Raw genomic sequence first — 56,232 nt, forward strand, 5'->3', positions numbered from 1 at the left:
CGTGCCACCCATCGCGAGCTGGTCCAGGGTCGGCGGCTCGGGTCGCGGCACCCGCAGGCTGAGGTGCGCGGCGTCCTCGACCAGCGGCGGAAGCACCGCGTGCAATCGCACCCCGCCCGGCAGCAGCCCGTCGACACACGGACTGGTCTCGTCGAGCCGGCGCCCGGCGAGGGTCGCCAGTCGCACGGCGAGGCGGCGCACCGTGGCCGCGTCGCCGACGTCGACCGGCACCGGCTCCAGGCCCGTGCCGCGGTCGATCCAGACCCCTCGCGTGCCGTTGACCAGCACGTCGGTCACTCCGGGCAGCAGCAGCAACGGGTCGAGCACCCCGGCGCCGAAGACGTCCGCCTGCAGACGCTCGGTGAGCAGGCCCACGCTGTCGGCTCCGAGCAGTGCGGCGTCGACCTCCGCGAGGGCGCCGACGCTGTGCGCCGTCGGCGACCGGCCGTCCCGGATCTGCGCCCACATCGCGGCTCCGACCGGTGAGCTGGGCGGGTCCTGCCGGATGTCCTTCATGCCGCGGCCCGGCCGATCAGCAGGTCACGCAGGATCTCGTCGCACCGCCCGGCGAAATCGGATCGTTCCCGGGCACCGGGCGGCACCCCTCTCGCGGCATCGGCCTCCAGGCGGCGGTCGCTCGCGATCGCGGTGACGACGGGCACGCCCAGCGACTGCCCGACCTCCGCGGACAACCGGGCCGGCAGATCGCGGACCACCAGCTGCACCGGCACGCCGAGCCGGTCGACGGTCGCGCCGGCCGCGGCCAGGCCGGTGGCGGTCCCGCGGGCGACCAGGAGCACTGCCCGGCACCGGTCGAGCACCTCGGCAAGCTGCTCTTCGGGCAGCGAGCGGCCGACGTCGACCACGACGAGCTCGCTCACCTCGGCCAGCGCATCGAGCGCACCGGCGGTCAGCGCGCCCGGCATCGGCCGCCACTGCCGCCCGTGCGACAGCACGGCGAGGCCGTCACGGTCCGCGGGCAGCCGCTCGATCAGCCGCGCCCCGTCCAAGGCACCGGCCGCTCCCTGGAGCTCCGGCCAGCGCACGCCCTGCTCGGTCTCTATCCCGAGCGCCACGTCCAGACCGCCGCCCGCCGGGTCGGCGTCCACCGCGACCACCGTGCGCCGGGCGGCGTGCGCGCGCACCGCCAACCCACAGGCCAGCGTCGTCGCCCCCGCACCGCAGCCGCCACCGACGACCGCCACCGTCATACCTGCCGAGATCTCCATGACGCCGATCGTGCGGCGGACGGAACCGCCTGCACACTCCCGCCGTCGCTATCTGTGGATGCCGGCCGGTGCACCCGTCGGGGTGTGGATGAGGGGACCGATCGAGTGCGCCGGTCGGCATTCGGGGGATCGTTCGGGGGACATCACGACATATGAAGGCCCCCGCCGGGGGGGGTCAGCGGGGGCCTTCGATGTGATGACCTCAGGGGGGGTTGAGGTCTCACACCGGCGCTGCTACCTGGAAGGGAGCGCTTCGTGATCCAGTGTTGCCCCGGCGGCGAGCGGAACTCAATGGGAGCGCCGATTCCTATAACAAATCCTGACCTTTGTCGGACTTTCAACAATCGGTAAGGAAATGGGCCGCGCAAGGCTGAACGAAAGGGCGAGGGCCTCGCGCTGCACGCGCGAGGCCCTCTGGCCGCTGCCTACCTCCGGTGACCAGGCGTGCATCCTCAAGGTTTGTCGCCCGGGCGCAAGGCCCGGAACGAGCGGTCCATACGTGGACTGTCTCCGCGTGGGTGCCGGTCTCGGTAGCGGTTGTCGTCGGACTCCCGTCCGTCGTTCGTGCAACCAGGTTTACTCCGATGTGGCCCAGGTCACAAGTCTTGTATGTCGGGCCACAGCGGCGCACAATACGCGCCCGCTCACGGCCCGGGAGTCAACCGCCCGGCGAGCACCGCGTCGCAGATCCGGGCCGCCTCGGCCGCGCCGGCGACGACCGCCTCGGCGCTGTGCTCGAGCCAGAGCCGCACCCCCTCGCTCCCGCCCGAGCTGTATGCCGCGAGCGCCCCCTGGTAACCGGCCGCGGACTCCCGTGCGCGACCTGCCTCGATCACCACCGTGCCGGTGGGGTCGACGCCGGTCGATTGGAGCAGCAGACGCTCCAAAGCCCTTGCCACCAAAGCATTTCCGTGCACGAACGGCCGCGCGCTCGCGATCTCGGCGTGTGCGATCGCGGCGACCAGGACCCCGGGCGCGCCGGCCGACGACGCGATCAGGTCGACCACGCCGCGCATCCGGGCGGCGGCCTCCGCGGCGTCGGGCGCCGGTCCGAGCTCGGTGAGCTCGGCAACGCGCTCCCCCGCCATACGCGGCCGGCCGAGGGCATCGTCGGGCACCAGCCCCGCGGCCGCAGCGGTGTGCAGCCGGGCGAGCGCCTGCGCCGGCGCGGTGCGCACCACCGCCAGCAGGTGCTCGGTCTGCGCGGTCGCCTGGATCGCCCCCTGCAGGGCGCGGCCGCGGGCGTCGCCGCCCGGCACCTCGGCGGCGCCGCGCATCACGTCCCGGACCAGGTCGATCGGGAACTCCGCGCCCTCCAGCAACGCGCTCGCCCGCGCCCCACGCACCCGCGACTCGGCGGACGCCTCGGGAATGCGCCGGCGCAGGGCGTTGTGCCAGCGCAACTGGGTGCACGCCTCGCGTGCACGATCCACGGCGCTCGTGACACCGGGCAGGCCGGCGAGCGCGGCCAACGGGCCGGTCGAAGCGGAGGTCATTGATCCTGCAGCTCTCTCGATGAGGTGGTCGGGTCGCGATCGCTGTGCACGATCTCGGAGTTGATGGTGCTGCGCCAGCCGGACCGCGCATCGCCGTGACCGGTCATCACGTTGAGCAGCCGGGCGATCCGCCACACGATGCTCACGCCGACGAACATCAAGAAGGCGGCGAGCGGGATCTCCACGACGATCGCGGACACGATCGACAGTCGCACGTCGTCGGGGTCGGCGGTGGTGATGTCGAACCACGCGTCGGCGAGCAGCAGCACACCGGTCGCGAACGACGTCAGCACCACGAGCACCCGCCGCTTCCAGGCGAAGAACGCGGTCAGTCCGAGCATGATCACCAGCAGCACGTCGAAGCCGGTCCAGGTGAGCGCCCATGCCTGCGCGACGTATTGGTCGGGCAGCGTCACCGCGAGATAGACGACCCAGGGCAGCAGCAGCGCCGTGCACACCGCAGTGATCGTCAGCGCGATGGCGCGACGGCGGCGGGCTCGGCGCAGCTCGGTGCGGACCAGCGCCTCGACGACGCCCCCGACCTTGAGACGGCGCACGAGCTCGATCCGCTCGGCGGGTCCGAGCGCGGCGATCTCGTCATCGGTCAACGGCATGCGATCAATTTTGCGGCAATCTCGTGCAACGGTTGGCAGCGGAGTTGGTTTCGCGGTTGGGTGGAAGGCAGCCAACCGCCCGAATACAAGGAGGTATGCCGTGCCCGACGCTCCGAGCGAGGAGACCCTGGCCGCCCTGTCCCACGAAGACCGTGAGTTCCCGCCGGACCCGGCGTTCGCGGCCCAGGCCAACGGCACGAAGGAGCTGTTCGCCGAGGCCGACGCCGACCGGGACGCGTTCTGGGCGCAGCAGGCGCGCGACCGCATCACCTGGAGCAAGGACTTCGAGCAGGTGCTCGACTGGTCGGAGGCGCCCTTCGCCAAGTGGTTCGTCGGCGGCGAGCTCAATGCGGCATACAACTGCCTGGACCGGCACGTCGAGGCCGGCAACGGCGACCGCGTCGCGCTGCACTTCATCGGCGAGCCCGACGGCGACACCAAGGACTTCACGTATGCCGAGGCGCTCGACCAGGTCAAGCGCGCCGCCAACGTGCTCACCGACCTCGGCGTGGAGAAGGGCGACCGCGTCGCGATCTACCTGCCGATGATCCCCGAGGCGGTCTTCGCCATGCTCGCCTGCGCCCGCATCGGTGCGCCGCATTCGGTTGTCTTCGGCGGCTTTTCGGCCGACGCGCTGCGCTCGCGCATCGCCGACGCGGAGGCCAAGGTCGTCATCACCGCCGACGGCGGCTACCGCCGGGGCAAGCCGTCGGCGCTGAAACCCGCTGTGGACGAAGCAGTTTCGGGTGGCACCTCGGTCAACAAGGTGCTCGTCGTGCGACGCACCGGCCAGGACACCGCCTGGAACGACGACCTCGACCTGTGGTGGCACGAGGCGCTCGAGGCGGCGAGCGCCGAACACGAAGCAGTGCCAGTGGATTCCGAGCACCCGCTCTTCCTGCTCTACACCTCCGGCACGACGGGCAAGCCCAAGGGCATCCTGCACACGACCGGTGGCTACCTGACGCAGGCCGCCTACACCAACTCGGTGGTGCACGACGTGCACCCGGAGACCGACGTCTACTGGTGCACCGCCGACGTCGGCTGGGTCACCGGGCACACCTACATCGTCTACGGCCCGATGGCCAACGGCGCGACGCAGGTGCTCTACGAGGGCACCCCGGACACCCCGCACCAGGGCCGCTGGTGGGAGATCGTGCAGGACAAGAAGGTCTCGGTGCTCTACACCGCACCGACCGCGATCCGCACCTTCATGAAGTGGGGCAAGGAGACTCCCGCGAAGTACGACCTGTCGTCGCTGCGCGTGCTCGGGTCGGTCGGAGAGCCGATCAACCCCGAGGCGTGGGTCTGGTATCGCGAGATCATCGGCGGGGGCAAGACGCCGATCGTCGACACCTGGTGGCAGACCGAGACCGGCGCGATCATGGTGAGCGCGCTGCCCGGCGTCACCACCCTCAAGCCGGGTTCGGCGCAGGCCGCGATCCCCGGCATCAGCGTGGATGTCGTTGACGAGCAAGGCAATTCGGTCGAGAACGGCAAGGGTGGCTACCTCATCATCGACAAGCCGTGGCCGTCGATGCTGCGCGGCATCTGGGGCGACCCGGAGCGCTTCAAGGAGACCTACTGGTCGCGCTACCCCGGTGTCTACTTCGCCGGCGACGGAGCCAAGCGCGACGAGCAGGGCAACATCTGGGTGCTCGGCCGGGTCGACGACGTCATGAACGTCTCCGGCCACCGGCTGTCCACCACCGAGATCGAGTCGGCGCTGGTGTCCCACCCGAAGGTCGCCGAGGCGGCCGTCGTGGGTGCCACCGACGCGACCACCGGTCAGGCCGTCGTCGGCTTCGTCATCCTGCGCGGTGACGCGGCCGCAGAGGCCGAACAGGACGGTGACGCCCTGGTGGCCAACCTACGCAACCACGTCGCCAAGGAGATCGGCCCGATCGCCAAGCCCCGGCAGATCATGGTCGTCTCCGAGCTGCCGAAGACGCGGTCCGGCAAGATCATGCGCCGCCTGCTGCGCGACGTCGCCGAGAACCGCGAGGTGGGCGACGTGAGCACCCTCGCCGACTCCTCGGTGATGGACCTGATCAAGACCGGCATGTCCGACTCGGGCACCGACTCGACCAGCACCGACTCGACCAGCGGTTCGACCAGTAAGGGCTGAGCGGCCGGCTCGTCATACGGGCCGGGACCACGAGGGCGGACTCGTCCACGAAAAGGGGACTTGTCACACGAACGGCGACTGGTCCACGAAAAGGGGACTTGTCACGTGCTACTGCACGTGACAAGTCCCCCTTTTACGTGACAAGTCCCCACTGCACGTGACGAGTACGCCGTGACGGCCGCCCGAACGCGCTCACTCCGCGCCGCAGCAGGAACGCAATGCCCGCGTTGAGGATGCGGGTCACCCGCCCGATCTCGATGCGATGCGGTCCGAGTGACGTCCTTCCACGCCGAGTGACGACATACGCAACGACTGACGTCCGTGCAACGCCGTCATTCGTTGCGACGGACGTCAGTGAGCGAAGAAGGTCGTCACTCGGCGGGGGCCGCGGCGCGGATCGGCTGCGCCACCGGGTCCCAGCGCCGCCAGACGACGCCCGGCATCGGCACCAACCCGGCATCGCGCAGGATTCGCGCCAGCCCGTGCCCGGCGAACGCGTCCGCCCACACCCACCGGGCGACCGCCTGGGCGGTGCGCCGGACCCGGTCCTCGCGCTTCTTCTCCCGCCAGAGATCGTCCCCGGTGAGGTACTTGACCCGGCCGTCGAATTCACCGATCAGGCCCTCCCACCCGAAATCGGCATAACCGAAGACGCCGGCCGCATCGGCGAGCGGCACCTGCAGATCGGGTTGCGGCAATCCGAGCTCGAAGATGCGTGCCCGGCTCAGGGACTCGCCCGGCGACTCAGCGCGACCATCAGCAAGCCGTATGGCGAGCGCCGCGTGCCGGCAGCCGCGCGCTCCCGTCCGCAGCCGCGCCACCTGCGCGTCAAGTTCGGCCTGGGAGCACAGCCGCGCATGCAGCGCAGCGTCCGCGATGATCAGTCCCGCAGCGAGATCGCCGGTGCGCGCAAGGTCGACAACGGTGCGCGCAGCGGTGGTCACCAGCACGCCGGCAATCTGCACCGTCGGCGGCGGATCGAGGACACGATGCGCGCGGACCAGCCGGCTGCCTCCGCCGGAGGTGGCCTCGCGCAGCACGTCGACCGTGCTCGGCCACCGCCCCAGGATCGGCAGGCCCCAGAGCGCCGCGGCGGCGTAGTGGGACGCGACCGGCAGCGGTGGGCGCATCGCCCGGAAGGTCGCAAGTACGAGGGCGCGATGCCGCGTCATACCCGCGAACTCCGCCCATCGATCAGCGGGCACGTAGGCACCGCGGCGCACCCGATGCAGGTGCGGTCGCGGGCCACTCGCCATCAGCCAGCCATAGCGCCCGGCCCGCTGCAGGTCGTCGCTGCACAGCAACTCCTCGGGCCGGAACGGGGCTGGCGACTGCTCCATCGCGGCAGCGTGCCAGCCCTCGGACCACCCTCGCTCCGCGCCGGGCGCCCGGCTGTGGACAAGCTGCGGCGGCGAGTGACGTCCGTGCAACGCCGAGTGACGACATACGCAACGACTGACGTCTGTGCAACGCCGTCACTCGGTGCGGCGGACGTCAGTGAGCGAGGAAGGTCGTCACTCACCCCGGCCGCCCGGCTCGTGGACGGCGTAAAGATCGCGACAAGAAGTCGGTAGACTCGGGTGCAATTGGTGTGCCGGGAAGCCTGGTCGGCGTCGAACGATCCGCGACCGCTTCTCGACCCCGAAAGGGCCGATGCCATGACCTTGCCCGGAGCACCCCGCATCTTCACCCGCGGCGACTGGCCCGAGGCCAAACGCGTTGCCTCCCTGCTGCGCCACGAGACCGTCGGCGGCGCCCTGCTGCTGCTCGCCGCGGTCGCCGCGCTCATCTGGGCCAACAGCCCGTGGCGGGACGGCTACGGCGACCTGGCAAAGACCACGATCGGCCCGCCGTTCCTGCACCTGGACATGACCTTCGCGCACTGGGCGTCGGACGGCCTGCTGGTCGTCTTCTTCTTCCTGGCCGGGCTCGAGCTCAAGCACGAGTTCGCGCACGGCGAGTTGCGCGATCCGGCCAAAGCGGCCGTCCCCGTCGTCGCCGCGATCTGTGGCGTCGCGCTGCCCGCGGCGGTGTTCGCCGCCTACCAGCTCTTCGGCGACGGCAACCTCAAGGGTTGGGCCATCCCGACCGCGACCGACATCGCGTTCGCGCTCGCCGTCCTTGCGGTGATCGGCACCCATTTGCCGGCGGCGCTGCGGTCCTTCCTGCTGACGCTCGCGGTCGTCGACGACCTCATCGCGATCACGATCATCGCGCTGTTCTACTCGTCCTCGATCAACGTGCTGTGGCTGGCCGGCGCCGTCATACCGCTGGCCGCGTTCGGGCTGCTCATGCGTCGCGGGATCAACCACTGGTGGCTGCTCGTGCCGCTGGCGTTCCTTGCCTGGCTGTGCGTGCTCAACTCCGGCGTCCACGCCACGATCGCCGGCGTCATCCTCGGCATGCTCGTGCCGGTGACGGCGCGCGCGGGTGAGGAGGAGTCGGTCGGCGACCGGGTCGACCACCGGGTGCGGCCGCTGTCGGCGGGGTTCTGCGTGCCGGTCTTCGCCTTCTTCAGCGCGGGCGTCACCGTGGTCGGCGGCGGTTTCGGCGACGCGGTCTCCGACCCGGTCACGATCGGCATCGTGCTCGGACTGGTGCTCGGCAAGGCGGTCGGCGTCTTCGGCGGCACCTTCCTGACCGCGAAGTTCACCCGGGCGCGGCTCGACGACGACCTCGAATGGGCCGACGTCTTCGGCCTCAGCCTGCTCGCCGGCATCGGTTTCACCGTGTCGCTGCTCATCGGCGAACTCGCCTTCGGCAGCGGCTCGGTGACCGACGAGCACGTCAAGCTCGGCGTGCTGAGCGGGTCACTGCTCGCGGCCGTCCTCGCCGCGATCGTGCTGCGCGCCCGCAACGCGACCTACCGGCGGATCCACGAGTTCGAGTCCCGCGACGACGACGGCGACGGGGTGCCGGACTGCTACCAGGTTGAGCAGCCCGCGAGCAGTCGCTGACCGGCCGGCGGCGCGGCCCTCGCCAATTTCCCGTGTCAGGGGCTAGCCTGCGTGGCTGGACTTCCGCGAGAAGTCGCTAAGGTACTGATGAGTCAAGTCTTTTCAGCACGTGGAGCCGACACCATTCACGAGGAGTTTTCGATGGCCCAGACCACCAAGGGCACGGAGCGCACTCTCGGCCAGCTCGTCGCCGACGCCTCCACCGATCTGCAGGCGATCGTCAAGGACGAGATCGCCCTGGCCAAGGTGGAGATCAAGGCCGACGTCTCCAAGGGCGGCAAGGGCGCGGGCCTGCTCGCCGCGGCCGGACTGCTGGCGCTCTACATGCTCGGCTTCCTCCTGCTGACCCTCGCATGGGGTCTGCACGCCGCCGGTCTGTCGATCTGGCTGGGAATGCTGATCACCGCGGGCGTGCTGCTGGTGATCGTGCTGATCCTGGCGCTGCTCGGCATCAGTGCCCTGAAGAAGATCAAGGGCAAGCCGGAGCGCACGATCGCGGGCGCGCAGCAGACCGTGGCGGCGCTGAAGCCGCCGAAGGCGTGAGCGTCTCGTCATACGCATGAAGGGCCCGGCCGATCTCGGCCGGGCCCTTCATCGTCGGTATGCCGGGGGCCCTCAGCTGGAGAAGTAGCGCAGCGGCACCGGCCGGCGGTCGGCGCGGTCCCAGGGGCGCTCCAGTCCGGCCAGCCGGAGCGTGGCGTCGAGCAGGATCGCGGTGAACCCCCAGATGTAGAAGCCGTCGACGTCGAAGCCGGGCGCGTCGAACGACCGGCCCGGGACCACGGTCGTGAACCGGTTGGCCGGGTCGACCAGGTCGGCGACCGGCACCCGCGCCACCCGCGCGACCTCGGCGGTGTCGACGACGCCGATCGGGCCGGGCACCGCCCACCAGGCCGCGATCGGGGTGACCCGGAAGCCGGTCACGCTGAGCGGCAGCACCGGCAGGTCACCGACGACCTCGACGCCGGTCGCGTCGAGGCCGATCTCCTCGTGCGCCTCGCGCAGTGCGGTCGCGGCCGCGTCGGCGTCGGTCGGGTCGACGCCGCCCCCGGGGAACGACACCTGGCCGGCGTGTTTGCGCAACGTCGCGGCGCGCTCGGTGAACACCAGGTCCTGGCCGCCGCCGGCGTGCGGGCCGAAGAGCATGAGCACCGCGGACTGCCGGCCCTGCGCCTCGGGCAGACCGGGCACCATCGGTGCCGCGTGCGCCCGCGCCGTCAGCCCGGGCAGCCAGTCGGGCATCGGTGCGGGGACCGGGGCCGGATCGGCTGATACGGGGGTGTTCATGCGACGGCGACGGGCTCGGGGGTGCCGGGCGGACGCTCGGCGCCGGGGGCGAGCTCGTATTTCAGCAACGTGCGCGCCTTGTCCGGGTCGGTCTCGCCGATGCCGTATGACGGGCACCAGCGCGCAACCGGGCACACGCCGCACGCCGGGCGCTTGGCGTGGCACATGCGCCGGCCGTGGAAGATCACCACGTGGCTGAGCATTGTCCAGTCCTTGCGCGGGAACATCGCGCCGATCGCTTTCTCGACCTTGACCGGGTCCTCCTCGGTGGTCCAGCCCATGCGGCGCACCAGCCGGCCGAAGTGAGTGTCGACGGTGAGGCCGGGTTGCCCGAACGCGTTGCCGAGCACCACGAACGCGGTCTTGCGGCCGACGCCGGGCAGCGTGACCAGGTCCTTCAGCCGGGGCGGGACCTCGCCGCCGAAGCGCTCGACGAGGGCCTGGCCGAGGTTGATCAGCGAGCCCGCCTTGGCCCGGAAGAAGCCGGTCGGGCGGATCAGCTCCTCCAGCTCGGCACGGTCGGCTCCCGCGTATGCCGCGGCGTCCGGGTAGCGCGCGAACAGCGTGGGGGTCACCTTGTTGACGCCGACGTCGGTGGTCTGCGCGGACAGGATGGTCGCCACCAGCAGCTCGAGCGGCGTGCGGAAGTCGAGCTCGCAGTGCGCGTACGGGTACTGCTCGTGCAGCACGCGGTACATCTTGCGGGCCCGTCGGGTGCGGGCGACGGATGACTCCGCCGAGACGTCGAGACGCTTCACGACATACGAGACTAGTTGCGGTCACCGACAGCCCGCCGACATCCTTGCGATGACGCGGGTCCCGGGTGTGACGATCCCAACATGGTTCATGGCAGACTGCGGAGCGTGGATACCGAGGCCGTACGCAAAGCACCTCTCTTCGCTCCTCTCGACGACGCCGACGCCGAGGCGCTGCTGTCGACGATGACCCGCACCAAGATCGCGCGCGGGCAGGAGCTCTTCCACGAGGGAGAGCAGGGCGACACGCTCTACGTCATCACGGCCGGCAAGGTGAAGCTCGGCCGCCGCTCCCCCGACGGCCGCGAAAACCTGCTGGCGATCCTCGGCGAGGGCGAGATGCTCGGCGAGCTCAGCCTCTTCGACCCCGGCCCCCGCACCGCCACCGCGACGGCGGTGGCCGACACCGAGCTCGTCGGTCTCGCCCACGGCTCGATGACCGAATATCTCGGCACCCGGCCCGAGGTCGCGATGACCATGCTGACCGCGCTCGCGGCCCGGTTGCGCCGCACCAACGAGGCCCTCGGCGACCTGGTCTTCACCGACGTGCCCGGTCGCGTCGCCAAGGCGCTGCTCGACCTGTCCAACCGCTTCGGCCAGCCCGCCGAGGACGGCACGCTGGTCGCCCACGACCTCACCCAGGAGGAGCTGGCCCAGCTGGTCGGGGCCTCGCGGGAGACCGTCAACAAGGCGCTCGCCGACTTCTCCGCCCGCGGCTGGATCAAGCTCGAGGCCCGTGCGGTGACGCTCATCGACACCGAGCGGCTGCAGCGCCGGGCGCGCTGAGCGTCATACCGGACGGAACCGTCAGGATCGCGCCGCGCGTCTGCCTGACGTCGATCGGCAGGGCGTCAGCGAAAGACAGGGGAAGCACACGGTGGATCACGGGGAGTCCGCTCACGACGGGGCCGCACGCAACCATCTGCTGCTGACCCCGCAGCCGTGGGTCGCCGGCCTGACCGACATCGGTCGCCGGCACCACCGCAACGAGGACGCCCTCGCGCTCACCGCGTCCGCCGAGCCGGCCGCCCGGGCGGTGCTGGTGGCCTGCGACGGGGTCTCGACGGCCACCGACTCACACATCGCGTCGGCGGCGGCGTCGCAGGCGGTCGCCGAGCGACTGGCCCAGCCGATGCCGCGCGACGAGGCGGGCGAGGACGACTGGCTCGCCACGGTCAGCCGCGCGTTCACCGAGGCCGCGCAGGCCGGCAGCCGGGCCGCGGCGGCGACCGCCGCGGACGGCGACCCGTCGCCGCCGTCCTGCACGCTGGCCGCGGCCATCGTCGAGCAGGGGATGATCGTCGGCGGCAACGTCGGCGACAGCCGGGTCTACTGGCTGCCCGACGTCGGCCCGCAGCGGGCGGTGCAACTCGGCACCGACGACTCGATGGCCAACGAGCTCATCCGCCGCGGGATGGGCCGGGCGGAGGCCGAGGCCACGCCGACCGCGCACGCGATCACCCGGTGGCTGGGCCGTGACGCGCCGGAGGACCTGTCACCACATCTCGCGCATCTGCGGGTGGAGGAGCCGGGCTGGCTGCTGGTCTGCACCGACGGCCTGTGGAACTACTGCTCCGACCCCGCCGACGTCTGGGACCTGATGCAGCGGGCGGTGGCGCAGCGCGACGGCACACCCGGCAGCGTCGTCGAGGCACTGGTCGACTTCGCCAACGGCCAGGGCGGGGCCGACAACATCACCGCGATCGTCGCGCGGGTCGTCCCGTGGGACGTCGCGGGTCAGTCGGTGCCGGCCAGGTAGTCCAGCTGCGCCTGCACGCTCGCCTTCGCGGCGGGCCAGACGTCGCGGGGCACCTCGGCATACACCCGCTCGACGACGGCCTGCGCCACGTCGGGCGCGTCCGCGTCGCCGGCCGCGAGCGCGGCGCGCACCTGGTCGAGCCGTTCCCGCCGGTGCTCCCGGTAGAACGCGATCACCGGCGCTGCGTCGTCGTGGGTCGGACCGTGGGCCGGTGCGAGCCGGGTCGGTGCCGCGGCGGCGATCTCGTGCAGGCGGTCCAGCGAGGCGAGGTATGGCGCGAGCGCCCCGTCCGGGTGCGCGACCACGGTGGTGCCGCGGCCCAGCACGGTGTCGCCGGTGATCAGCACGCCCGCCTCCGGCAGGTGGAAGCTCACCGAGTCGGCGGTGTGACCGGGCGTCTGCACGACGCGAATGTCCAATGACCCCACGGCGATTCGCTCGCCGTCGCGTAGTCCGTCGCCATAGCCGCCGCCACGCACCGGCGAGTCGGTGAGCTCCACCCAGCGGGGCAGCGCCTCGGTGTGATCGTGGTGCCAGTGGGTGATGAGCGTCAGCGTGACCCGGGCACCTAGGTCCGCCACCTTGGCCAGCACCGCCTGCAGGTGGCCCTCGTCGAGCGGCCCCGGGTCGACCACCACCGCGACGTCGTCACCGGGTGCGTGCAGCACCCAGGTGTTGGTGCCGTCGAGGGTCATCGGTCCGGGATTGGGCGCGAGGATCGCGTGCGCCTGATCGCCCAATGAGCCGCCTTGCCACGGTGCGTCGTTGGTCACCCACCCACCGTAGTGCGCCAGCGTCGACGCCGAAACCCCAGTCCTGACAGTCGTATTGGCGGATTCGTGCTGTCGTCTTGGCGAAGTGTTGACCAAACGTTGGTAATCCATTTACGAAAGCGGCCGTAGCGTGTAAACCCCCGATACCGGCGCCCTCGGCTGAATCCCCGTATGCCGCAGGCGCTTTCGACAACCCCCGAGGTGACCATGAAGCGATCAGTCCTGTCCGCTGCCTGTGCCGTCGCCGGCACGCTCGCGCTGAGCCTGTCGGCCGCCACCGCCAGCGCGGCGCCGACCAAGCCCAATCCCAACCAGCCCGAGCCCACCAAGAACCTCCAGCGCGGCCAGGCGTATGCCGGCTGGTCGGTGCGCGCCGGGAAACAGGGGCCGGCCAAGACCGGCACCGGTGTGCAGGCCGCGCCGCTCGCCGCCGCCGCCCGCACCGCAGGCATCGACGTGTCGGGCTGGCAGGGCAACGTCGACTGGGCAGCGCAGTGGAACTCCGGCGTGCGCTGGGCCTACACCAAGGCGACCGAGGGCAACTACTACACCAACGACTACTTCGCCCAGCAGTACAACGGCAGCTACCGCCAGGGCATGGTGCGCGGGGCCTACCACTTCGCCATCCCGGACGGCGCGTCCGCGGTGTCGCAGGCGCAATACTTCGTGGCGCACGGCGGCGGCTGGTCGCGCGACGGCAAGACCCTGCCGGGCATGCTCGACATCGAGTTCAACCCCTACGGCTCCACCTGCTACGGCCTCTCGCAGTCGGCGATGGTGACCTGGATCCGCACCTGGCTCGGCGAGTACAAGCGGCTCACCGGCCGCGACGCGCCGATCTACACCACCAACAGCTGGTGGCGGCAGTGCACCGGCAACAGCACGGCCTTCAACCAGACCAACCCGCTGTGGATCGCCTACTACTCGAGCACCCCGGGCACGCTGCCCGGCGGCTGGCCCTACTACACGATGTGGCAGTACACCGCCACGCCGATCGACAAGGACTGGTTCAACGGCGACCTGAGCCGGGTCGTCGCGCTCGCCAACGGCTGAGCCCTCGCGTGACGTATGACGGGTGCGGTCCTCGAGCGGGCCGCACCCGTCATACGCACCCTCCGCGCCGACACATCGCAAATCGATTGATTGCCAGTCGTTTTCGGCCGTTGCCGGCAGTTGCGCGACGAGGCGACACGCACGCGTCCGATGCCCTATATTTCTCCTGGCCGACGCTCGTCGCGCCCATCACGTCCAGCCGATCGGCTGCTCTTCCAGGGGATTCCGTCATGCATGCTGCCCTGCGCGCGCTCGTCGCCGCCTCCGTCGTCTCCGGCCTCGGTGTCGCCACCGTCGCCCCGGCCGAGGCGGCCACTCCGCCGCTGAAGTTCGGTCGCTTCGTGTTCAACCCGGCGGGCACCGACCGCGCCGGGGACAACGCCCAGCTCAACCGCGAGACGATCGTGGTCACCAACACCACCGCCCGGGCGATCGCGGTCGCCGGCTACCGGATCAAGGACGCGCAGAACCACACCTACGTCTTCCCCAAGGGCTACACGATCGGCGCGCGCAAGTCGGTCACCGTGCACACCGGCAAGGGCCGCAACACCGCGACCGACGTCTACTGGAACCAGACCAACTACGTCTGGAACAACGACCGCCCGGGTGACACCGCGCGGCTGCAGAAGCCGACCGGCGCGGCCGTGACCAGCTGCGGCTACAGCACCGCCGCCCAGCTGCGCGCGGGTTACCGCTACTGCTGACCGGATGCCGGCTGCGCCGCCTACGCTGACCCCATGGCGCCGCAGCCCGGCACTCTGGAGCCCTCCCCCACGGCCCCGGAGATCTTCCGCACCGCCGACCTGCCCGCACCCGACCGGGTGCGCGGCTGGGAGCTGCACAACGCCGAGGCGCTGATCGGCCTCGCCTGCCGCCAGCTCGACGGGCCCGCACTCGACGCGACCGAGCAGGTGGTCGTGGCGGCCGACCTGCACCTCGCGCGGGTGACCGCCAACGGTCACTTCACCGAACGCGACGCCCGCATGGTGCGCCGCACCCCGCAGGAGGCGACCGTCGTCTTCTGCGCGATCGCCGGCGAATCCGTCTACTACAGCGACGGCGCGATGCGCTCGCTGCGGCCGGGCGAGTTGCTCGTCGTCGACGCCGACCGGCCCTGCGTGCGCGGCTTCTCGGCCGGCTTCGAGGAGATCGTGCTGACGGTGCCGAGGGCGGTCGGCGACTCGATCGCGCTGCACCGCACCGCTGACCAGGCGCGGGTGCTGCCCTTCCGCGGGAGGTCCGCGACACCGTGGGCAACCACCCTGGTGGGCAGGCTGCGCGCGTCGTTCAGCGACCACGGCGTCGCGGACGGACTGCTCGACCTGCTCGCCGGAGCGACCACGCCAGGCGCCCAATCCGCCTCCAGTGACTCGCATTTCGCGGCTGCTGCGTCATACGTCGAGGCGCGAGTGGGTGACCCCGCCCTCTCGGCGACCCGCATCGCGGCGGCCGTCGGGCTCAGCCCCAGGCAGCTGAGCCGGGTGTTCGCCGCGCGCGACCTGACCGTGCCCGGCTACGTCACGAGCCGCCGGCTGCAGCGTGCGCACCGGCTGCTGGCCGCCGGCAGCGAGCGGCCGGTCACCGAGATCGCGCACACCGTCGGCTTCGCCTCGCCGTCCCGCTTTGCCGCCGCGTTCCGCGAGCTGTATGGCGAGAGCCCCTCGGCGTTCCGCGCCCGGGTCCGCGCCGAGCGCTCCGCCTGAACCGCCCCGCATCGGACATCCGCGCCGGATTCGGCCGTCTTCCAGGGCGCGCCCTCGCCCACCACCGGTGTGACGCCCGACACTTCCAGCACAACGCGCCGCGACGGCGGCCGACCGCGAAGGAAGTGATCCCGATGCCGGCATTCGACGACGGACAGGAAGCCACCGTGCCGCCCACGACCCGGCGGGTGGAGACCGACGTGCTCATCGTGGGCTCCGGCCCCGCGGGCGCCGCTGCCGCGCTCTTCCTCGCCACCCTGGACGTGCCCACCATCATGATCACCAAATACCGGTGGACCGCGAACACGCCGCGAGCACACATCACCAACCAGCGGTCGATGGAGGTCTTCCGCGACCTCGGCATCGAGGAGCAGGTGCAGTCCGACGCGACGCCGCACGCGCTGATGGGCGACACGGTGTTCTGCACCTCGATCGCCGGCGAGGAGATCGGGCGGATCCGCACGTGGGGCACCGGCGCCGACCGCGAGGGCGACTACAAGGCGGCCTCGCCCTGTCTGCCGGTCGACATCCCGCAGACCTACCTCGAGCCGATCCTCGTGCGCAACGCGACGCAGCGCGGCACCCAGGCCCGCTTCTCCACCGAATACCTTTCGCACACACAGGATTCCGACGGCGTCACAGTCCAGGTGCTCGACCGGCTGACCGGCAGCGAGTATGAGATCCGGGCAAAGTATCTGATCGGTGCGGACGGCGCCCGCTCGAAGGTCGCCGCGGACATCGGTCTGCCCTTCGAGGGCGCGATGGACATCGCGGGCTCGATGAACATCACCTTCAAGGCCGACATCGCCGCCTACTGCGAGGGACGTCCCTCGGTGCTCTACTGGGTGATCCAGCCGGGGTCGAACATCGGCGGCATCGGTGCCGGGCTGGTGCGCATGGTCCGCCCGTGGAACGAATGGCTGATCGTCTGGGGCTACGACATCGAGCAGCCGCCGCCGGCGATCGACGACGACGCGGCCACCGAGATCGTCCGAAACCTGTTGGGAATGCCGGACATCGACGTCGAGATCACCGGCACCTCCCTCTGGGGGAACAACGAGATGTACGCGACGCGGCTGCAGTCCGGCAGGGTCTTCTGCGCCGGTGACGCCGTCCACCGGCACCCGCCGAGTAACGGTCTCGGCTCCAACACCTCGATCCAGGACTCCTACAACCTGGCGTGGAAGCTCGCCGCGGTGCTGCGCGGGCAGGCCGCCCCCTCGCTGCTGGAGACCTACACCGCCGAGCGTGCCCCGGTGGCGGAGCGGATCGTGCGGCGGGCCAACCGGTCGGCGCGCGAGTTCTCCCACCTCTTCGACGCGCTCGGCCTGACCGACGCCGAGACCGAGGAGCAGATGGCCGCCGCGATCGAGGAGCGGAAGGCGGCCACCCCCGCGGGCGCAGCCAAGCGCGCCGACCTGGTCACCGCGATGGAGCTGAAGAACTACGAATTCAACGCGCACGGAGTCGAACTCGGCCAGTTCTACGAGTCGGCCGCGGTCGTGAGCGATGGCGCAGGACGCCCCGAGCCGGTCCGCGACGCCGACCTCTTCCACCAGCCGTCGACGGTGCCGGGTGCGCACCTGCCGCACGCCTGGGTCGGTGACAACCGCACCACCCGGTCGACGCTGGACCTCTGCGGCTACGACCGTTTCACCCTGCTGACCGGCGTCGCCGGGGAGGCGTGGCAGGACGCCGCGGCCAAGGTCGCCGCCGAGTTCGGGGTGCCGCTCGACTGTGTGGTGATCGGCCCCGGACGGGACGTCACCGACCTCTACTACGACTGGGCGCGGCTGCGCGAGGTCGAGGAGTCCGGTGCACTACTCGTCCGGCCGGACAAGCACGTCGCCTGGCGCGCGCACTCGCTGCCCGCCGATCCGCAGGAGACACTGGAGGCGGCACTGGCCACCGTGCTCGGGAGGACGACCGGATGACGACGGGCTTCACTCACGAAACCCTCGGCCAGCGAGTCGTTTTCGCGCCTGCCGGGGCAGCCGGCGCGGTCGCTGCGGAGGTCGGGCGACGCGATGCGCGGCGGGTCATGCTGATCGCCGCCCCGGCCGAACGCCGGCTCGCGGAGCAGGTCGCCGGCGACGTGCCGGTGGTCGCCGTTCACGACGACGTGCGCATGCACGTGCCGGTCGAGCACGCCCAACGCGCCCGCGCCGCGGCCACCGAGGCCCGGGCCGACCTCGTGCTGAGCGTCGGCGGCGGCTCGACCACCGGACTGGCTAAGGCGGTGGCGCTCACCACCGGACTGCCGATCGTCGCGGTGCCCACGACATACGCCGGCTCCGAGGCGACCCCGGTCTGGGGACTGACCAGCGGGCACGAGAAGCAGACCGGCGTCGACCCGCGCGTCCTCCCCGCCTCGATCGTGTATGACGCAGCGCTCACCACCTCGCTGCCGGTCGACCTGAGCGTCGCCTCCGGGCTGAATGCGATGGCGCACTGCGTGGACGCGATGTGGGCACCGCACGCCGACCCGCTCGACATCGCGCTCGCCACCGAAGGAGCCCGGGCCCTCGCCACCGGCCTGCCCGAGGTGGTCGCCGACCCGGGCGGGCTCGACGGGCGGCAGGACACGTTGTTCGGCGCCTACCTCGCCGCGGTCGCGTTCGCCTCCGCCGGCTCCGGCCTGCACCACAAGCTCTGCCACGTGCTCGGCGGCCGTTACGACCTGCCGCACGCGCAGACGCACGCCGTCGTGCTCCCGCACGTGCTCGCACTCAACGCACCCCACGCGCCGGATGCCGACCGACGGCTCGCAGCGGCGTTCGGCTCGGACACCGCACTCGGTGGCCTCGAGGCGTTGCGCACCACGCTCGACGCACCCCGCGCGCTGCGCGACCTCGGCATGCGCGAGAGCGACCTGCCGGGCGCAGTCGCCGCGATCCTGCCGGTCGTGCCGCCGAGCAACCCGACCCCCGTGACCGAAGACACCATGACCGGGCTGCTGCGACGCGCCTGGGAAGGAGCCCCACCGCGATGAGCACCACCTCCGACGACCAGGCCCAGACGCAGCGCGAGCAGGCACTCACCGACAAGGTGGTCGCGTCGTTCGCCAACACCCCCGACGACCGGCTGCGCGAGATCCTGCAGGCCGCCACCCGGCACCTGCACGCCTTCGTGCGCGAGGTGCGGCTCACCGAGCAGGAGTGGGAGGCCGGCATCGCCTACCTGACGGCGGTGGGCGACATCACCGACGACAAGCGTCAGGAGTTCATCCTGCTGTCCGACACCTTCGGGGTGTCGATGCAGACCATCACGATGAACAACCAGGCGCGCGGGAATGCCACCGAGGCAACGGTTTTCGGCCCCTTCTTCGTGCAGGACTCCCCTGAGATCGACAACGGCGGCGACATCAGCGGCGCGGCCACCGGCATGCCGTGTTACGTCGAGGGCACCGTGCGGGGCACCGACGGGCAGCCCGTGCCGGGCGCCCGCATCGAGGCGTGGGAGGCCGACGACGACGGTCTCTACGACGTGCAGTATGACGACGGCCGCGTCGGCGGCCGGGCGCACCTCTTCAGCGACGAGCGGGGCGAATACCGCTTCTGGGCAGTGCAACCCACGCCATACCCGATCCCGTATGACGGGCCGGTCGGCCAGCTGCTCGCGGCCGCGGAGCGCACCCCGATGCGAGCCTCCCACCTGCACTTCATGGTCACCGCGGACGGCAAGCGACGCCTGGTGACCCACATCTTCGTGCGGGGCGACTCGCATCTGGAGACCGACAGCGTCTTCGGCGTGAAGGATTCGCTGGTGCTCGACTTCGACGAGCAACCCGCCGGCACACCGACGCCGGACGGCCGCCCGGTGGACGGTCCGTGGTCGCGGGTGCGCTTCGACATCGTGCTCGCGGACGACCTCGCTGGTTGAGTAGCCGACCTCGCTGGTTGAGTAGCCGGCACGGGCGAGCCACTCGCTGGTTGAGTAGCCGAGCCCGCTGGTTGAGTAGCCGGCACGGGCGAGCCTGCGAGCCCGTGCCGGCGTATCGAAACCAGCAGACCTATCGAAACCAGCGCTACCGCCCGCCCCTCAGTCGTTCAGCGTCGCCCGCAACACCATCGCGTCCCCGGCCTGCGCCGGCTCCGGCATCACCGCGACCAGGTCGGGCCGATTGACCATGGCCGCACCGATGTCGGCGAAGGCGCCCAGCCGGCGCAGCTGCACGATCGTCGGGGGCATCATGCGGGCCGCACCCGCACCGACCTGCTCCAGCGCCGCCGCCGGACGCACCCACTCGGTGCGGTCGGCCTCGGTGGTGCGGTCGTCGGCGGCCTGCCGCTCGGGCAGCCGGGCCGCGAAAAACCAGGTGTCGTAGCGCTTCGGCTCCATCTCCGGAGTGACCCAATGGTCCTGCAGCGCAAGCAGATCGGAGCGCAGCACCAGGCGTCGCCGGGTCAGCAGCTCAGCGAAGGACAGCGACCGGTCGAGCAGTGCCTCCCGGTCGGCATGCCAGTCGTCACCGCTGACGTCCGCGACGACCGTGTCCGCCGACGGCCCGGCGAGCAGGACCCCGCACTCCTCGAAGACCTCGCGCACGGCCGCGATGACGGTGGCGCGGGCGACCCCCTCGGACAGCCCGGTCAGCGCCGCCCACTGCGCGGGAGACGGCCCGGCCCAGGGGATGTCGCCGCCTTCGTCGCGGGGGTCGACACCGCCGCCGGGAAACACCCAGACCGACGGCGCGAACGCCATCGACGGCACGCGCCGGAGCATGAAAACCTCCGGACCAGAGGCTGATTCGCGCAACAGCATGACGGTCGCCGCCATACGGGGTGGCACGATCTGACGTTGCGCCGGAGCGGTTGCCAACCACCGCTGCGCGCCCTCGGCGAGCGGCGGCGGCACCGGGAAGTCGTGCTGGGACGTCACCACGACGTCACTGCACGGAGACGGTGATCTCGACCTCGACGGGGGCGTCCAGCGGGAGCGCGGCGACGCCGACGGCCGAGCGCGCGTGCGCACCGCGCTCACCGAACGCCTTCGACAGCAGCTCGCTGGCGCCGTTGATGACGGCCGGCTGACCGGTGAAGCTCGGGTCGCTGGCGACGAAGCCGACCACCTTGACGACCCGGGTGACCTGGTCGAGGTCGCCGATCTCCGACTTCACCGCGGCGATCGCGTTGAGCGCGCACGTCTCGGCGAGCTTGGCGGCCTCCTCCGCGGTGACCTCGGCACCGACCTTGCCGGTCGCGGCGAGCTTGCCATCGACCACCGGCAGCTGACCGGAGGTGAAGACGAGGCAGCCGTCGCGCACGACGGGCACGTAGGCCGCGACCGGGGCGGCGACCTCGGGGACGGTCAGACCGAGCTCGCTCAGCCGATCCTCAACTGATGACATGGTTTTCAGCTCTCCTTGGGGCGTTTCAGATAAGCGACGAGGCCGTTGCCGTCGGGTCCCGGCACGACCTGGACGAGCTCCCAGCCGTCCTCGCCCCACTGGTCGAGGATCTGCTTGGTCGCGTGGATCATCAGCGGCACGGTGGCGTATTCCCACTTGGTCATGCTGGTCACCCTAGTGCCGGGCCGGTATGACGGTTCAGGCGTCAGCGGGTCGGGTCGAAGGGCAGCAGCTCCGGCGGCGTGACGCCGGTGACCATCTGCTCGGCGAGCAGCTGGCCCGACAGCGGGCCGAGGGTGATGCCCCACATGCCGTGGCCGCCGTTGGTGAAGACCCGCGGCACCTTGGTCGCGCCGACGAGCGGCAGACCGTCGACGGTGACCGGGCGGCCGCCGACCCAGGTGTCCTGCCGGTCGTCCCAGTCGACGCCGGACAGCAGCGGGCGGCCGTTCTTGACGATCGCGTCGACCCGCTCCTCGTGCAGCGGCTCCTCGGTGCCCGCGAACTCCATCGTCCCGCCGACCCGCAACCGGTCGCCGAGCGGCGTGCACGCGACCCGCTCGTAGGGGAAGTAGACCGGGCACGGCACCGGACGCATCGAAGGGTCGGTGACCGTGACCGAGAAGCTGTAACCACGGCCGGCGCGCAGGGGCGTCCGCACTCCGCAGTCCCGGGCCAGCTCGGGCAGCCACGCGCCGGTGGCGAGCACGACGGCGTCGCCCGAGATCGGCTCGCCGCTCATCATCTCGACGGTGACGCCGCCCGGGCCGTGCCGCAGGGCACGGGCGTTGGACCCGATGACGAGCCGGCCGCCCCGGTCGGTGACGGCGTTCGCGAGCGCGTCGACATACTCGCCGGGGTTGATGAAGCGCTGGCCGCCGAGCCGGATCGCCTTCTCGACGTCGGGGCTCACGATCGGCAGCTCCGCGCGCAGCGTGGCGTTGTCGACCTCGGTGGCCTCCAGCTCCAGGCCGGCCTCGCGGATCAGCTCGACCTCGTGCTCCAGCCCGGCGGCGTCCTCGGCGCGCCGGAAGGCCGCCATGATCGGGGCGTCGTGGGAGGTCGCCCGCACGCCGTGCGACTCGAGGAACTCATAGGCCTCGATCGCGCGCCGGTTGACCGGCACGTACTTGTCCATCGTCCGCTTCCACTGACCCGGGGTGCAGCGCCGGGCGAAGCCGAGCAGGAAGGACGCCAGCTTCGGGTCCGGCTTCATCGGGATGTAGAGCGGCGAGTCCGGGTCGAGCAGCGCCTTCATGCCGTACTTGATGACCGACGGGTCGGAGAGCGGCACGCAGAGCCCGGGCGACACCCAGCCGGCGTTGCCCCAGGAGCTGCCGGCGGCGACCCCGGAACGCTCGACGACGGTCACCTCCACCCCGCGCTCCTGCAGGTGCCACGCGGTCGAGAGGCCGACCATGCCGGCTCCGACCACGACGACGTGCGGCGTGCGCTGCCCCTTCACAGCGCGCAACGGTTCCTGAGGCATTTCGGCTCCTTGATCTACGATATTCCCGCTCTCGCGACGGTAGCACCGCTGATTTCGTAGCGACAACCGGCGCAGATCGAACTAGTCGGTACTTGCCGGTAACTTGGGGGAACCCGCGGCGCCGTCGATAGAGTCGCGGCCGTGCCCGACTTCTCCGCGCCCGACCGGAAGCCCGACCTCACCCGCAGCTACGGCAGTCATCCCGATCAGGTGTATGACGTCCGCACGCCCACCGGGGATGCCCGCGACGCGACCGTGCTGCTGGTCCACGGCGGCTTCTGGCGCCCGGCCTACGACCGGCTGCACACCGGCCCGCAGGCAACTGCGTTGGCGGACAAGGGCTTTCACGTCGCGTCGCTCGAATACCGGCGCATCCCCGGCGACTGGGCGGCGATGGCGCACGACCTGCGGGCCGGTCTCGCGGCCGTGCGAGCCGACCCGGAGCTGCCGGATGACGTTGTGCTGGTGGGACATTCGGCCGGTGGGCACCTGGTGACCTGGGCCCTCCATCAGCCCGAGGCTGCCGGGGTCGCGGGTGCGGTCTCGCTCGCCGGCGCGGTCGACCTGCACCTGGCGCGGGACCTCGGGCTGGGCGACGGCGCGGCCAACGCCCTGATGGGCGACGCCGACGAATCCGTATGGCGCGCAGCCGATCCCGCACTTCTCGGCCCTCCCCCTGCGCCGGTGCGGCTGATCCACGGCACGGCCGACGACGTCGTGCCGGTCGAGGTGTCGGAGAGCTACCAGGCCGCGGCCGGCTCCGGCATACCGCTCACCGTGCTGACGGGAGCCACGCATCACGACCTGATCGACCCGGACTCGCCGCACTTCGCCGCGGCCGTGCGGGACCTGTCCGACCTCACGTCGTGATCACCCCTTCGGGCGCGGGTCCGCGCGGGATAACGTTTGCGGCATGACGAGCGACTGGGACGGAGTGCGGCTGCACATCGTGACCGGCAAGGGCGGCACCGGCAAGACGACCGTCGCCGCCGCGCTCGCGATGTCTCTCGCGACCGAGGGCAAGCGGGTGCTGCTCGCCGAGGTCGAGGGCCGGCAGGGCATCAGCGGTGTCCTCGACGTGCCACGGCTCGGCGAGGACGAGGTGCAGGTGGCGACCGGGTCCGCGGGCGGCCAGGTGATGGGCCTCGCCGTCGACCCGAAGGCCGCCCTGCTCGAATACCTGCAGATGTTCTACAAGCTCGGCATGGCCGGCGGCATGCTGGAGCGGTTCGGGGTCGTCGACTTCGCCACGACCGTCGCGCCCGGGCTGCGCGACGTGCTGCTGATCGGCAAGGTCTACGAGGCGGTCCGGCGCCGCCCCGGCCGTCGCGGCGTCCGTCAGGACCAGGTCTACGACGCCGTCGTGCTCGACGCGCCGCCGACCGGCCGGGTCGGCCAGTTCCTCGCGGTCAACCAGGCGATGTCGGGCCTTGCCAAGGTCGGTCCGGTGAAGAACCAGGCCGACTCGATCAACGAACTGCTCCAATCCGACCAGACCGCAGTGCATCTGGTCACCCTGCTGGAGGAGATGCCGGTGCAGGAGACCGTCGACGCGGTGGCCGAGCTGCGCTCGCTGTCCCTCCCACTTGGTGCGGTGATCATCAACCAGGAGCGCACCCCGCCGGCCGACGAGCACACCCGAAAGCTGCTGGCCGCAACCGATTTCGACACCACGCCGCTCGCCGACGACCTCGGGGAGCTGGGCCTGCGGGTCGGGCCGACGCTCGTCGGCGGCCTCGTGCAGACCGGGCGCGACCTGATCGACCGGCTGGAGCTGGAGCACCAGGAGCGGGAGACGATCGCCGGGCTGGGACTGCCGACATACCACCTGCCGTTGCTGCCCGATGGGCTCGACGCCGGCGGCCTGCTCCAGCTCGAGGCGGCACTGACCGAGCAGGAGGCGCGCGTATGACGCAGGCCCTCGACATCGACCGGCTGATCGCCGACGACTCGGTGCACACGATCGTGTGCTGCGGATCCGGCGGGGTCGGCAAGACGACAACCGCGGCGGCAGTGGCGATCCGCGCGGCCGAGCAGGGCCGCACGGTGGCCGTGCTGACCATCGACCCCGCGCGCCGGCTCGCGCAGGCGCTCGGCCTCGCGCACCTGGACAACGAGCCCGCGCCGGTGGAGTCGATCGACACCTCGGCCGGCGGCTCGCTCGACGCGATGATGCTGGACATGAAGCGCACCTTCGACGAGGTCGTGGTGCGGCACGCCGACCCGGGTCGGGCGCAGCAGATCCTGGAAAACCCCTTTTACCAGGCGGTTTCGAGCTCGTTCGCCGGCACGCAGGAGTACATGGCGATGGAGCGGCTCGGGCAGTTGCACGCCGAGCAGCGGGACGGCCGAGCCCGGTGGGACCTCATCGTGGTCGACACCCCGCCGTCCCGGTCGGCGCTGGACTTCCTCGACGCGCCGAAGCGGCTCGGGTCGTTTCTCGACGGCCGTTTCATCCGGCTGATGATGTCGCCGGCGAAGGCCGGTGGCCGCGCCTACCTCAAGGTGGTCTCGGTCGGCGTCAACTCGGTGACCGCGGTGATGTCCAAGATCGTCGGCGGACAGTTCCTCAAGGACGCGCAGACGTTCGTCGCCGCGCTGGACACGATGTTCGGTGGTTTCCGGGAGCGGGCCGAGCAGACCTACGCGCTGCTCGGTGACGCGTCGACGGCTTTCGTGGTGGTGGCGACCCCCGAGCGGGACGCGCTGCGCGAGGCGTCCTACTTCGCCGGCCGGCTCGGCGAGGAGGGCATGCCGCTCGCCGGCCTGGTGGTCAACCGCCTGCAGCGCACGCACGTGCCGTCGCTCAAGGCGGGACGCGCGGAGGTGGCGGCGGAGGCAGCCGACGAACTCCCCGCGCGGCGCGGCAAGGGCTGGCAGCCCACGGACACCGCGAGCCTGCTGAGCCTGCACGCCGACCTGGCGGCCACCGCGGCACGCCACGAGGCCGCCATCGGCCGCTTCACCGCCGCCCACCCGACGATCCCCCAGGTGCTGGTGGGCGCGGCCGCGCACGACGTCAACGACATCGCGCAGTTGCGCGAGATCGGCGACGAGCTCGCGGGATAGCGGTGGTCGAGTAGCGGCCTGCGGTGGTCGAGTAGCGGCGAGGAACGAGCCGCGTATCGAGACCACCGGTTGAGTTGGTCGAGTAGCGGCGAGGAACGAGCCGCGTATCGAGACCACCGGTTGAGTTGGTCGAGTAGCGGCGAGGAACGAGCCGCGTATCGAGACCACCACCGCAGGTTTCGATACGCTCCTCCGCTGCGCTCCCCCGCTACTCAACCAGCGAGAGGGCCCCCGCTACCCAACCAGTGGCAGTCATGGTGGTCGAGTAGCGGCGAGGAACGAGCCGCGTATCGAGACCACCACCGCAGGTTTCGATACGCTCCTCCGCTACTCAACCAGCGAGAGGGCCCCGCTACTCAACCAGCGGAGACGATCAACCAAGCTCGTCGGCGCGGGCGGTCTTGAAGAGCTGCTCCCAGGAGCGCACGTCGGGCCGGCGGCGCAGCAGGGCGCGACGCTCGCGCTCCGTCATACCGCCCCAGACCCCGTATTCGGTCTTGTTGTCGAGTGCGTCGGCGAGGCACTCGGCCACCACCGGGCAGCGCTGACAGATGACCTTGGCGGTCTGCTGTGCGGCACCCTTCGCAAAAAGCTCGTCCGGGGAGCTGCCGGTGCGGCATACGGCCCGCGCCGCCCAGTTGTCGTCCCAGATCACCTTGTCCGGCATCACTGCAGTCATAGTCGTTCGGCCTTCCCCACCACGCTGCTCAACAGGTCCCACGCCCCCGCGTGTGTCTGGGAGCACGTTATGTCTCCCGCCGTTCACCCGCTAGACCTATTGGGAACTATTTCGAAATAGCTCGTTCGGACTATACGTGCGGTCAGGCCACCAGCGCTAGAGTGCGCGGCCCGCGTCCTGCGCGGCGCGGACAGTTTCGGCGGTTACTCTGGCGCTCATGCGTCACGTGACCCGCTTCGGCACAGTGTTCAGCCTGCTCGGCGCGCTCATCGCGACAGCTATCGCGATGGGCCTGGTCGCCGCAGGGCTCGCGCTGCCCGCGATCGGTGCCGCCGGTCAGGCGACGAACGGCAGCATAAAGCTGTTCAACCAGATTCCGAGCAACATTGAGATGAATCCGTTGGCGCAGCAGTCCCGGATCCTCGCCGCGGACGGGTCGGTGCTCGCCACCCCGTTCAACCAGAACCGCATCGTGGTGCCGTTCGACAAGATCTCCCAGAACATGAAGAACGCCCAGGTGGCGATCGAGGACGAGCGGTTCTACCAGCACGGCGCGATCGACTCCAAGGGTCTCCTGCGGGCGATCAGCTCCAACGTGTTCAGCAACGGCACCCAGGGCGCGTCGACGCTGACCCAGCAGTACGTCAAGGTCATGCAGCAGAACCAGGCGATCAACACCGGCAACGAGGAGGCCGCCAACCGCGCCGTGACGCAGAGCGGCATGGAGGGTTACGTCCGCAAGCTGCAGCAGCTGAAGTACGCGGTCACGATCGAGCAGAAGTACACCAAGGATCAGATCCTGGACGGCTATCTCAACCTGGTCTACTACGGCGGTCAGGCGTATGGCGTGGAGGCCGCAGCCCGGCACTACTTCGGCATCCCGGCGGCCCAGCTCAACCTGCAGCAGTCGGCGATGCTCGCCGGGGTGGTCAACGAGCCGGGCCGGCTGGACCCGACGACCAACCCCGAGGGTGTGCTCGCCCGCCGCAACGTGGTGCTGGACAAGATGTACCAGCAGAAGCTGATCAGCTACACCCAGCTGGTCGACGCCAAGAAGTCGCCGCTCGGGCTGAAGCTGACCCAGGTCAACTCCAACTCGTGCGCCAACTCCAAGTACGCCTACTTCTGCTACTACGTGATGGGCTGGCTGCAGACGCAGCCGGCGCTCGGCAAGGACCCGAAGTCGCGGCTGGCGACGCTGCAGAGCGGCGGCCTGACGATCAAGACCAGCTTCGACCCCAAGCTCGCCGACACCATCGACAAGGAGATCCGCAAGAAGGTGCCGCAGGGCAACTCCGAGGGCATCGACTCCGCCGGCATCATCATCCAGCCGGGCACCGGCCTGGTGCTGGCCAGCGGTCAGAACACGCAGTATTCCAACGTGGCGGGCGCGGGCAAGAACGCGCAGAACTTCACCACCGACGGCGAGGGCTACGCCTATGGCTCGACGGCGAAGCTGTTCACCGTGGTCAACGCCCTCGAGGCGGGGTGGTCGCCCGACAAGAAGATCACCGTGCCGCCATACAACACCAAGAGCTCGGCGGACGCCCCGGCGCACGCGTTCACCAGCGCCAACTTCCCCGGCCGGTGCGGCCTGACGCCGGGTACGACGTGGCGGCTGCCCAACGACAAGCCGTATCCCCCGGCCGGGCAGCGGATGAGCCTGAAGGACGCGACCGCGCAGTCGGTCAACACGATCTTCGCGCAGATGGTGAGCGAGCTCGGCGCGTGCAACGTGCTGAAGACGACCAGCAAGTTCGGGGTGCAGAGCGGCACCGGTCAGCAGATCCAGTCGACGGCCGCGTCGATCACCCTGGGCACCTCGGACGTGACCCCGCTGGACCTCACCAACGCCTACGCGACGATCGCCGCCAACGGCAAGTACTGCCCGCCGCGGCCGGTCGTGGCGATCACCGACGGCAACGGCAAGAAGCTGCCGCTGTCGGGCACCGCGTGCAAGCAGCTGGTCAGCCCGAAGGTGGCGGCCGAGACGTCGGAGATCTTCCAGTCGGTGATCACCGACCCGGCGGGTACGACGCACGGCGACATCCTGCTCAACGGCAACCGGCCGGCCGCCGGTAAGACCGGCACCGAGGACGGCTCGAAGAACATCTGGTTCGTCGGTTACACCCCGCAGATGGCGACCGGAGTCTGGGTGGGCCACAACAAGGCGCCGGCGCCGATGAAGGACATCACGCTGGCCGGCCAGAAGTACAAGGACTACGTCTTCGCCGGGGACCTCGCGGCACCGATCTGGAAGAACGTGATGGACGCGGCGCTCAAGGGCAAGCCGATCGAATACTTCCAGAAGCCGGACGGCAGCACGCCCAAGTCGAAGCCCGCGCCGAAGGCGACCGCGTCGACCCCGCCGCCGCCCACGCCGGTCGGCCCGACCGGCAACTACTCGCCGCGCACCTACACTCCGCAGAACAACGGGACGGGTACGACGCAGGCGCCGGTGGTGCCGCGCGCGACCGCGCAGAAGGAGACCCCGAAGGCGACCGTCCGGCAGCAGCCGACGACCAAGCCGACGTCGACGGCTCAGCCGACGGCGAGCGGCAAGTAGGCGGTCAGCGACCGACCTTGAGCAACGGGCGGGCCCCGGTGCGGCGTAGGCCGCACCGGGGCCTGCCCCGTGTTCAGTGGGTGAGGTTCAGTGGGCGAGCGCCTGCTTCACCAGCGCCGCGACCTTGCCGCCGTCGGCGCGTCCGGCGATCTGCGGCTGCACGACCTTCATTACCGCACCCATGCCGGCCATGCTGTCGGCACCGGTCTGCGCGATCGCGTCCCGCACGATCGTCTGCAGCTCGTCGTCGGTGAGCTGCTTGGGCAGATACTCCTCCAGCACGGCGAGCTCGGCGCGTTCGTTCGCGGCCAGCTCGTCGCGGCCGGCTGCGTCATACGCCTCGGCGGCCTCGCGGCGCTTCTTGGCCTCCTTGGTGATCACCTGCTGCACGTCGGCGTCGGTGAGCTCCTTGTGCTCCTTGCCGGCGACCTCCGCGTTGGTGATGGCGGCGATCGTCATCCGCAGGGTGCCGGTGCGCACCTGGTCGCGGGCGCGCAATGCGGCGGTCAGGTCATCGCGCAGGGTCTGCTTGCTCGTCATGGAGCCAGTCTGACAGGCGGCACTCAGCGGCCTGCGCATAATTGACCGGTCATGCATGCACTCGCCAAGGCAACCACCGCCGTCGCAGCTGCCGGGGCCGGCACGCTCGCCTGGTCCTCCCTCGTCGAACGTCACCTCTACACGCTGCGCCGTTTCCGGCTGCCGGTGCTCGCGCCGGGCTCGCGGCCGCTGCGGGTGCTGCATCTCAGCGACCTGCACCTGGTGCCGCGGCAGCAGCGCCGCATCGACTGGGTGCGCGGTTTGGCAGCACTGGAGCCGGATTTCGTGATCAACACCGGCGACAACTGCTCCGACCTCGACGCGGTGCCGGCGGTGCTGCACGCGATGGAACCGCTGCTGGACTTCCCCGGCGCGTTCGTGCTCGGCTCGAACGACTACTACGCGCCGGCACCGAAGAACCCGCTGAAGTATGTCGGGATCGGCGCACCCCACAAGAAGGGCGCCGACCTGGAGGTGGCGTCGCTGCCGGTCGAGGAGCTGGTCGAGGGCTTCACCGCCGGTGGCTGGATCGACCTCGACAACGTGCGGCGGACTGTCGACATCAATGGCGAGCCAGTCGAATTCGTCGGGGTGAACGACCCGCACATCGAGCTGGACGACTACGCCGCGGTCGCCGGTCCTGCCGCCTCCGATGTCGCCTTGACGATGGGCGTGCTGCATGCGCCGTATGTGCGGGTGCTCGACGCGATGAGCGCCGACGCGGCGCGCCTGATGCTCGCCGGGCACACCCACGGCGGGCAGGTGTGCGTGCCGTACTACGGCGCGCTGACGACCAACTGCGACCTGGACAACGCTCGCGCCAAAGGGGTTTCGCGCTGGTGGCCCGGCGCGGCAACGGGCGTCGCGGCTCCGCCGGACGCCGCGTGGCTCGAGGTGTCGGCGGGCATCGGGCACAACAAGTACAACCCGGTGCGGCTCGCGTGCCGCCCGGAGGCGACGCTGCTGACGCTGGTGCCCGGGGCGTGACCGCGGGCGGTTTCGTCAAGCGGGTCGCCTCGGAGCGGGCGGGTGCGTGGGAGGCGGCCGGGTTGTCGTGGCTGCGGGTGCCGGGCGGCGCACCGGTCGTGGGCGTCGAGTCAGTGTCCCCGGATCAGCTTGTGCTGCAACGCCTTTCGCCGATCTCACCATCGGTCGCGCAGGTCGAGTCGTTCGGCCGGCAGCTCGCCGCGACCCATGCGACCGGTGCCTCGGGTTTCGGTGTCGGGCCGGACGGATGGACCCGCGACGGCCTGCAGGGGCCGGCGGACGACCTGATCCCGCTGCCACTCGGGCCCTATGACTCCTGGGGCGCGATGTATGCCGACCTGCGGGTCGAGCCGTTGGCGCGCCAGGCGGGGCTCCTGGGCGCGGCCGAGGGGCTGCTCGGGCGGCTGCGGGGCGGAGAGTTCGACGAGACGGTCGCCGCGCCGGCGCGACTGCACGGTGACCTGTGGGCCGGCAACGTGGTGTGGACCGCGGCCGGCGGGGTGCTGATCGACCCGGCCGCGCACGGTGGGCACCCGGAGTCCGACCTGGGCGCGCTCACGCTCTTCGGGGCGCCGCACCTGGAGCGGCTGCTTGCGTCATACATCGAGGTGGCGGGGGTGGCCGACGGCTGGCGCGAGCGCCTCCCCCTCATGCAGCTGCATCTGGTCCTGCTGCACGCGGTGCTCTTCGGCGGCGGGTATGTCGGGCAGGCAGCGTCCATCCTGCGCCGCTACGCCTAGCCCGATTGGGCGAATCCGCGGGTCAGCTTGTATCGTTGCTTCTCGCTGCGTGCGTCCCGCTGGGGCGCTCGCGGCATGCCACGGGGTGTGGCGCAGCTTGGTAGCGCGCTTCGTTCGGGACGAAGAGGTCGCAGGTTCAAATCCTGTCACCCCGACAGTGTGATGTCTTGAGGACATCGGAATGGCCCGGACCTGCATTGTGCAGGTTCGGGTCATTTTTGTGGGCGTGGGTTCGGGTGGTCGACCGCTGCACGGTTGAGACCGCAACGGTAAGCATGCCCGGACGATGGCGACGCAAGCCGATATTTGAGAGCCCTCCAGGCTGGCGCGAGATCGCAAACGTTCCGGGTAGTTCGCAGTAACCTGCGAGCATCATGAATGCGTCATCAGGGGACGAGGCTCGGGTTGCTGCCGAGGCACGGGCGCGTTTACTCATCGATCGCCAACTGACCGACGCAGGCTGGATGGTGCAGGACAAGAAGGCGCTCAACCTCTTCGCCGCGCAAGGCGTCGCGTGCCGCGAGGTCACCATGGCGTCCGGGCACGGTCGCGCGGACTATCTGCTGTATGTCGACCAGCGCGCCGTCGGTGTCATCGAGGCCAAGCCGCAGGGCACGACGCTGAGTGGTGTCGAGTGGCAGTCGGCGATGTATGCCGAGGGCCTCCCGTCCGACATACGGCTCAAGGCACTCACGACGGACGGACGGCTGCCGTTTATCTTCGAGGCGAGCGGCACCGAGACGCACTTCACCAACGGCTATGACCCGGACGCACGGTCGCGGCAGCTGTTCGCGTTTCCGCAGCCGGCGACGCTCGCCCGCATCATCCGCGATGCCGAAGCCGAGGATTCACCGACCTGGCGCGCGAAGGTGCGCCACCTCCCCGAGCTCGACATGACGAGCCTGCGGCCGGCGCAGATCACCGCGATCAACGGCGTGGAGCACTCACTCGCCGCGCAGCATTTCGACCGTTCACTGGTACAGATGGCAACCGGTGCCGGCAAGACCTACACCGCCGTCACGCTCGCCTTTCGGCTGCTGAAGTTTGGCGGCTTCAAGCGCATCCTCTTCCTCGTCGACCGCAACAACCTCGCCGAGCAGACGATCGCGGAGTTCCAGAACTACCGCACGCCCGGCGACGGCCGCCGCTTCACCGAGATCTACAACGTCGACAAGCTCACGCGCGCCGGCATGCTCGCCAGCAGCAACGTCGTGATCTCGACCATCCAGCGCGTTTACAAGGCGCTCCAGGGCGAGGAGGTGACCGCGGACGACGACCCGGGCCTGGACGACTTCGTCCCGGACTCCCCCGTGACCGTCGCCTACAGCGCCCAATTGCCGCCCGAGACGTTCGACCTGGTCGTCGTCGACGAGGCGCACCGCTCGATCTACGGCGTATGGCGCAGCGTCCTCGAATACTTCGACGCGCACGTCGTCGGCCTGACCGCGACACCCGGCAAGCAGACGTTCGCGTTCTTCCGGCAGAACCTGGTCTCCGAATACACCTACCCGCAGTCGGTCGCCGACCGCGTCAACGTCGACTTCGACCTCTACCGGATCCGCACCGAGATCTCCGAATGCGGCAACTCGATCGACGCCGGCACGATCGTCCCGAAGGTCGACCGCCGGACCCGTCAGCAGCGACTCGAAGCGCTCGAAGAGGACCTGGAATACACCCACAAGCAGCTCGACCGCGCGGTCACCGCCAAGTCGCAGATCCGCTTGGTGTTGGAGACGTTCCGGGACCGGCTGTTCACCGAGATCTTTCCCGGCCGTTCGACCGTCCCGAAGACGCTGATCTTCGCCAAGGACGACGCGCACGCCGAGGAGATCGTCACCGCGGTGCGCGAAGTGTTCGGCAAGGGCAACGACTTCGCCGCCAAGATCACCTACAACGCCCGCGACCCCAAGGGCCAGCTGCAGGCGTTCCGGACGTCCCCGAGTCTGCGCATCGCGGTCACCGTCGACATGATCGCCACCGGCACCGACGTGAAGCCGCTGGAGTGCGTCTTCTTCATGCGCGACGTGCGCTCGGCGCAGTACTTCGAGCAGATGAAGGGCCGCGGCGCCCGCACCATCACCCCGGCCGATTTTCAGTCGGTCACCCCGGACGCGGCGGGCAAGGACCGGTTCGTCATCGTCGACGCCGTCGGGGTCACCGAGCACGACTTCGTCGATCCGCCGCTGAACCGCGAGAAGGGCGTCTCGCTCAAGAAGCTGCTCGACAAAGCGGCGACGTTGTCGCTGACCGAGGACGAGACCGCCACTCTCGCCTCCCGATTGGCCAAGTTGGAGTTGGACCTCACCCCGGCCGAGCGCGAGGAGCTGGACGATGTCGCCGGTATGCCGGTCCGCGACATCGTCCGCGGACTGGTCGACGCGGTCGACCCGGACACCCAGGCTCGAGCGCTGGTTGAGCAGGGCGACGAAGGAGCCCGTGTCGAAACCATTCAGCAGTTGTTGGACCCCGCGACACGCCCGCTGGCCGCCAACCCCGAACTACGCAGCCGCATCCTGGAGCTACGCGCCACACACGACCGGATCATCGACGAGGTCAACGCCGACACCCTGATCGACGCCGGCGGCGTGGTCGACACCCGCCGGGCGCAGTCGGTGGTCGAGTCCTGGCAGGCCTACCTGAACGAGCACCGCGACGAGATCACCGCCATCCAGCTGCTCGGCGAAGCCCGCGTGCGACGCATCAACTTCGCCGACATCCAAGAACTCGCCGACCGCATCAGCCGGCCACCGCACAACTGGACCACCGACATCATCTGGCACGCCTACGAGACGCTGTATGTGGACAAGGTCCGCCACAGCGACCGGCACACCCTGACCGACCTGGTGTCCTTGCTGCGCTATACCGTCGGCGTCGATGACGAGCTGGTGCCGTTTGCCGACCGCGTGCGCGAGCGGTATGCCGCCTGGCTCGCCCAACAGGAGCAGTCGGGCACGAAATTCACGGAGACACAAAGGTGGTGGCTGGACCGGATGGTCGAAGTGATCGCGAACTCCGCCGGCATCACCGCCGAAGACCTCGACGAAGCACCCTTCACCGAACGCGGTGGGGTCGATGGTGCCCTGCGTGACCTCGGCGACCAAGCCGCCGACCTGCTGGAGAACCTCAACGCGGAGCTCACCGCGTGAAAGCACCGCTCGTCTCGCTCAGCCGACTCGGCGAACGCGGGCTCTTCCGGGACGGCGATTGGGTCGAGTCGAAGGATCAGGACGCGTCAGGAACCGTAAGGCTGACACAACTCGCCGACGTAGGGGTCGGAACGTTCAGGAATCGATCTGATCGCTGGATGCGCGAAGATCAAGCCGACCGGCTCGGCTGCACATTTCTTCAGCCAGCAGACATTCTGGTCGCACGAATGCCTGAGCCACTCGGGCGAGCCTGCCTAGCGCCAGAAGGCATCGGCCGTGCCGTGACCGCGGTCGACGTCGCCATCCTCCGTGTAGATCACTCCGCCGTGTCTCCTGCGTATGTGATGTGGATGATCAACGCCCCACAGTTCAACGCGGAGGTTGTCGCACGGCAAAGCGGCACCACCCGCAAGCGAATCTCGCGCAAGAACCTCGCTGCTCTTGCTGTGCCGCTGCCAGACCTTGCAGAGCAGCAGCGAATCGTCGAGATCCTCGAAGACCACCTCTCACACCTCGACGCAGCGGCGGATTATGCGTCCGCTGTGGAACGAAGACTTGCATCCCTCCGGCGTTCGACCCTTGAAGAGCTGTTCGGCCGAAGCAGCAAGCGGGTGCCACTCAAACAGCTGGTGGACCACATTGAAGCCGGCAAGTCTCTCGGTGGGGCGGCTGCAGCTGCCCGCGACCAGGAGTGGGGAATCATCAAAGTCTCCGCGATGACTTGGGGCAAATTCCTGCCAGAAGAGAACAAGGCGATTCCCGCCGACCGGGCGGATCCGAGATACGAGATCCACGCCGGCGATCTCCTGGTCAGTCGGGCGAACACTTCGGAATACGTCGGAGCGAGCGTCCTGGTCGATGATCCAGGTCGGCCGCGACTGCTATTGAGCGACAAGAGTCTTCGAGTCGTGCCGACCGCCGACACCAACCCGGCCTGGCTTTGGCGAGCGCTGCAGAGTCCCACGTCCCGCGCGCAGATCTCGGCACTGGCGACTGGGACCAAGGACTCAATGCGGAACATCTCGCAAAAGTCCCTGCTTCGCGTCCATGTGCCCGATGTCGGAACCGAGGAGCAGGAAGCCGCCGTGCAGCAGTTCACGGAGGCCGAGCAGAAGTGGGGGATTCTCGAGTCTGAGCTGTCCCGCTCGAGGGCCCGCGCCCAGTCATTACGCCGCGCGGTCCTGGCCGCAGCCTTCAGCGGGAAGTTGACCGGCCGTCACACCGACGACGAAGTGGTCGAGGAGATCGCAGGATGATTCCGGACTTCCAGACTCTCATGCGGCCAGTCCTGGCCCTCCTCGCCGACGGTGCCGTGCGCCGCTCACGTGACGTCAAGGATGCGATGGCTGAGGAGTTTGACCTGACAGAGGCGGAGCGCGCCGAGCTTCTTCCGAGTGGCCGGCAGCGAACCATCGACAACCGGATCGGCTGGTCGCTCACCTACCTCTCGCAGGCCGGGCTCGTCGCCCGTCCGAGTCGCGGGCACGTCGTCATCACCGACGACGGGCGCGCCGCTCTCAGGGCGAACCCGACCCGCATCGACATGAAGACCCTGGAGGCATATCCGGCATACCTCGACTTCCGGGATCGCACCCGGGAGAAAGCGGCGGCGACAGCGGTTACCACCGGCGACGACCGCAGGGAGGCCACCCCGAGCGACCTCGTCGAACAGGCGCTGTCGACGAACCGGGCAGCTGTCGAAGGCGAGGTGCTACAGGCCGCGCTCGCCCTGTCACCGACCGGGTTCGAAGATCTTGTGATTCGACTGCTCGAACGGATGGGATACGGCAAGGCCGGTTCGGTCGAGCGCACCAGCGCGTCCGGAGACGCCGGCGTCGACGGCATCATCAGCCAGGACCCACTCGGTCTCGATCGCATCTATGTGCAGGCGAAGCGGTATGCCGAAGATCGAACCATCGATCGTCCCCGCATCCATGAGTTCGCCGGCGCCCTGCTCGGAAAGCAAGGAGACAGAGGCGTTTTCATCACGACATCCCGCTTCTCCAACGGCGCCGTCCAAGAGGCCGAACGCATCAACGCACGGATCGAGCTGATCGACGGCCGTCGCCTGGCGGAACTCCTCGTCGCCTACGGCGTCGGTGTCCAATCGGATCAGACCGTCACTCTGTACCGGTTGGATGAAGACTTCTTCGACGGCTTGTAATATTGAGGGACCATATCCCCCGAGCCACTCAACGATGCGCAACCGGGGGATCTTCTCTTCAATGACCGCCTCACACGACCTCGTCGGTGGTCGTCAGTAGATTGACGAGATCCGGGATCGGCAGGAGGTGGCGACCATGACTCGTGAAATTGAGATCCGTTTGATCGGACACGAGAGCGCCGACGGGGAGCTGCTCGCTGCGGACGCCCTTGGCATCATCGGTTCATTCAAGGATCTCGCCTACCGGCTGACCCGGTCCGCGGCAAAACGAGACGGGCTCGGCCGGACCGATGCTGTCCTCGAACGACTGGCCACCGTACGGGTCGGGCTGCGTAAGGGCAGCACTCAGGTCGTTTTCGTCGTCGGCGACCAGAACGCCATCCTCGATCCGCTGGAGCCCCAGGTCGATGCCATGTTCTGGTCGATCATCGAGGGAGTCGGCACCAATGAGCGCCCGCCGGAGGTGTCCGACTCGGTCGCCGATGCGGTGGATCGGCTCGTCGTCGCCCTGGGCAAAGCCGCGCCGAAGGCAGAGGTGGCTGTTCCCGGTTACCCCCGGCGCATGCTGGACACGCACCTGCTGGATCGCCGGCCATGGCAGCGGCAGAACGGAGAGGAGGCCGGCGAGATGTCCGTGCATGGCGTGTTGGAAATGGTCGACCTGCACAGCAGGAGATTCAGGCTGCGCGATGCCGCCGGCAACGGCATCGATCTGGTCGAAGTCGAGGAGCCGGATGAAGCCGCCCGGCTCGTCGGTACTCGCGTGGTAGCGACGGGCGTGCTCGCCGTTGGGCAGGGCACACAACACCATCGGATGGAGGGTGCCCACATCTCGCCGGAACCGTCCGTGGCGGACTCGCTCGGCATACAGCGCTCCGCCGATCTCGAATCGCTGCGTCGTGGGGCAGAGGCCGCACCCGCCCCGCAACCACTCGACCTCTCCGATGACGAAATCGAGGACTTCCTGGCGGAGATTCGTGCCTGACGACTTCGTGCTGGTCGACACCGATGTGTGGAGCCACGTCATTCCGTCCGGACGCGATCGCGATCCGCGAGCCTCCTCGTGGCGTCGGCTGTTACTCGGCAAACAGGTGCTGATCGCTGCTCAGACCGAAGGTGAGCTCCGCTTCGGAGCACTGGCGAAACGCTGGGGCGCAACGAAGTTCGCCGCTCTCGAGGCGAACCTCACCAAGACACCAACAGTGCCCGTCACCAACGACGTGATCGAGTCGTTCGCCTCTGTGCGCGCAGCCTGCCGGCACGCCGGACACGCGTTGGCTGAGAAGATCCACGTAGGTGACGCGTGGATTGCCGCGACCGCTATCGCCTTCGACCTGCCGCTGTTGGCCGGTGACCGGATCTATCGCGGAGTCGAAGGTCTCCGCCTCGTGAAGGATGACGATGACTGACTCGCGCCGCCTGGTCGACAAGCTGTGGTCCTACTGCGACGTGCTGCGCGACGACGGCGTCGGTGTCATCGAATACACCGAGCAGCTGACCTACCTTCTCTTCCTGAAGATGGCGCACGAGCGTGCGACGCGGAAGCTGGCGCCGGAGCAGATCGTGCCCGAAAAGTACTCGTGGCAGCGACTACTCGACGCGCAAGGCGACAACCTCGAGATCGTCTACACCCAGATTCTCGTCGGCCTGTCGCGAGAGCCCGGCCTGATCGGCACGATCTTCCGCAAAGCTCAGAACCGCATCCAGGACCCGGCAAAACTGCGCCGGCTCATCGTCGACCTGATCGACAAGGAGCAGTGGTCGCAGTCCGGCACCGACATCAAGGGCGACGCCTACGAGGAGCTGCTGTCCCGAGGCGCGTCCGACAAAGGCTCCGGAGCCGGCCAGTACTTCACCCCACGCGCGCTCATCCAGGGAATCGTCGACGTCATACAGCCAACGGTCGCCGACACCGTGGTCGATCCCGCCTGTGGCACGGGCGGCTTCCTGCTGGTCGCCCACGAGCACGCGTCCGAGGGCGCGGCGTCGATGACGCCCACGCAGCGTAACCATCTCCGCGACACGTTTGCCACCGGCTACGAGCTCGTCGACGGCACCGCGCGTCTCGCGTCGATGAACCTGCTGCTGCACGGCATGGGCAGGTCCAACGGTCCATCACTCATCGAGGTGAAGGACTCGCTCATCGCCGACCTGGGCGATCGGTGGTCGGTGGTGCTTTCGAACCCGCCGTTCGGCCGGAAGTCGTCGCTCACGATGGTCGGTGCCGACGGACGCGAGGTGCGCGAAGACCGGGAGATCGAACGCCAGGACTTCGTCGCGACCACGAGCAACAAGCAGCTCAACTTCGTGCAGCACATCATGACGATCCTGGACACCAACGGACGCGCGGCCGTGGTCCTGCCCGACAACGTGCTCTTCGAGGGCGGCGCCGGCGAAACGATCCGCCGGAAGCTGCTGACCGACTTCGACCTGCACACCATGCTGCGTCTACCAACGGGCATCTTCTACGCCAACGGCGTCAAGGCGAACGTGCTGTTCTTCGACAAGAAGGTCGCCCGACCGGGGCAGCCGTGGACAGAGCGGCTGTGGGTCTACGACCTGCGCACCAACCAGCACTTCACGCTCAAACAGAACCCGCTCCGGCGAGCCGACCTCGATGACTTTGTCGCCTGCTACACCGCCGCAGACAGGGTCGAGTCCGAGCGCTGGAAGTCGTTCACGTACGACGAGATCATCGCCCGCGACAAGGCCAACCTGGACATCACTTGGCTCAAGGACGACTCACTCGAAGACCTCGACAACCTCCCGTCGCCCGACGTGATCGCCCGCGAGATCGTCGAGGACCTCACTGCCGCTCTTGCCGAGTTCGAAGCAGTAGCAACGGCTTTGGAGGAGCAGCTGCGCGGCTAACTTTCTCGGCTGTCAGCGATCCGCGTAATCCAGTCGGGCACCGGTTGCCCGCTCTTGGCGCTGGCCGCGATGTAGACGCGCGCTGCTGCGACCTTGCTCGCTCGGGACACGGCTGCGCGGGACATGGGCACCATGCATCGATTTGAGCGGGCCGTCATGCGTCCTCCCGGCGGTCGACGTCCACTCCATGAACCTCGTCCCCGAGTGTGACCGTCAGAGGCACGTTTTGACCCTTCGGGGGTGTATGAGTACCTCTTCAACACCCCGCCGCCAGTTCGAGTCCCTCGCCGACGCCGCCGAGCGCACCGGCCTCAGCGTCCGTGCGCTCCGCCGCAGAATCGCCGCCGGTCAGCTCCCCGCCTACCGCAGCGGCCCGCGCGTGCTCCGAGTGGATCCTGTCGACGTCGACCGACTTATGTTGCTCATCCCAACCGCATAGCCTCACATCTCGGGGAGCGTGCTCGTGACGCAGCGCATGACGGACAGCGCCTGACCTTTTGAACCTACCAAGGCGTCCAGCTTGGTCCACCTAGTCAGGACAGGCGGTCCATGAGCTTGCGGACGGTCGCTGCCCACCGTGCGCGAGTTGTCTCCACGGTGCCGTTCGCGACCTTACGGTTGTTCTCCGCGTGGGTCGTGATGAGCTTCCTGTCGGTGGGCTTTGCACCCGCGAGGGTGCACAGCAGGTAATCCGTACGTCCGGACCGAACGCCGCGATGACACGCAATGTGACCACCGTGCTCGTCAGTTCGCTGCCAGCGCCTGCCGACGATAGGCCGACCAATGCTGTTTGCGAACTCGATTGCAGTCGCTGGACGACTCTCAGGATCGACCGAGAGCGCTGCGTTGACGGCCCTCGCCAGAGAGTCGGGGACGTGGGGCGCTACGTCACGAATCTTTCTCGGTAGGGTCGTCGCCACATGCTTCAAATGATCGTCCTCCGCCAGTCCCACGAACTGATGAGGCGGTTCCCCTGTGAGTAAGTGAAACAGCGTTGCGGCGAGCGAATACACATCGCTTCGGCGGGTGGCGTACGGCGGTTCGCCAGCGACGACAGCCTGCGCAACCTCTGGCGCGACCGTTGCGGCCGTGCCTCCGTGGGCAATTCCGGCGCCGGTTGGATCGATCTGTCCTGCCATGCCGAAATCACCGACAAGGCAGTTGCCTCGGCCGTCCAGAAACAGATTGTCAGGCTTAATGTCGTTGTGCAGCAGGCCACAGTCGTGCCCTCGCTCGATTCCCTGGCAAGCCTGCTGGATCCATCGAACCGCTTGGGCGACATCGAACCCGACGCTGGGGATGCGCCCACCGATCGTCCCCTCCGTGGCGATAGCTGTCACAAGGAATGGTTGGCCCAGATGCGTGTCCGCATTCCTGATGGGGAGGATGTGGTCATCGACGAGATGGCGAAGGATCTGCGCTTCGCCCCAGACACCGAACGGGTGGTTGGTCGGGCGCAACAACTTCAGTGCCACGACATCCCGTTCGTGATGGTCAAAGACCTCCAGCACGTCCCCTTGACCGCCACTCCCGAGAAGGCCACGAACCTCGTATCGCCCATCGATCAAATCTCCGACCGCAAACACCTGCTAAACGATACTGTGCTGACCATGCGCGCAATGGGGCTGGCGGTGGAGATGAAGGCCGATCAAGCACGTTTGCGCGCTGTCATCGTCAATGACTCGTCCGGCACAGCGGTGCTCGAGCAGTCCTTTGAGATGAGCGGATTGGGGACGGACTTGGCGACGAGGCTGCGCGATACCGCAAAGGCCGTCGGAACAAAGATAAAGACGCTGGCCCCTGACACAGTGGTGATCAGGCGAGCCGACAACTCACCCGCCGCATCGAGGCGAGAGTCGACCAAAGTTCGACTGTTAGTGGAAGGGGCTATCACCGCAGCGGCATCCTCGGAGTGCGCAACCACCTTCGTCGTCACCCCGACAGAACTCGCCAGCTGGACTCCCCTCGATAAGAAAGCGCTCGACGCCGAAGGCAAGGCGTTAGCCACAGGAGCCGGGAAGACTCAGGCCTTCACAGAAGCGACTGCGGCCGCCATCGCCGCCTTGTCCTCCCCATGATCCCCGACGCTGCCGCTCACAATCGGCGAGCGATACTTCCAGCGGACCCGAAGCCCCAATATCCTCACAAGGAGGTCAGCATATGAGTGTGTTCGTTCCACATGCACCCATGCTGAATCGGCTGTTCGAGTTACAGCAGGCAGATGACGCAGCCATCGGTCATGAAAGCCTCGACCGAATCGCGCGACGCGTCCTTCAGCTTGCCGAGGCGTTCGAGAACCCTCTGGTGGTGCCGGTTGGCGACAGCGCTCAGCGCGTCCTCGGAGCAATCACTCTGATCTCACGGGGAACCGTCGAAGTGAGCACGTGGACGTGCCGAGTCGCCAGTCGAGAAGTCCTGCTCGTCGGCACAGTCGCCGCCACTACCATCGAGTTTGAAACAGTTGCAGGCATCCTACGAAGCCGAGGCGCCAGCGGTATCTACGCCTGCGCCCTGCATGTGGACACTCTTGATCCTTTGCGCGACGTGGACACCCTTGAGTTGATCGACTCCCCGATCCATAACCGACTCACGGTGGTTGACAGACGTGGCATGCGGCCAACTTGAGCACGCGAGCCGCGGCTTCGTTCATGTCGTGCAGTTGTCGTAGATCGCATCAATGGCCCGCCAGATCCGAGAGCTTTGCGGCGATCTCGGCGTCACGCCCACGTGCGACGTGCTGGTAGCGCATTGCTGCCTCGGCAGTGAGGTGCCCGAGTCTGTCCATAGTCTCCTTCGGAGTCGCGTCAGCAAGGGCCGCGAGAACCGCGCCAGTGTGCCGTAGATCGTGGATGCGCATGTCCGGCCGACCAGCGGCTGCCCTGGCCTTGAGCCAGTGGCGGCGGACGGTGTTGGAGTGAACCTGCCGTGTGCTGTCACCGACGGCTGTGAAGAGAAGCGCGTCGCTCCCCCGCTCGACGAAGCGCCCAAGGTGCGCACTCACGACATCGACGCTGTGGGGTGGCATCGACACGGAGCGTTGTTGGCCGTTCTTGGGCGTGCCGACGACTGGGGTGCTGTGATCCCAGGTGACGGCTCGCCGCACATGGATCAGCCCCGCCTTAACGTCGACGTCCGCTCGACGCAGCTCAGCAAGCTCACCAAAACGAAGCCCGCACCACGCCGCGATGAGCACGAATGCCCAGTAGCGGTCAGGCATTTCGTTCATCAGCGTCACGATCTCCTGCGGCGATGCCGGATCGATCGGGCGTTGCCGCTTGGCGATCCCGGCGCTTCGGATCGTGCACGGGTTCTTGGCCAGGATGTCGTCGCGGACGGCCTCGTTGAGGATCGCGCGCAGCAGGGAGTAGACGTGTGCTCGTTGGGTCGGCCGCGCCGGGTCGAGGCTCGTGTACCAAGTCCTCACAATAGGCGGCGTGATGTCCCGCAGCGACATCTCAGCGAACGCCGGAAGAATGAACCGATCCAACTGACGCCGGTACAGAGCGCGGGTGCGCTGCTTGAGTTCGCGCAGAGCGAGCCACGCCTCGGCATACGGCCCGAACGCCTCGGTCGCCCGTCGCACCTTCGCCCGCCGGGACTTCGCCGGTGACCACTCGTCGTTCTGGATGAGCCGGCGCTCGGCGGCGAGCCAGCCCTCTGCGTCGGACTTCGTCTGGAAGGTGGACGGCGCGCGGTGGAAGCCTTGGTCGGGGCCCATGTAGTAGGCCTGGTACCGACCGTTGCCTCGCTTCCGGATTGTCCCGAAGTCCCGCTTTGCCCGCGTCATGTCGTGCCGTTCGCGGACACGTTGGGACATAATCCGGGCATAATTTGAGGTTCGCCGTGTCCTCTTGTGCCCATTACTCTCACGCGCTAGAGTCTACATCTCTGCAGTTCAGACGCTTGCGGTGCAGATCAGAGTGTTAGCTGAAATTCGCGAGTGAACAGTTCAAATCCTGTCACCCCGACAAAATTTTCCGCCGGCTCTCCGGCGGATTTTTTGCATTCAGCGTGCCGCAAGATCCTCGGCGGTCACTGGGTGGATGAAGCGGGCGGCAGGCAGCGCGAGCCATTGCGTGACGCGCATGGCGAGCGCCATATCGGCCTCGCGGGCGGTGCGCAGGTTGGTCAGCCGGGCCGGGGTGCAGTCCAACTCGGCGGCGAGCTGCGCCCAGGTCAGCGCCTCATCCTGGCGACGGCGGTTAAGCGCGTCGTGCAGCTGCGGGAGATTCCATCGCAGGCGGGCGTCCGGGCCGGCGGCCGGCAGAGTCGGGTCACCTGTGGCGCTGCTCGCACCGGTCAGGAAGTCCTCCGGCGGCCGGTCCAGCCAGCGCATCATGTAGAGCGCGTACTGGCAGGAGGTCGCGCCACGCGCGCGCAGCCGGCCCACGGCGCCGCCACATAGCGGGTGCCCCGGGAGGACGGCGTTGAGGTCGGCCGACTACTGCCACAGGAGGTCGGCGACGTCGTACCAGTTGAGGTCGAGGCGAGCGCGCTCGGCGTCGAGTGCGTCGAGTGCGTCGAGTGCGTCGACGAACGCATCCATGTCCCACTCGGCGCGCGCTGCCATCGGTCAACACCTTCGTCAGGCCATCGGGGTGGCCAGGACTCACTCTGCCGTCTTCACGCTAGACCGACGTACTCTTGGCGGCACCCGCAACCTGGTTGCTGCGGGCGCAACCAGGTTGCCGAACGCGGCGCAGAATCACCCGCACTCGGGCGATCGATCCGCCGCGGGCTGCCGTCATACCTGATCGTCCGGGGCACGCTCGGCGAGCTTGAGCCACACCACGCCGGCGATGATGACCGCGAGCCAACCCGCCTTCGCCACAGACAGCGACTCGTCGAAGAACACCGGGCCCAACAGCGCCGCGCCGACGGCGCCGATGCCGGCCCACACGGCATACCCGATGCCGACCTCGATGGTGCGCAGGGCCCGGCTGAGCGCCCAGAGGGTGAGCAGGAAGAAGACCACTGCGACGAGTGACCAGGTCCAACGGGTGAAGCCGCGGCTGCCGCCGACCGAGAGGGCGTAGCCGACCTCGAAGGCGCCCGCCAGCAGCAGCGTCAGCCAGGCATTGCGTTGTGTCAGCCGGTCCATCACGCACCTCCGGTCAGCTGCAACCCGACGACCCCGCCGATGACCAGCGCGATGCCGGCGGCCTTGGCCCAGGTGAGGCGCTGCCCGAAGAGGACCGCACCGAGGACGGTGATGCCGACCCCGGCGAGCGACGTCCACAACGCGTAGCCGACGCCGACGTCGAAGGTGAGCAGCGCGCGGCTGAGGAAGTAGGTGCCGAGACCGCCGGTGACGAGCGTTGCGATCGTCCAGCCGCGGTGGGTGAAACCCTGTGCCTTGCCGGCGCTGATCGCGACCGCGATCTCGAACAGCACCGCGATTGCCAAATAGATCCATTCCATGCCGGCCACTGTCAGACCTCACACCGGTGTCAGATGCAAGACTTGAGGCGCACGCGACGGGAGGTCTTATGCGCATCGGTGAACTCGCACACGCCAGCGGCGTCAGCGCGCGCTCGCTGCGCTACTACGAGGAGCAGGGCCTGATCGGATCGGAGCGTACGCCGGGCGGCTGGCGCGACTTCGAGCCGGACACGGTCGAGCGGGTGGTGCTGATCCAGCACCTGCTCGCGGCCGGACTGTGCACCGTGACGATCGGCGAGTTGCTCCCCTGCCTCGAGGCTCCCGCGCACGAACGCACCGGGGCGATGGAGGAACTCCTCCGTCAGGAAGTCGATCGCCTCCAGGACAAGCGCCGCGAGATCGACCGCGAACTCGACGTACTCCAAGCCCTGCGTCGCGACGTGACGATCGCGCCACGGGCTGCCGGCTGAGCCGATCCGATCGGCCACCCGCCGCAGGCGGCCCTGGTGTCCGCCGCCCACCATCGGGTATGCCGAAAGGGTGACCACTCAACGACAACTCGTCAGCGACCTGCTGCGCGACCACGGCCGGACGTATGCCGCGGAGGCGTCGATCACCCTGCGCAACAAGCCTGCGCCGCTGTTCCAACTGCTGACGCTGAGCATGCTGTTCGCGGCACCGATCAACGCCTCGGTCGCCACCGCCTCGGCCCGCGAGCTCTGGGCAGCCGGGTGGCGCACCCCACAGCAGCTGCGCGACTCCACCTGGCAGCAGCGCGTCGACGCCCTCGGCCGCGGCGGCTATCGCCGGTATGACGAGAGCACCGCCCGTCACCTCGACGCCGCCGCCGAGCACCTGCTCGACGCCTACGCCGGCGACCTCCGCCGGCTGCGCGACTCCGCGGGAGGAGAGGTCGACGGCATACGGGAGAAGCTGCGGGAGTTTCCGCGCATCGGCCCCACGGCCGCGGACATCTTCTGCCGCGAGGTGCAGCAGGTGTGGCCGCAGGTGCGACCGTTCTTCGACAAGCGTGCCCTGACCGGCGCCGAAAAACTCGGCCTACCGGCCGACCCGGACCAGCTCGCGGCCCTCGTCGACGCCGACCAGCTGGCGGAGCTCGCGGCAGCCTTGGTGCGCGCGGACCTCGCGTAACCGCTAGGAGAGCGACGCGACGAAACGCTCCCGATCGACCGCGGCCCGCGTGATCCGGCCGGCGCCCACGACCGTGCCGTCCTGGTCCACCGCCTCGACGGTGAACTCCAAGCGTTTGCCGTCACGTTCGCGCTCGGTGACGTTCACCTCGACCGACCCACCGACCGCGGTCGGCGCACGGTGCTGGACCTCGATCGCGGTCCCGACCGACGTCTCACCGGCCTGCAGCAACTCGGCCGCGGCCTCCACCGTCGCCGCCTCCAACCAGGCGATCAGCCGGGGCGTGCCCAGCACCGGCACGTCCCCACTGCCGAGCGCGATCGCGGTGTCGGCCCCGGTCACCTCGTGTCGCATGCTTCGACGGTAGTCGGTTCCGGTGGGACGGCACAGAGGACGGCGCGGCGTCATACGCTGCACGTTCGAAGACCACCGCACCTGCTCAATAGCGGCGCGCGCTGACCAACGGCAGCACCACCCACGCCAGCACCGCCGCAACCAGCCCGGCCGCCGCGACCACGATCGCGGCGGCCGTGCTGACCACGACGGAAAAAACCAGCGCGGCGACCGCCAGCATCGCCGCGCCGAAGACCACCAGCCCGGCGCGCGCCATCGTGTGCGCGTTCTCGACCAGCGCCGCCTTCTCGTGCTTGCGGAACAGAATGCGGTGCGAACTCACCGGCGCCACCAGCAGCAGCGTCGCCAGCAACGACAGGCACAGCGAGACCAGGTAGAGCGCGCGCTGGTTGTCGCTCAACCGGTCGAACCGGGCGCTGAACGGCACCGTCAGCAAGAAGCCCGACATCACCTGGATGCCGGTCTGGGTGACCCGAAGCTCCTGGAGCAACTCGTTCCAGTTGCGGTCACTGCGCTGCGCGGGCGTCTCGTGTCGTTCCGGCGTCGGCATACCCCACCTCCGTCAACTGTATGGCGCATCGGCCCTCCCGACGCTACCCCGGCGGCCGGATACATTGCGCACCGGAAACCCGCACCGTCCACCCGCCGAAGGAGAGCACGTGCCCAGGTCGTGGCTTCGTGGTGTCTTCGACCCGCTGACGATCGCCGTCACCGTCGCGCTCGTCGTCGGGCTGCTGCTGCCCGCACCCGGGTCGTGGCTGCCCACCGTCATGGTCCTGGCGAAGATCGCGATCGGCTTTCTGTTCTTCCTCAACGGGATTCGCATCTCGACCAGCGACATCATCGCGGGCGTCAACCACTGGCGGATGCACCTGACGATCCTCGTGATCACCTTCGTGATCTTCCCGATCATCGGGTGGGTCATGCAGTTCCTCCCGTCGATCATGCTGCGGCCCGAGCTGCACGCCGGCGTCATCTTCATGTGCCTCGTGCCGTCCACGGTGCAGGCGTCGATCAGCTTCACCGCGATCGCCGGCGGCAACGTGCCCGCCGCGATCATCGGCGCTACCCTGTCCAATCTGGTCGGCGTCATCGCGACGCCGCTGCTGACCTACCTGTTGCTCTCCCCCGCCGGCGACGTCACGATCAACGCCGCGACCGCGCGTGACCTGGTGCTGTCACTGGTGTTGCCGTTCATCCTCGGGCAGCTGGTGCGCCCCCGGGTCAAGGCGTGGGTCGACAGCCACGAACCCACCCTGCGCAACGTCGGCCGCGAGTCGATCATGCTCGTGGTCTACGCCGCCTTCTCCACCGCACAGGACCAGCACTTCTGGAAGCGGCTGGACTGGTGGGAGATCCTGCAGATGCTCGCCATGTCGATCACCGTGCTCGTGGTGATCCTGCCGCTCAGCCGCTGGATCGCGGTCCGGCTCGGCTTCGACCGGGGCGACGCCATCGCCATACAGTTCTGCGGCAGCAAGAAGGCCCTCGCCACCGGCCTGCCGATCGCGACGATCCTCTTCTCCGGCAACGCACTCGGCCTGGTCATGGTGCCGCTGATCATCTTCCACCAAGTGCAGCTGGTCGGCTGCTCGTGGCTCGCCAATCACTATGCGCGCCAACTGCGTTCGGCGACGAGCTAACGCACGACCTCACGATGCGAGTTGTCGACCCGCCGGGTCCAACCGCGCGCGTCGAGATGCTCCAACAGAGGTACGGCGACGCGCCGCGTCGCCTGCAGTGCCTGCCGCGCCTCGCTGGTGGTGAAGAGCGCCGGGAGCTCAGCGAGTGCGCGCATGGCGAGAGCCGGGCCGTTCGGCAGCAGGATCACCCCGTCGCGTAGCCGCAGCAGCCGGCCGGCGCGCTCGGCAGCGGCAAGCTCGCGCGGGCCGAGACCGAGCTGCGCCAGGTCGTCCGCCTCCGGCGCGTCGAAGGGCCGGGCGCGCAGCCGCGTCTCGAGCTGCCGGACGGCATCCTCCGCGCCACCGAGGGCGGACTCGGCACCCGGCGCGCTGATCTCGCCGTCCCGCTGCTGCAACCCGGCCGCCTCGACCACCGCGGCGAGCAGGTCGAGCGAGGGCAGGCCGAGAAGGGAAGCGGCCGCCCCGCGAGAGAGCCCCGCGGCCAACGGATCACGCGCATGCAACTCCCGCACCGCCGTCTGCAGCGCCGACGCCCACTGCTCGAAACGCTGCTCGTCAACCCACCAGCCGCCGATCGGCCGCACCCCCTCGGGAGCGTCGCCGGACGCGCCCGCGATGCCGAGGCGGCGCAGGGTGGCGATCTGCACGGCGCCCCGACGGGCGACCTCCGCGGTCACGTCGCCACCCGGTGGCAGCGCCGACAGGGCATCTGCGCGACGGGCGCCGTCGCCTCTGCGCCGCAGCTCCGGCGGGTCGGCGTCGAGCACCTGCGCACCACCGAGGATCCGCCCGGACCCGCTGTCCCGCAACACGATCCGGTCGCTCACCGCCAGCGGCAGCCGCCGGTCGAAGGTCAGCCGCGCATGGTCGTCCTCGAACGGCCGCAGGCGCGCCGGCACCGCCGCCGTCCCGATGTGCGCGGTCACCTGGGCCGGGACCTCGGTGAGCGCCTCGCCACTCACCCGGCGCACGTCGACGGTGTCGACCAGCTGCCACGCGTCCGGGGTGAGGAGCGCGTCGCCCCGGTGGATGGCGGCCGCCTGGATGCCGCGCAGATTGACCGCGGTGCGACTCACCGGCTGCGCCACCTGCTCGGTGGTGCCGTGGTGCTGCAGGCCTCGCACCACGACGCGCTGGGTGCCCTCGGCGCCGGACAACTCGAGGGCGTCCTCGGCGCGGATCTGCCCCGCTGCGAGCGTGCCGGTCACCACCGCGCCGGCCCCCGTGATGGTGAACGCCCGGTCGACCCACAGCCGCACCCGGCCGTCCTGCACCGGCGCGGGCACCGTCGCCAGCACCTCGTCGAGCGTATGACGCAGCTCGTCCAGCCCGGCACCGGTGACCGCCGAGACCGCGACCGCCGGCGCACCGGCAAGTCCGGTGTCGCGCAACTGTTTTCGAGCCTGGGCGATGACGTCCTCGACCGCGTCGGGGGCCTTGTCGGCACGGGTCACCACGATCACGCCGTGCCGGATGCCGAGCGCGGCGACCGCGTCCCGGTGATCGGTCGACTGCTCCCGCCAGCCCTCGTCGGCGGCGACCACGAAACACACGACCGGCGCCGGACCCAGCCCGGCCAGCATGTTGCCGAGGAAACGCTCGTGACCCGGCACGTCGACGAAGGCGATCTCGCGGCCGGAAGGCGTTGTGGTCCAGGCAAACCCGAGGTCGATCGTGAGGCCGCGCCGCTTCTCCTCGGCCCACCGGTCCGGCTCGATCCCGGTCAGCGCACGCACGAGCGTGCTCTTGCCGTGATCGACGTGACCGGCCGTGGCGATCACGTGCACGCTCAGGCCTTCCGCTCGCCGGCGCCGACCGCGGCGCGGACGGCCTCGGTGAGACGGGCGTCCTCCGCCTCGGGCACGCACCGCAGGTCGATCAGACACGCACCGCCGTGCACCCTTGGCAGCACAGCGGGTTCGCCGGTGCGCAGCCGCGCGGCCACCTCTTCGGGCAGCGCCACCGCCCACCCGTGCAGCGGCACGCCCGGCGCTCCACCGCCGCCCACGCGACCGTCGTGCGCGACCACCTCGCCGCCGACCGCCTCGGCCAGGGCAGTGGCCCGACGCTTCAGGGCGCTCGGGTCGGCGTGCAGCGCCGCCACCACCGGGGCGTCGCCACCACGCAGGGTCGCCTCGAGAGCGGCCAGGAGCAGCTTGTCGGCGCGGACCGCTCTGGCGAGCGGGTGCTGCACCATACGGCCGACGATTGCGTTGTCCCCCAACACAATTCCGGCTTGCGGCCCGCCGAGCAGCTTGTCGCCACTGGCGGTGGTGATGCTGGCGCCGTCGGTCAGCGCGGTCGTCGCGTCGGGCTCGTCGGGCAGGGCCGGGTCGGGTTCGAGCAGTCCGCTGCCGAGGTCGACGACCAGCGGAAGGTCGTGCTCACGGGCGAGGCCGGCCAGCTGCGCGACCGACACCCCGGAGGTGAAGCCCTCGACGCGGAAGTTGCTCGGGTGCACCTTGAGCAGCAGGCCGGTGTCCGGGCCGATCGCGTCGGCGTAGTCGCGCAGGTGGGTGCGGTTGGTGGTGCCGACCTCGCGCAGTCGCGCACCGGTCGAGGCGATCAGGTCGGGCAACCGGAAGCCGGCGCCGATCTCGATCAATTCGCCTCTGCTGACGACGACTTCGCGCCCGGCGGCGAGCGCGGTGGTGGCGAGCACCAGTGCCGCGGCGCCGTTGTTGACGACCAGTGCGTCCTGCGCCGCCGGGCAGTGCGCGAGCAGCGCGGCCCGGGTCGCAACTCCACGCTTGGACCGCACACCGGTGGCGAGGTCGAGCTCGACGTCGACATACCCACTCGCGGCGAGCAGCGCCTCGACGGCAGCCGCCGACAGCGGAGCTCGCCCCAGGTTGGTGTGTATGACGACGCCGGTCGCGTTGAGCACCGGCCGCAGCGAGGCGACGGTCTGCCCGGCGAGCGCCGCCTCGAGCTCGGGCACGACCTGCTCCGGCGCGATCTGCCCGGACCGGGCGCGGGACTGCGCTGCGTCGATCGCGGAGCGAATAGCGTGCTCGCTCAACGTCGTTCGCGCATCTTGCACGGCCGGCAGCGCGAGCAGCGTGTCGGTGCGCGGGATGCGGCTGCGCGGGTCGGCGCTGGTCACCGGATCATCGGCCCTTCCTCGCGAGGAACGTGTGGCGGAGGCGGACGGGAATCGAACCCGCCAGACCGAGGTGCTCGATCTCACCGGTTTTGAAGACCGGGGGGCCCACCAGGAACCCTGACGCCTCCACGCGCAAACCTAGCTGCTGTGCGGCCACGGGCGGGCAGCGGCCGCGGATTAGCCTTGACCTTCGTGAGTGACATGACGGAGACGACCCGGCTGACCGGTTATGCACACGGGGGCGGTTGCGCCTGCAAGATCCCGCCGGGCGAGCTCGAGGACGCGGTCCGCGGGCTCACCGGTCAGGCGGCGCCCGGCGTGCTGGTCGGGCTCGACGACGGCGACGACGCTGCCGCGGTGCTGGTCCGCGACGACCTGGCCATCCTCTCCACCGCCGACTTCTTCACGCCGGTCGTCGACGACGCCTTCGACTGGGGCCGCATCGCGGCCGCCAACGCGCTCTCCGACGTCTACGCGATGGGCGGCCGGCCGGTGGTCGCGATCAACCTGGTCGGCTGGCCGCGCGGCGTGCTGCCGATGGAGCTGATGACCGAGGTGCTGCGCGGCGGCCTGACCGTCGCCGGCGAGGCCGGCTGCCCGGTGATCGGCGGCCACACGATCGACGACCCCGAACCCAAATACGGTATGGCGGTCACCGGTATCGCCGACCCGAATCGTCTGCTGCGCAACGACTCCGCAGAGGCCGGTCTGCCGATCACACTCACCAAGCCGATCGGCGTCGGGCTGCTCAACAACCGGCACAAGCAGACCGGCGAGGTGTCCGAGGCGGTGATCGCGACGATGACCGCGCTCAACCGCGAGGCGTCCGAGGCGGCGCTGGCGGCGGGTGCCACGGCGGCCACGGACGTGACCGGCTTCGGGTTGCTCGGCCATCTGCACAAGCTGCTGCGCGCCTCCGGCGTCAGTGCCGTGCTCGAACGCTCCGCCATACCCACGGTCGAGGGGGCGCGCGAAGCGTTGCGCGACGGCTATGTGTCCGGTGGCACCCGCCGCAACCTGGACTGGGTGCGGCCGCACCTGACACCGGCGGCGGACGTCACCGAGGACGACCTCCTGCTGCTGGCCGATGCGCAGACGTCCGGCGGCCTGCTGGTCGTCGGCGAGGTGCCCGGCTACCCGGTGATCGGCCGCACGGTCGCAGGCTCCGGCATCGAGATCGTCTGAGCGCGACTGCCCGACGCGATCAGGAGTGGCTGGGCCAGTGCGGCGCGGCGGTCGTGATCGAGTCGTCGGTGATGCCGGCGGCGCGGCGCTCGGCGAGCCGGTGCAGCTGCGGCTCGACGGTGTAGCGCGGGTCCATGGCCGAGTGCAGGCCGGCCTCGAACACCCCGAAGCGGGTGAACGCCGACGCGGTCATCAGCGCCAGCCCGGAGGCGGCCGCGACCGCCCGGTGCCGTCCGCCGAGCAGCGCGCCCAGCCCGCCCGCGACCGCGAGCCGCTCGCTCCAGCGGAGTAGCTGGCCGGGCGTGCCGTGGTGGAGGGGTTCGGCGGCGACCGGGTCCATCCGGCGCTCCATGTATTTCATCGCCGCGATGTCGCCGATCACGCCCATCACCGCGAGCGCCCGGGCTGGGCCGGTCTCGCGGGTCGGCGTGGTCACCATCGCCAGGCCGCCCGAGGCGAGGCTCGCCGAGCTGACGAAGACGAACGGCAGGTCGCGGTGCGCGGCGTTCCAGGTCGGGTTGGCGGTGTCGGAGAGCAGCACCGCGGTGTAGACCGCGAGCGGGCCGGCGAAGAGCGCCGCCTCGGCACCGGCCGGCGCCTCGACCGCCCGGAGCACCTTGCGCAGCGGCCCGAGCGGCAGGCGGTTGCCGAGCAGCCGGTCGACCTCGTTGGCGACGGCCACCCCGGTGCCGGCGCTGAACGCACCGAGGATCCACGACCCGATGCTCATCGGCGAGGTGAGCTTCAGGGTGCGGAACATGTTGTAGAACCGCTCCGGGCGGCCGAGGTCGGCGATCAGCGCGACGCCGCCCACGCTCGCCGCGGCCATCGCGCCGAGCCGGGCGTTGCGCCGCAGCACGGCGCGACCGGTCAGCTGCGCGCCGAAGCCGAGCAGACCGGAGCCGCCGGCCACCCCACCGAGAAACAGGTATGCCGCGACCGGCCATTCCCACGGCGGCGGCTTGACGATGTTGTGGCCGTAGTAGGACTCGAACTCGACGTCCGGCACCATCAGCATCTCGGCCGAGCCGTCGGTGCGGCCCGGGCCGGGGCGCTTCTTGCGGCGCAGCTTGCCCAAACGCCGACCGCGCCGCTCCGGCTCCGGCGGTCGGAACTGGTCGAAGGCGGAGGTCGTCACCGGGCCCCCAAGAATGCGATCGCGGCCGCAGTGACCATGCCGGCCACCGCCATACCGGCCCGCTTGGCCATCACCGGCAGGTCGGCCGTCGGCACCCGCGGGTCCGGGGGCAGCCCGTAGACCTGCGGCTCGTCGAGCAGCAGGAACATCGCGCCGGTGCCGCCGACACCGTCGAGCTCGTTGGCGCCGTAGAGCCGCGCCTCGGTCAGGCCCTGCTCGTGCAACTGCGCGACGCGGTCGCGCGCGATGTCGACCAGGTCGGTGTGGTCGCCGTACTTGATCGACGTCGTCGGGCAGGTCTTCGCGCAGGCCGGCGTCTCGTCGTCGAGCAGCCGGTCGTAGCAGAGGGTGCACTTCTGGGCGATGCCCTTCTTCTCCACCTCGGGCTGCTGGCCCTTCTGCTCGCCGCGGCCGGTGGTCGGCTCCACGGTGCCGTCACTGCGCCGTTGGATGACGCCGAACGGGCAGCCCGCCACGCACGTGCCGCACCCGTTGCAGACATCCGGCTGCACGACGACCGTGCTGAACTCGGTGCGGAAGAGCGCACCGGTCGGGCACACGTCGAGGCAGCCCGCGTGCGTGCAGTGCTTGCACACGTCGGACGCCATCAGCCACCGAAACTCCGGGGTGTCCGGCGCACTCGTGTCGGCCCCTGCCGCGATCGCCGAATCCGTCGCAGCCTCAGGCGTTTTCGCCGGCGGACCCACCGTCGGCATGCCGAGACTGACCAGCTGCCGGCCGGACTCACGCGCCTCTTCGATGCGCTCGCGGTCCTGCTCGATGAAGGCGACGTGCCGCCACGTGCTCGCGCCGAGCGCCTGGGTGTTGTCGTAGGACCAGCCGGTCAGCTCGAGGTCACCGTCGCGCGGGTTGCGGTTCCACTCCTTGCACGCGACCTCGCACGCCTTGCAGCCGATGCAGATCGAGGTGTCGGTGAAGAAACCCTTGCGCGACTTGTGCACCTGCCAGTGCGCGTCGGCCGCGGGATCGGTCGGCCCATGGAGCTGGTGGCCGAGGAGGCTGTGCTCGTCAATGCTCAAAACTGGCTCCAGCCTTCCTTGTCACGGTTCGGATCGTCTTTAGGCGCAGGGTCTTTCAGCTCCGCCTCCGGATCGGTGATCCGGATGTTGTCGGTCTCGGTGGTGACCCCCGCGCGCTCGTTGTATGACGAGAGCAGCGCGAGCGCCTCGGCGCCCCGTGGCCGGCGACCGGCGATCACGTCGCACGAGCCGACCTTGGACTCCTGGATCTGCGTGTTGGGGTCGAGCGTGATGCCGATGAGGTCGTTGGCGGCGTCGCCGCTGACGATCGCATCGGTGCCGCCGACGCCCCAGTGGTAGGGCAGGCCGACCTGGTGGACGGTCTTGCCGGCCACGGTGAGCGGCGTCATGCGGTCGGTCACCAGCACCTTGGCCTCGATGACCGCGCGCGGCGACACGATCGTCGCCCAGCCGTCGTTGACCAGACCACGCTCCTCCGCGAGCGCCGGCGACACCTCGCAGAACATCTCCGGCTGCAGCTCGGACAGGTAGGGCAGCCAGCGGCTCATCCCGCCTGCGGTGTGGTGCTCGGTCAGCCGGTAGGTGGTGAAGACGTAGGGATAGACCTCGACCCCCGCCATACCCGCGCTCGGTGCGTCCAGGTTGTCCTCGCGCGCGAAGATCATGCGCGCCGGGTTCTGCTGCTGCACGTAGAGCGGGTTGCGGACCGGGGACTCCTGCGCCTCGTAGTGCACCGGCAGCGGCCCGTCGACCAGGCCCTTGGGTGCGTAGAGCCAGCCCTTGCCGTCGGCCTGCATGATGAACGGGTCGTCACCGGTGAGGGCCGCCGGCCCACCGAGCTCGGGGTCGGGGCGGCTGTGCGGCGCCCGGTCGACCGGGAAGTCGGGCACGTCGTCGCCGACCCATTTGCCCTGCTCCTCGTCCCACCAGATGTACTTCTTGCGCTCGCTCCATGGCTTGCCGTCGGGGTCGGCCGACGCCCGGTTGTAGAGGATGCGCCGGTCGGCCGGCCACGCCCAGCCCCATTCGTTCTGGGCCGGGTTGGGGCCGCCGCGCGGCACGCGCCGGGCGGACATGTTCTCCCCGCCGGCGAACACGCCGCTGTAGATCCAGCAACCGCACGACGTCGAGCCGTCGGCCTTCAATTCGGGGTAACCAGAGAGGAGTTCGCGCTCGCCCTGCTCATTGGTGCGATAGCCGTTGATCTCCTGCAGCACCGACTCGGGCACCGGGTCACCGTGCTCGTCGAGCGGGTAGTCCCAGGTGACCGCCTGCAGCGGCGCGTCGACCTCGTCGGTGGAGTCGGCGACCAATTCCTTGATCCGCGCGCCGAGCTGGTAGAAGAAGTCCATGTCGCTCTGGCACTCGCCCGGCGGACGGATCGCCTGGTGACGCCACTGCAGCATGCGCTGGGTCTGGGTGAACGTGCCGGCCTTCTCGACGTGGGTCGCGGCGGGCATGAAGAACACCTCGGTGTCGATGTCCTCGGTGCGCAGCTCCCCGGAGTCGATCTCCGGCGACTGCTTCCACCAGGTCGCCGACTCGATGAGGTTGAGGTCGCGCACGACCAGCCACTTCAGCTTGGACATCGCGAGCCGCTGCATGCGGCCGTTCGCCGACCCGACGGCCGGGTTCTGCCCGAGCACGAAGTAGCCCTCGACGTCGCCGGCGAGCATGCCGACCGTCGTCTGGTAGGTGCCGTGCGGCCCAGACAACCTCGGCAGGTAGTCGTAGGCCCAGTTGTTGTCGGCCTGCGCGGCGTCCCCGAAGTAGGCCTTCATCAGGCTGATGAAGTAGCGGTCGGCGTCGGCCCAGAAGCCCTTCTGCTTCTTGGACGCGATCGCGTCGAGATACTCCGGCAGCGTGTCGTGCAGTCCGACCGTCGGCATCGGCAGGTAGCCGGGCAGCAGGTTGAA

At 69.5% G+C, this 56,232-nt stretch carries 56 protein-coding genes and 2 tRNA genes (2 of these 58 running past the window's edge); 30 read left to right on the plus strand and 28 right to left on the minus strand.

Annotated features, from left to right (window positions below; all coding sequences use genetic code 11):
- From HJ588_RS01890 to HJ588_RS01905, 4 genes are all read right to left on the minus strand, one after another.
- Positions 1 to 516: the start of a TadA family conjugal transfer-associated ATPase gene (locus HJ588_RS01890; protein ID WP_246241738.1), read on the minus strand. It extends 672 nt beyond the left edge of the window; the window shows 516 of its 1,188 coding nt (coding positions 1-516); it begins with the start codon at positions 514 to 516; its stop codon lies beyond the left edge, outside the window.
- Complete coding sequence (ssd, locus tag HJ588_RS01895) at positions 513 to 1,229, minus strand: septum site-determining protein Ssd (protein WP_171151424.1); 717 nt, start codon at positions 1,227 to 1,229, stop codon at positions 513 to 515. The genes HJ588_RS01890 and ssd overlap by 4 nt, the downstream gene beginning before the upstream one ends.
- Positions 1,230 to 1,873: 644 nt before the next feature.
- Positions 1,874 to 2,725 (minus strand): Fic family protein, encoded by an 852-nt coding sequence (locus HJ588_RS01900; RefSeq protein ID WP_171151426.1) that lies wholly within the window; start codon positions 2,723 to 2,725, stop codon positions 1,874 to 1,876.
- Positions 2,722 to 3,339: a hypothetical protein gene (locus HJ588_RS01905; RefSeq protein WP_171151428.1), complete on the minus strand. Its 618-nt coding sequence runs from the start codon at positions 3,337 to 3,339 to the stop codon at positions 2,722 to 2,724. Before HJ588_RS01905 ends, HJ588_RS01900 begins: the two co-directional genes overlap by 4 nt.
- 100 nt (positions 3,340 to 3,439) lie before the next feature.
- On the opposite strand from HJ588_RS01905, the gene acs reads away from it, so the two are divergent.
- Complete coding sequence (gene acs / locus HJ588_RS01910) at positions 3,440 to 5,467, plus strand: acetate--CoA ligase (RefSeq protein ID WP_343036555.1); 2,028 nt, start codon at positions 3,440 to 3,442, stop codon at positions 5,465 to 5,467.
- Positions 5,468 to 5,838: 371 nt separating this feature from the next.
- Here the strand turns inward: acs and HJ588_RS01915 are convergent, their stop codons facing one another.
- On the minus strand, positions 5,839 to 6,807 hold the full coding sequence (locus HJ588_RS01915; RefSeq protein WP_171151433.1) for a hypothetical protein: 969 nt from the start codon (positions 6,805 to 6,807) through the stop codon (positions 5,839 to 5,841).
- A gap of 318 nt (positions 6,808 to 7,125) precedes the next feature.
- On the opposite strand from HJ588_RS01915, the gene nhaA reads away from it, so the two are divergent.
- Both nhaA and HJ588_RS01925 read left to right on the plus strand, forming a co-directional pair.
- A complete protein-coding gene (gene nhaA, locus HJ588_RS01920; RefSeq protein ID WP_171151435.1) occupies positions 7,126 to 8,424 on the plus strand; it encodes a Na+/H+ antiporter NhaA in 1,299 nt (432 codons plus the stop codon).
- Positions 8,425 to 8,565: 141 nt separating this feature from the next.
- Positions 8,566 to 8,967, plus strand: coding sequence for a phage holin family protein (locus HJ588_RS01925; protein ID WP_171151437.1), 402 nt, complete (start codon positions 8,566 to 8,568; stop codon positions 8,965 to 8,967).
- Positions 8,968 to 9,039: 72 nt separating this feature from the next.
- Here HJ588_RS01925 and HJ588_RS01930 read toward each other — a convergent pair whose 3' ends face one another.
- Positions 9,040 to 9,666 carry an NUDIX hydrolase gene (locus tag HJ588_RS01930; RefSeq protein ID WP_171151439.1) on the minus strand — a complete coding sequence of 209 codons (627 nt, stop codon included), beginning with the start codon at positions 9,664 to 9,666 and terminating at the stop codon, positions 9,040 to 9,042.
- Between the two features lie 41 nt (positions 9,667 to 9,707).
- A complete protein-coding gene (gene nth / locus HJ588_RS01935) occupies positions 9,708 to 10,409 on the minus strand; it encodes an endonuclease III (RefSeq protein WP_171155278.1) in 702 nt (233 codons plus the stop codon).
- A 165-nt stretch (positions 10,410 to 10,574) separates the two neighbouring features.
- Here nth and HJ588_RS01940 point away from each other — a divergent pair, with 165 nt between their 5' ends.
- Entirely contained in the window at positions 10,575 to 11,252 is a 678-nt protein-coding gene (locus HJ588_RS01940) for a Crp/Fnr family transcriptional regulator (protein ID WP_171151441.1), read from the plus strand.
- A gap of 91 nt (positions 11,253 to 11,343) precedes the next feature.
- Positions 11,344 to 12,225 carry a protein phosphatase 2C domain-containing protein gene (locus tag HJ588_RS01945; protein WP_171151443.1) on the plus strand — a complete coding sequence of 294 codons (882 nt, stop codon included), beginning with the start codon at positions 11,344 to 11,346 and terminating at the stop codon, positions 12,223 to 12,225.
- On the opposite strand, the gene HJ588_RS01950 is transcribed toward HJ588_RS01945, so the two are convergent.
- Positions 12,204 to 12,998: an MBL fold metallo-hydrolase gene (locus HJ588_RS01950; protein ID WP_343036556.1), complete on the minus strand. Its 795-nt coding sequence runs from the start codon at positions 12,996 to 12,998 to the stop codon at positions 12,204 to 12,206. The two genes, HJ588_RS01945 and HJ588_RS01950, sit on opposite strands and share 22 nt — an antisense overlap.
- A 207-nt stretch (positions 12,999 to 13,205) precedes the next feature.
- Between HJ588_RS01950 and HJ588_RS01955 the strand changes: the two genes are divergently transcribed.
- The 6 genes from HJ588_RS01955 (at position 13,206) to HJ588_RS01980 (ending at position 19,636) form a co-directional block, all read left to right on the plus strand.
- On the plus strand, positions 13,206 to 14,051 hold the full coding sequence (locus HJ588_RS01955; protein ID WP_212755246.1) for a lysozyme: 846 nt from the start codon (positions 13,206 to 13,208) through the stop codon (positions 14,049 to 14,051).
- 230 nt (positions 14,052 to 14,281) lie between these two features.
- A complete protein-coding gene (locus HJ588_RS01960) occupies positions 14,282 to 14,755 on the plus strand; it encodes a lamin tail domain-containing protein (protein ID WP_171151448.1) in 474 nt (157 codons plus the stop codon).
- A 33-nt stretch (positions 14,756 to 14,788) separates the two neighbouring features.
- Complete coding sequence (locus tag HJ588_RS01965; protein ID WP_171151450.1) at positions 14,789 to 15,754, plus strand: helix-turn-helix transcriptional regulator; 966 nt, start codon at positions 14,789 to 14,791, stop codon at positions 15,752 to 15,754.
- Between the two features lie 134 nt (positions 15,755 to 15,888).
- Complete coding sequence (locus HJ588_RS01970; protein ID WP_171151452.1) at positions 15,889 to 17,688, plus strand: FAD-dependent oxidoreductase; 1,800 nt, start codon at positions 15,889 to 15,891, stop codon at positions 17,686 to 17,688.
- Positions 17,685 to 18,746 (plus strand): maleylacetate reductase, encoded by a 1,062-nt coding sequence (locus tag HJ588_RS01975; protein ID WP_171151454.1) that lies wholly within the window; start codon positions 17,685 to 17,687, stop codon positions 18,744 to 18,746. The genes HJ588_RS01970 and HJ588_RS01975 overlap by 4 nt, the downstream gene beginning before the upstream one ends.
- Positions 18,743 to 19,636, plus strand: a complete 894-nt coding sequence (locus tag HJ588_RS01980) for a dioxygenase family protein (protein WP_171151456.1) — start codon at positions 18,743 to 18,745, stop codon at positions 19,634 to 19,636. Before HJ588_RS01975 ends, HJ588_RS01980 begins: the two co-directional genes overlap by 4 nt.
- Before the next feature lie 159 nt (positions 19,637 to 19,795).
- On the opposite strand, the gene HJ588_RS01985 is transcribed toward HJ588_RS01980, so the two are convergent.
- Genes HJ588_RS01985 through HJ588_RS02000 form a run of 4 tightly spaced genes read right to left on the minus strand, consistent with a single transcriptional unit; the run spans position 19,796 to position 22,593 of the window.
- Positions 19,796 to 20,635 carry an NUDIX hydrolase gene (locus HJ588_RS01985; RefSeq protein ID WP_343036557.1) on the minus strand — a complete coding sequence of 280 codons (840 nt, stop codon included), beginning with the start codon at positions 20,633 to 20,635 and terminating at the stop codon, positions 19,796 to 19,798.
- Between the two features lie 7 nt (positions 20,636 to 20,642).
- Positions 20,643 to 21,104: a RidA family protein gene (locus HJ588_RS01990; RefSeq protein ID WP_171151458.1), complete on the minus strand. Its 462-nt coding sequence runs from the start codon at positions 21,102 to 21,104 to the stop codon at positions 20,643 to 20,645.
- Positions 21,105 to 21,109: 5 nt separating this feature from the next.
- Positions 21,110 to 21,268, minus strand: coding sequence for a Sp36 family protein (gene sp36 / locus HJ588_RS01995; RefSeq protein ID WP_171151460.1), 159 nt, complete (start codon positions 21,266 to 21,268; stop codon positions 21,110 to 21,112).
- A gap of 41 nt (positions 21,269 to 21,309) precedes the next feature.
- Positions 21,310 to 22,593, minus strand: a complete 1,284-nt coding sequence (locus HJ588_RS02000; RefSeq protein ID WP_171151462.1) for an NAD(P)/FAD-dependent oxidoreductase — start codon at positions 22,591 to 22,593, stop codon at positions 21,310 to 21,312.
- 141 nt (positions 22,594 to 22,734) lie between these two features.
- Here HJ588_RS02000 and HJ588_RS02005 point away from each other — a divergent pair, with 141 nt between their 5' ends.
- From HJ588_RS02005 to bagB, 3 genes are read left to right on the plus strand one after another with little or no spacing between them, the layout of a single operon-like run.
- Positions 22,735 to 23,463 carry a prolyl oligopeptidase family serine peptidase gene (locus HJ588_RS02005; protein ID WP_171151464.1) on the plus strand — a complete coding sequence of 243 codons (729 nt, stop codon included), beginning with the start codon at positions 22,735 to 22,737 and terminating at the stop codon, positions 23,461 to 23,463.
- Between the two features lie 43 nt (positions 23,464 to 23,506).
- Positions 23,507 to 24,505, plus strand: coding sequence for an ATPase BagA (gene bagA, locus HJ588_RS02010; protein ID WP_171151466.1), 999 nt, complete (start codon positions 23,507 to 23,509; stop codon positions 24,503 to 24,505).
- On the plus strand, positions 24,502 to 25,662 hold the full coding sequence (gene bagB, locus HJ588_RS02015) for an ArsA family ATPase (protein WP_171151468.1): 1,161 nt from the start codon (positions 24,502 to 24,504) through the stop codon (positions 25,660 to 25,662). Before bagA ends, bagB begins: the two co-directional genes overlap by 4 nt.
- 373 nt (positions 25,663 to 26,035) lie before the next feature.
- On the opposite strand, the gene HJ588_RS02020 is transcribed toward bagB, so the two are convergent.
- Positions 26,036 to 26,341, minus strand: a complete 306-nt coding sequence (locus HJ588_RS02020; protein ID WP_171151470.1) for a WhiB family transcriptional regulator — start codon at positions 26,339 to 26,341, stop codon at positions 26,036 to 26,038.
- Positions 26,342 to 26,558: 217 nt separating this feature from the next.
- On the opposite strand from HJ588_RS02020, the gene HJ588_RS02025 reads away from it, so the two are divergent.
- Entirely contained in the window at positions 26,559 to 28,907 is a 2,349-nt protein-coding gene (locus HJ588_RS02025) for a transglycosylase domain-containing protein (RefSeq protein ID WP_171151472.1), read from the plus strand.
- An 87-nt stretch (positions 28,908 to 28,994) separates the two neighbouring features.
- On the opposite strand, the gene HJ588_RS02030 is transcribed toward HJ588_RS02025, so the two are convergent.
- A complete protein-coding gene (locus tag HJ588_RS02030) occupies positions 28,995 to 29,447 on the minus strand; it encodes a GatB/YqeY domain-containing protein (protein ID WP_171151474.1) in 453 nt (150 codons plus the stop codon).
- 51 nt (positions 29,448 to 29,498) lie between these two features.
- Between HJ588_RS02030 and HJ588_RS02035 the strand changes: the two genes are divergently transcribed.
- From HJ588_RS02035 to HJ588_RS02075, 9 genes are all read left to right on the plus strand, one after another.
- Positions 29,499 to 30,434 (plus strand): metallophosphoesterase, encoded by a 936-nt coding sequence (locus tag HJ588_RS02035; protein ID WP_171151476.1) that lies wholly within the window; start codon positions 29,499 to 29,501, stop codon positions 30,432 to 30,434.
- Positions 30,431 to 31,174: a fructosamine kinase family protein gene (locus HJ588_RS02040; RefSeq protein WP_171151477.1), complete on the plus strand. Its 744-nt coding sequence runs from the start codon at positions 30,431 to 30,433 to the stop codon at positions 31,172 to 31,174. Before HJ588_RS02035 ends, HJ588_RS02040 begins: the two co-directional genes overlap by 4 nt.
- A gap of 81 nt (positions 31,175 to 31,255) precedes the next feature.
- Positions 31,256 to 31,329: transfer RNA gene (locus tag HJ588_RS02045), tRNA-Pro, on the plus strand.
- Positions 31,330 to 31,548: 219 nt separating this feature from the next.
- Positions 31,549 to 34,320 (plus strand): type I restriction endonuclease subunit R, encoded by a 2,772-nt coding sequence (locus tag HJ588_RS02050; protein ID WP_171151480.1) that lies wholly within the window; start codon positions 31,549 to 31,551, stop codon positions 34,318 to 34,320.
- Positions 34,317 to 35,576 (plus strand): restriction endonuclease subunit S, encoded by a 1,260-nt coding sequence (locus HJ588_RS02055; RefSeq protein ID WP_171151482.1) that lies wholly within the window; start codon positions 34,317 to 34,319, stop codon positions 35,574 to 35,576. The genes HJ588_RS02050 and HJ588_RS02055 overlap by 4 nt, the downstream gene beginning before the upstream one ends.
- A complete protein-coding gene (locus tag HJ588_RS02060) occupies positions 35,573 to 36,484 on the plus strand; it encodes a restriction endonuclease (RefSeq protein WP_171151484.1) in 912 nt (303 codons plus the stop codon). The genes HJ588_RS02055 and HJ588_RS02060 overlap by 4 nt, the downstream gene beginning before the upstream one ends.
- A gap of 136 nt (positions 36,485 to 36,620) precedes the next feature.
- Positions 36,621 to 37,469: a hypothetical protein gene (locus HJ588_RS02065; RefSeq protein ID WP_171151486.1), complete on the plus strand. Its 849-nt coding sequence runs from the start codon at positions 36,621 to 36,623 to the stop codon at positions 37,467 to 37,469.
- Entirely contained in the window at positions 37,462 to 37,893 is a 432-nt protein-coding gene (locus tag HJ588_RS02070; RefSeq protein ID WP_171151488.1) for a PIN domain-containing protein, read from the plus strand. The genes HJ588_RS02065 and HJ588_RS02070 overlap by 8 nt, the downstream gene beginning before the upstream one ends.
- On the plus strand, positions 37,886 to 39,355 hold the full coding sequence (locus HJ588_RS02075) for a type I restriction-modification system subunit M (protein WP_171151490.1): 1,470 nt from the start codon (positions 37,886 to 37,888) through the stop codon (positions 39,353 to 39,355). Before HJ588_RS02070 ends, HJ588_RS02075 begins: the two co-directional genes overlap by 8 nt.
- 533 nt (positions 39,356 to 39,888) lie before the next feature.
- Here HJ588_RS02075 and HJ588_RS20105 read toward each other — a convergent pair.
- Positions 39,889 to 40,941: a serine/threonine-protein kinase gene (locus tag HJ588_RS20105; RefSeq protein WP_171151492.1), complete on the minus strand. Its 1,053-nt coding sequence runs from the start codon at positions 40,939 to 40,941 to the stop codon at positions 39,889 to 39,891.
- 24 nt (positions 40,942 to 40,965) lie between these two features.
- Here HJ588_RS20105 and HJ588_RS20110 point away from each other — a divergent pair, with 24 nt between their 5' ends.
- Together HJ588_RS20110 and HJ588_RS02090 are read left to right on the plus strand one after the other, a co-directional pair.
- Entirely contained in the window at positions 40,966 to 41,433 is a 468-nt protein-coding gene (locus HJ588_RS20110; RefSeq protein ID WP_171151494.1) for a hypothetical protein, read from the plus strand.
- A gap of 82 nt (positions 41,434 to 41,515) precedes the next feature.
- The gene (locus HJ588_RS02090) at positions 41,516 to 41,980 is read left to right on the plus strand and encodes a hypothetical protein (protein ID WP_171151496.1); all 465 of its coding nucleotides are present in this window, start codon (positions 41,516 to 41,518) and stop codon (positions 41,978 to 41,980) included.
- 49 nt (positions 41,981 to 42,029) lie between these two features.
- Here the strand turns inward: HJ588_RS02090 and HJ588_RS02095 are convergent, their stop codons facing one another.
- The 5 genes from HJ588_RS02095 to HJ588_RS02110 all read right to left on the minus strand — a co-directional run bounded on the left by HJ588_RS02095 (position 42,030) and on the right by HJ588_RS02110 (position 44,776).
- On the minus strand, positions 42,030 to 43,172 hold the full coding sequence (locus HJ588_RS02095; RefSeq protein WP_484489520.1) for a tyrosine-type recombinase/integrase: 1,143 nt from the start codon (positions 43,170 to 43,172) through the stop codon (positions 42,030 to 42,032).
- A 189-nt stretch (positions 43,173 to 43,361) separates the two neighbouring features.
- Positions 43,362 to 43,745, minus strand: coding sequence for a hypothetical protein (locus HJ588_RS02100; protein ID WP_171151500.1), 384 nt, complete (start codon positions 43,743 to 43,745; stop codon positions 43,362 to 43,364).
- 51 nt (positions 43,746 to 43,796) lie between these two features.
- Positions 43,797 to 43,925, minus strand: coding sequence for a hypothetical protein (locus tag HJ588_RS19700; protein WP_281358790.1), 129 nt, complete (start codon positions 43,923 to 43,925; stop codon positions 43,797 to 43,799).
- Positions 43,926 to 44,099: 174 nt separating this feature from the next.
- Positions 44,100 to 44,456, minus strand: a complete 357-nt coding sequence (locus tag HJ588_RS02105) for a DMT family transporter (RefSeq protein WP_171151502.1) — start codon at positions 44,454 to 44,456, stop codon at positions 44,100 to 44,102.
- The gene (locus HJ588_RS02110; protein ID WP_171151504.1) at positions 44,456 to 44,776 is read right to left on the minus strand and encodes a DMT family transporter; all 321 of its coding nucleotides are present in this window, start codon (positions 44,774 to 44,776) and stop codon (positions 44,456 to 44,458) included. The genes HJ588_RS02105 and HJ588_RS02110 overlap by 1 nt, the downstream gene beginning before the upstream one ends.
- Before the next feature lie 68 nt (positions 44,777 to 44,844).
- On the opposite strand from HJ588_RS02110, the gene HJ588_RS02115 reads away from it, so the two are divergent.
- Complete coding sequence (locus tag HJ588_RS02115) at positions 44,845 to 45,207, plus strand: MerR family transcriptional regulator (RefSeq protein WP_171151506.1); 363 nt, start codon at positions 44,845 to 44,847, stop codon at positions 45,205 to 45,207.
- Positions 45,208 to 45,277: 70 nt separating this feature from the next.
- Complete coding sequence (locus tag HJ588_RS02120; protein WP_171151508.1) at positions 45,278 to 45,889, plus strand: endonuclease; 612 nt, start codon at positions 45,278 to 45,280, stop codon at positions 45,887 to 45,889.
- 3 nt (positions 45,890 to 45,892) lie between these two features.
- On the opposite strand, the gene HJ588_RS02125 is transcribed toward HJ588_RS02120, so the two are convergent.
- Positions 45,893 to 46,243: a thioesterase family protein gene (locus tag HJ588_RS02125; protein WP_171151511.1), complete on the minus strand. Its 351-nt coding sequence runs from the start codon at positions 46,241 to 46,243 to the stop codon at positions 45,893 to 45,895.
- Positions 46,244 to 46,328: 85 nt separating this feature from the next.
- Complete coding sequence (locus tag HJ588_RS02130) at positions 46,329 to 46,793, minus strand: DUF6328 family protein (RefSeq protein ID WP_171151513.1); 465 nt, start codon at positions 46,791 to 46,793, stop codon at positions 46,329 to 46,331.
- Between the two features lie 109 nt (positions 46,794 to 46,902).
- Here HJ588_RS02130 and HJ588_RS02135 point away from each other — a divergent pair, with 109 nt between their 5' ends.
- Positions 46,903 to 47,886 carry a bile acid:sodium symporter family protein gene (locus HJ588_RS02135; RefSeq protein WP_212755248.1) on the plus strand — a complete coding sequence of 328 codons (984 nt, stop codon included), beginning with the start codon at positions 46,903 to 46,905 and terminating at the stop codon, positions 47,884 to 47,886.
- Here HJ588_RS02135 and selB read toward each other — a convergent pair.
- The 3 genes from selB to HJ588_RS02150 form a co-directional block, all read right to left on the minus strand.
- Positions 47,883 to 49,673, minus strand: a complete 1,791-nt coding sequence (selB, locus tag HJ588_RS02140) for a selenocysteine-specific translation elongation factor (protein WP_343036559.1) — start codon at positions 49,671 to 49,673, stop codon at positions 47,883 to 47,885. The genes HJ588_RS02135 and selB overlap by 4 nt on opposite strands.
- A gap of 2 nt (positions 49,674 to 49,675) precedes the next feature.
- Entirely contained in the window at positions 49,676 to 50,992 is a 1,317-nt protein-coding gene (gene selA / locus HJ588_RS02145) for an L-seryl-tRNA(Sec) selenium transferase (protein WP_171151517.1), read from the minus strand.
- Between the two features lie 32 nt (positions 50,993 to 51,024).
- Positions 51,025 to 51,120: transfer RNA gene (locus HJ588_RS02150), tRNA-Sec, on the minus strand.
- Between the two features lie 73 nt (positions 51,121 to 51,193).
- Here HJ588_RS02150 and selD point away from each other — a divergent pair.
- On the plus strand, positions 51,194 to 52,177 hold the full coding sequence (selD, locus tag HJ588_RS02155; RefSeq protein WP_171155284.1) for a selenide, water dikinase SelD: 984 nt from the start codon (positions 51,194 to 51,196) through the stop codon (positions 52,175 to 52,177).
- 19 nt (positions 52,178 to 52,196) lie between these two features.
- On the opposite strand, the gene nrfD is transcribed toward selD, so the two are convergent.
- The 3 genes in view from nrfD to fdh are tightly spaced (each overlapping or abutting the next) and all read right to left on the minus strand, a layout consistent with a single transcriptional unit that may run on beyond the window.
- On the minus strand, positions 52,197 to 53,315 hold the full coding sequence (nrfD, locus tag HJ588_RS02160; RefSeq protein ID WP_171151519.1) for an NrfD/PsrC family molybdoenzyme membrane anchor subunit: 1,119 nt from the start codon (positions 53,313 to 53,315) through the stop codon (positions 52,197 to 52,199).
- On the minus strand, positions 53,312 to 54,355 hold the full coding sequence (locus tag HJ588_RS02165) for a 4Fe-4S dicluster domain-containing protein (protein WP_212755249.1): 1,044 nt from the start codon (positions 54,353 to 54,355) through the stop codon (positions 53,312 to 53,314). Before HJ588_RS02165 ends, nrfD begins: the two co-directional genes overlap by 4 nt.
- On the minus strand, positions 54,352 to 56,232 hold the 3' portion of the coding sequence (gene fdh / locus HJ588_RS02170) for a formate dehydrogenase (RefSeq protein WP_212755521.1). 1,446 nt of this gene lie beyond the right edge of the window; only the last 1,881 of its 3,327 coding nucleotides appear in the window; its start codon lies beyond the right edge, outside the window — the gene reads right to left on this strand; it ends in the stop codon at positions 54,352 to 54,354. The genes HJ588_RS02165 and fdh overlap by 4 nt, the downstream gene beginning before the upstream one ends.

It is taken from the genome of Flexivirga aerilata (genome assembly GCF_013002715.1).
Classification (GTDB): Bacteria; Actinomycetota; Actinomycetes; order Actinomycetales; family Dermatophilaceae; genus Flexivirga; species Flexivirga aerilata.

Bases quoted from the DNA above. Each gene is read 5' to 3' on its own strand.
- HJ588_RS01930 (WP_171151439.1), bottom strand. From the start codon at position 9,666: ATGCCCGACTGGCTGCCCGGGCTGACGGCGCGGGCGCACGCGGCACCG.
- HJ588_RS01990 (WP_171151458.1), bottom strand. From the start codon at position 21,104: ATGTCATCAGTTGAGGATCGGCTGAGCGAGCTCGGTCTGACCGTCCCC.
- HJ588_RS01980 (WP_171151456.1), top strand. From the start codon at position 18,743: ATGAGCACCACCTCCGACGACCAGGCCCAGACGCAGCGCGAGCAGGCA.
- HJ588_RS02090 (WP_171151496.1), top strand. From the start codon at position 41,516: ATGAGTGTGTTCGTTCCACATGCACCCATGCTGAATCGGCTGTTCGAG.
- HJ588_RS02115 (WP_171151506.1), top strand. From the start codon at position 44,845: ATGCGCATCGGTGAACTCGCACACGCCAGCGGCGTCAGCGCGCGCTCG.
- HJ588_RS02065 (WP_171151486.1), top strand. From the start codon at position 36,621: ATGACTCGTGAAATTGAGATCCGTTTGATCGGACACGAGAGCGCCGAC.
- HJ588_RS02125 (WP_171151511.1), bottom strand. From the start codon at position 46,243: ATGCGACACGAGGTGACCGGGGCCGACACCGCGATCGCGCTCGGCAGT.
- HJ588_RS01915 (WP_171151433.1), bottom strand. From the start codon at position 6,807: ATGGAGCAGTCGCCAGCCCCGTTCCGGCCCGAGGAGTTGCTGTGCAGC.
- HJ588_RS02075 (WP_171151490.1), top strand. From the start codon at position 37,886: ATGACTGACTCGCGCCGCCTGGTCGACAAGCTGTGGTCCTACTGCGAC.
- bagB (WP_171151468.1), top strand. From the start codon at position 24,502: ATGACGCAGGCCCTCGACATCGACCGGCTGATCGCCGACGACTCGGTG.
- HJ588_RS01925 (WP_171151437.1), top strand. From the start codon at position 8,566: ATGGCCCAGACCACCAAGGGCACGGAGCGCACTCTCGGCCAGCTCGTC.
- HJ588_RS01960 (WP_171151448.1), top strand. From the start codon at position 14,282: ATGCATGCTGCCCTGCGCGCGCTCGTCGCCGCCTCCGTCGTCTCCGGC.
- HJ588_RS01970 (WP_171151452.1), top strand. From the start codon at position 15,889: ATGCCGGCATTCGACGACGGACAGGAAGCCACCGTGCCGCCCACGACC.
- HJ588_RS02110 (WP_171151504.1), bottom strand. From the start codon at position 44,776: ATGGAATGGATCTATTTGGCAATCGCGGTGCTGTTCGAGATCGCGGTC.
- HJ588_RS02060 (WP_171151484.1), top strand. From the start codon at position 35,573: ATGATTCCGGACTTCCAGACTCTCATGCGGCCAGTCCTGGCCCTCCTC.
- sp36 (WP_171151460.1), bottom strand. From the start codon at position 21,268: ATGACCAAGTGGGAATACGCCACCGTGCCGCTGATGATCCACGCGACC.
- HJ588_RS02025 (WP_171151472.1), top strand. From the start codon at position 26,559: ATGCGTCACGTGACCCGCTTCGGCACAGTGTTCAGCCTGCTCGGCGCG.
- HJ588_RS01905 (WP_171151428.1), bottom strand. From the start codon at position 3,339: ATGCCGTTGACCGATGACGAGATCGCCGCGCTCGGACCCGCCGAGCGG.
- HJ588_RS02105 (WP_171151502.1), bottom strand. From the start codon at position 44,456: ATGGACCGGCTGACACAACGCAATGCCTGGCTGACGCTGCTGCTGGCG.
- HJ588_RS02030 (WP_171151474.1), bottom strand. From the start codon at position 29,447: ATGACGAGCAAGCAGACCCTGCGCGATGACCTGACCGCCGCATTGCGC.
- selD (WP_171155284.1), top strand. From the start codon at position 51,194: ATGACGGAGACGACCCGGCTGACCGGTTATGCACACGGGGGCGGTTGC.
- ssd (WP_171151424.1), bottom strand. From the start codon at position 1,229: ATGGAGATCTCGGCAGGTATGACGGTGGCGGTCGTCGGTGGCGGCTGC.
- HJ588_RS02035 (WP_171151476.1), top strand. From the start codon at position 29,499: ATGCATGCACTCGCCAAGGCAACCACCGCCGTCGCAGCTGCCGGGGCC.
- nth (WP_171155278.1), bottom strand. From the start codon at position 10,409: ATGTACCGCGTGCTGCACGAGCAGTACCCGTACGCGCACTGCGAGCTC.
- HJ588_RS20110 (WP_171151494.1), top strand. From the start codon at position 40,966: ATGCGCGCAATGGGGCTGGCGGTGGAGATGAAGGCCGATCAAGCACGT.
- HJ588_RS01900 (WP_171151426.1), bottom strand. From the start codon at position 2,725: ATGACCTCCGCTTCGACCGGCCCGTTGGCCGCGCTCGCCGGCCTGCCC.
- HJ588_RS02130 (WP_171151513.1), bottom strand. From the start codon at position 46,793: ATGCCGACGCCGGAACGACACGAGACGCCCGCGCAGCGCAGTGACCGC.
- HJ588_RS19700 (WP_281358790.1), bottom strand. From the start codon at position 43,925: ATGGCAGCGCGCGCCGAGTGGGACATGGATGCGTTCGTCGACGCACTC.
- bagA (WP_171151466.1), top strand. From the start codon at position 23,507: ATGACGAGCGACTGGGACGGAGTGCGGCTGCACATCGTGACCGGCAAG.
- HJ588_RS01955 (WP_212755246.1), top strand. From the start codon at position 13,206: ATGAAGCGATCAGTCCTGTCCGCTGCCTGTGCCGTCGCCGGCACGCTC.
- nhaA (WP_171151435.1), top strand. From the start codon at position 7,126: ATGACCTTGCCCGGAGCACCCCGCATCTTCACCCGCGGCGACTGGCCC.
- HJ588_RS02095 (WP_484489520.1), bottom strand. From the start codon at position 43,172: ATGTCCCAACGTGTCCGCGAACGGCACGACATGACGCGGGCAAAGCGG.
- HJ588_RS02000 (WP_171151462.1), bottom strand. From the start codon at position 22,593: ATGCCTCAGGAACCGTTGCGCGCTGTGAAGGGGCAGCGCACGCCGCAC.
- HJ588_RS01975 (WP_171151454.1), top strand. From the start codon at position 17,685: ATGACGACGGGCTTCACTCACGAAACCCTCGGCCAGCGAGTCGTTTTC.
- HJ588_RS01965 (WP_171151450.1), top strand. From the start codon at position 14,789: ATGGCGCCGCAGCCCGGCACTCTGGAGCCCTCCCCCACGGCCCCGGAG.
- HJ588_RS02050 (WP_171151480.1), top strand. From the start codon at position 31,549: ATGAATGCGTCATCAGGGGACGAGGCTCGGGTTGCTGCCGAGGCACGG.
- HJ588_RS02020 (WP_171151470.1), bottom strand. From the start codon at position 26,341: ATGACTGCAGTGATGCCGGACAAGGTGATCTGGGACGACAACTGGGCG.